Annotated in this window: 48 protein-coding genes (1 of these 48 running past the window's edge); 27 read left to right on the top strand and 21 right to left on the bottom strand. The window is 67.5% G+C overall.

Going from position 1 to position 57671, the window contains the following annotated elements; translation table 11 throughout:
- The 11 genes from egtB to MCHLDSM_RS22450 form a co-directional block, all read left to right on the top strand.
- Positions 1–240: the 3' portion of an ergothioneine biosynthesis protein EgtB gene (gene egtB, locus MCHLDSM_RS22500; RefSeq protein ID WP_048472092.1), read on the top strand. The gene continues 1050 nt to the left of window position 1, outside the view; only the last 240 of its 1290 coding nucleotides appear in the window; the start codon falls outside the window, past its left edge; it ends in the stop codon at positions 238–240.
- Complete coding sequence (gene egtC, locus MCHLDSM_RS22495) at positions 233–934, top strand: ergothioneine biosynthesis protein EgtC (RefSeq protein WP_048472091.1); 702 nt, start codon at positions 233–235, stop codon at positions 932–934. Before egtB ends, egtC begins: the two co-directional genes overlap by 8 nt.
- Positions 934–1899 carry an L-histidine N(alpha)-methyltransferase gene (egtD, locus tag MCHLDSM_RS22490; RefSeq protein WP_048472090.1) on the top strand — a complete coding sequence of 322 codons (966 nt, stop codon included), beginning with the start codon at positions 934–936 and terminating at the stop codon, positions 1897–1899. The genes egtC and egtD overlap by 1 nt, the downstream gene beginning before the upstream one ends.
- The gene (egtE, locus tag MCHLDSM_RS22485; protein WP_048472089.1) at positions 1896–2978 is read left to right on the top strand and encodes an ergothioneine biosynthesis PLP-dependent enzyme EgtE; all 1083 of its coding nucleotides are present in this window, start codon (positions 1896–1898) and stop codon (positions 2976–2978) included. The genes egtD and egtE overlap by 4 nt, the downstream gene beginning before the upstream one ends.
- A 52-nt stretch (positions 2979–3030) precedes the next feature.
- Positions 3031–4419, top strand: coding sequence for a cation:dicarboxylate symporter family transporter (locus MCHLDSM_RS22480; protein ID WP_048472088.1), 1389 nt, complete (start codon positions 3031–3033; stop codon positions 4417–4419).
- A 147-nt stretch (positions 4420–4566) separates the two neighbouring features.
- Positions 4567–5859: an NDMA-dependent methanol dehydrogenase gene (mdo, locus tag MCHLDSM_RS22475; protein WP_048472869.1), complete on the top strand. Its 1293-nt coding sequence runs from the start codon at positions 4567–4569 to the stop codon at positions 5857–5859.
- A gap of 2 nt (positions 5860–5861) precedes the next feature.
- Positions 5862–6989 carry an AAA family ATPase gene (locus tag MCHLDSM_RS22470; protein ID WP_082169031.1) on the top strand — a complete coding sequence of 376 codons (1128 nt, stop codon included), beginning with the start codon at positions 5862–5864 and terminating at the stop codon, positions 6987–6989.
- Between the two features lie 3 nt (positions 6990–6992).
- The gene (locus MCHLDSM_RS22465) at positions 6993–8513 is read left to right on the top strand and encodes a VWA domain-containing protein (protein WP_048472087.1); all 1521 of its coding nucleotides are present in this window, start codon (positions 6993–6995) and stop codon (positions 8511–8513) included.
- A 154-nt stretch (positions 8514–8667) separates the two neighbouring features.
- Positions 8668–9810: an iron-containing alcohol dehydrogenase gene (locus MCHLDSM_RS22460; protein WP_048472867.1), complete on the top strand. Its 1143-nt coding sequence runs from the start codon at positions 8668–8670 to the stop codon at positions 9808–9810.
- Positions 9811–9820: 10 nt separating this feature from the next.
- Complete coding sequence (locus MCHLDSM_RS22455) at positions 9821–11158, top strand: MadS family sensor histidine kinase (protein ID WP_048472086.1); 1338 nt, start codon at positions 9821–9823, stop codon at positions 11156–11158.
- Positions 11155–11796: a MadR family response regulator transcription factor gene (locus tag MCHLDSM_RS22450; RefSeq protein WP_048472085.1), complete on the top strand. Its 642-nt coding sequence runs from the start codon at positions 11155–11157 to the stop codon at positions 11794–11796. Before MCHLDSM_RS22455 ends, MCHLDSM_RS22450 begins: the two co-directional genes overlap by 4 nt.
- Here MCHLDSM_RS22450 and mftM read toward each other — a convergent pair.
- Positions 11793–12668, bottom strand: a complete 876-nt coding sequence (gene mftM / locus MCHLDSM_RS22445; RefSeq protein WP_268781966.1) for a mycofactocin oligosaccharide methyltransferase MftM — start codon at positions 12666–12668, stop codon at positions 11793–11795. The two genes, MCHLDSM_RS22450 and mftM, sit on opposite strands and share 4 nt — an antisense overlap.
- A 156-nt stretch (positions 12669–12824) precedes the next feature.
- Here mftM and mftD point away from each other — a divergent pair, with 156 nt between their 5' ends.
- Entirely contained in the window at positions 12825–13991 is a 1167-nt protein-coding gene (gene mftD / locus MCHLDSM_RS22440) for a pre-mycofactocin synthase MftD (RefSeq protein WP_048472083.1), read from the top strand.
- Positions 13992–14004: 13 nt separating this feature from the next.
- On the opposite strand, the gene MCHLDSM_RS22435 is transcribed toward mftD, so the two are convergent.
- Positions 14005–15492: a glutamate-cysteine ligase family protein gene (locus MCHLDSM_RS22435; protein ID WP_048472082.1), complete on the bottom strand. Its 1488-nt coding sequence runs from the start codon at positions 15490–15492 to the stop codon at positions 14005–14007.
- A gap of 103 nt (positions 15493–15595) precedes the next feature.
- Between MCHLDSM_RS22435 and MCHLDSM_RS22430 the strand changes: the two genes are divergently transcribed.
- A complete protein-coding gene (locus MCHLDSM_RS22430) occupies positions 15596–16732 on the top strand; it encodes a BTAD domain-containing putative transcriptional regulator (protein ID WP_048472866.1) in 1137 nt (378 codons plus the stop codon).
- A gap of 170 nt (positions 16733–16902) precedes the next feature.
- Here MCHLDSM_RS22430 and MCHLDSM_RS22425 read toward each other — a convergent pair whose 3' ends face one another.
- A complete protein-coding gene (locus MCHLDSM_RS22425; protein WP_063840651.1) occupies positions 16903–21030 on the bottom strand; it encodes a serine/threonine-protein kinase in 4128 nt (1375 codons plus the stop codon).
- A 115-nt stretch (positions 21031–21145) separates the two neighbouring features.
- A complete protein-coding gene (locus MCHLDSM_RS22420; protein WP_048472864.1) occupies positions 21146–21892 on the bottom strand; it encodes a class I SAM-dependent methyltransferase in 747 nt (248 codons plus the stop codon).
- A 76-nt stretch (positions 21893–21968) separates the two neighbouring features.
- Between MCHLDSM_RS22420 and glpK the strand changes: the two genes are divergently transcribed.
- The gene (glpK, locus tag MCHLDSM_RS22415; RefSeq protein ID WP_048472863.1) at positions 21969–23486 is read left to right on the top strand and encodes a glycerol kinase GlpK; all 1518 of its coding nucleotides are present in this window, start codon (positions 21969–21971) and stop codon (positions 23484–23486) included.
- Positions 23487–23534: 48 nt separating this feature from the next.
- Here the strand turns inward: glpK and MCHLDSM_RS22410 are convergent, their stop codons facing one another.
- From MCHLDSM_RS22410 to MCHLDSM_RS22395, 4 genes are all read right to left on the bottom strand, one after another.
- On the bottom strand, positions 23535–25154 hold the full coding sequence (locus tag MCHLDSM_RS22410) for a peptide chain release factor 3 (protein ID WP_048472081.1): 1620 nt from the start codon (positions 25152–25154) through the stop codon (positions 23535–23537).
- Between the two features lie 45 nt (positions 25155–25199).
- Positions 25200–26072 (bottom strand): aldo/keto reductase, encoded by an 873-nt coding sequence (locus MCHLDSM_RS22405; protein WP_048472080.1) that lies wholly within the window; start codon positions 26070–26072, stop codon positions 25200–25202.
- A 72-nt stretch (positions 26073–26144) separates the two neighbouring features.
- Positions 26145–26849, bottom strand: coding sequence for a PadR family transcriptional regulator (locus tag MCHLDSM_RS22400; RefSeq protein WP_048472079.1), 705 nt, complete (start codon positions 26847–26849; stop codon positions 26145–26147).
- Positions 26850–26935: 86 nt separating this feature from the next.
- A complete protein-coding gene (locus MCHLDSM_RS22395) occupies positions 26936–27472 on the bottom strand; it encodes a PadR family transcriptional regulator (RefSeq protein WP_048472078.1) in 537 nt (178 codons plus the stop codon).
- A 91-nt stretch (positions 27473–27563) separates the two neighbouring features.
- Here MCHLDSM_RS22395 and MCHLDSM_RS22390 point away from each other — a divergent pair, with 91 nt between their 5' ends.
- The gene (locus MCHLDSM_RS22390; protein ID WP_048472077.1) at positions 27564–28895 is read left to right on the top strand and encodes a carotenoid oxygenase family protein; all 1332 of its coding nucleotides are present in this window, start codon (positions 27564–27566) and stop codon (positions 28893–28895) included.
- On the opposite strand, the gene MCHLDSM_RS22385 is transcribed toward MCHLDSM_RS22390, so the two are convergent.
- Positions 28896–29825, bottom strand: a complete 930-nt coding sequence (locus tag MCHLDSM_RS22385; protein WP_048472076.1) for an AraC family transcriptional regulator — start codon at positions 29823–29825, stop codon at positions 28896–28898.
- 81 nt (positions 29826–29906) lie between these two features.
- On the opposite strand from MCHLDSM_RS22385, the gene MCHLDSM_RS22380 reads away from it, so the two are divergent.
- On the top strand, positions 29907–30374 hold the full coding sequence (locus tag MCHLDSM_RS22380) for an anthrone oxygenase family protein (RefSeq protein ID WP_048472075.1): 468 nt from the start codon (positions 29907–29909) through the stop codon (positions 30372–30374).
- Position 30375: 1 nt separating this feature from the next.
- Here the strand turns inward: MCHLDSM_RS22380 and MCHLDSM_RS22375 are convergent, their stop codons facing one another.
- Entirely contained in the window at positions 30376–31134 is a 759-nt protein-coding gene (locus MCHLDSM_RS22375) for an RDD family protein (protein ID WP_048472074.1), read from the bottom strand.
- A 27-nt stretch (positions 31135–31161) separates the two neighbouring features.
- On the opposite strand from MCHLDSM_RS22375, the gene MCHLDSM_RS22370 reads away from it, so the two are divergent.
- Positions 31162–32154, top strand: coding sequence for a stage II sporulation protein M (locus tag MCHLDSM_RS22370; RefSeq protein ID WP_048472073.1), 993 nt, complete (start codon positions 31162–31164; stop codon positions 32152–32154).
- A gap of 92 nt (positions 32155–32246) precedes the next feature.
- Here the strand turns inward: MCHLDSM_RS22370 and MCHLDSM_RS22365 are convergent, their stop codons facing one another.
- From MCHLDSM_RS22365 to MCHLDSM_RS22345, 5 genes are read right to left on the bottom strand one after another with little or no spacing between them, the layout of a single operon-like run.
- A complete protein-coding gene (locus MCHLDSM_RS22365; RefSeq protein ID WP_048472072.1) occupies positions 32247–33569 on the bottom strand; it encodes a DUF58 domain-containing protein in 1323 nt (440 codons plus the stop codon).
- On the bottom strand, positions 33566–34489 hold the full coding sequence (locus tag MCHLDSM_RS22360) for an AAA family ATPase (protein ID WP_231508079.1): 924 nt from the start codon (positions 34487–34489) through the stop codon (positions 33566–33568). The genes MCHLDSM_RS22365 and MCHLDSM_RS22360 overlap by 4 nt, the downstream gene beginning before the upstream one ends.
- A gap of 38 nt (positions 34490–34527) precedes the next feature.
- Entirely contained in the window at positions 34528–35667 is a 1140-nt protein-coding gene (locus tag MCHLDSM_RS22355; RefSeq protein WP_048472070.1) for a DUF4350 domain-containing protein, read from the bottom strand.
- Positions 35664–36314, bottom strand: coding sequence for a DUF4129 domain-containing protein (locus MCHLDSM_RS22350; protein WP_048472069.1), 651 nt, complete (start codon positions 36312–36314; stop codon positions 35664–35666). Before MCHLDSM_RS22350 ends, MCHLDSM_RS22355 begins: the two co-directional genes overlap by 4 nt.
- A 1-nt stretch (position 36315) precedes the next feature.
- Positions 36316–37536: a DUF7847 domain-containing protein gene (locus MCHLDSM_RS22345; protein WP_174545712.1), complete on the bottom strand. Its 1221-nt coding sequence runs from the start codon at positions 37534–37536 to the stop codon at positions 36316–36318.
- 91 nt (positions 37537–37627) lie between these two features.
- Between MCHLDSM_RS22345 and MCHLDSM_RS22340 the strand changes: the two genes are divergently transcribed.
- Both MCHLDSM_RS22340 and MCHLDSM_RS40135 read left to right on the top strand, forming a co-directional pair.
- Positions 37628–38614, top strand: a complete 987-nt coding sequence (locus MCHLDSM_RS22340) for an LLM class F420-dependent oxidoreductase (RefSeq protein WP_048472068.1) — start codon at positions 37628–37630, stop codon at positions 38612–38614.
- A gap of 10 nt (positions 38615–38624) precedes the next feature.
- Positions 38625–38753: a hypothetical protein gene (locus MCHLDSM_RS40135; RefSeq protein WP_268781954.1), complete on the top strand. Its 129-nt coding sequence runs from the start codon at positions 38625–38627 to the stop codon at positions 38751–38753.
- 5 nt (positions 38754–38758) lie between these two features.
- Here MCHLDSM_RS40135 and MCHLDSM_RS22335 read toward each other — a convergent pair whose 3' ends face one another.
- Positions 38759–39475, bottom strand: coding sequence for a TetR/AcrR family transcriptional regulator C-terminal domain-containing protein (locus MCHLDSM_RS22335; protein ID WP_048472067.1), 717 nt, complete (start codon positions 39473–39475; stop codon positions 38759–38761).
- A 79-nt stretch (positions 39476–39554) separates the two neighbouring features.
- On the opposite strand from MCHLDSM_RS22335, the gene MCHLDSM_RS22330 reads away from it, so the two are divergent.
- Complete coding sequence (locus MCHLDSM_RS22330; RefSeq protein WP_048472066.1) at positions 39555–39932, top strand: VOC family protein; 378 nt, start codon at positions 39555–39557, stop codon at positions 39930–39932.
- Positions 39933–40373: 441 nt separating this feature from the next.
- On the opposite strand, the gene MCHLDSM_RS22325 is transcribed toward MCHLDSM_RS22330, so the two are convergent.
- Positions 40374–41543, bottom strand: a complete 1170-nt coding sequence (locus MCHLDSM_RS22325) for a hypothetical protein (RefSeq protein WP_048472065.1) — start codon at positions 41541–41543, stop codon at positions 40374–40376.
- 273 nt (positions 41544–41816) lie between these two features.
- Here MCHLDSM_RS22325 and MCHLDSM_RS37830 point away from each other — a divergent pair, with 273 nt between their 5' ends.
- From MCHLDSM_RS37830 to MCHLDSM_RS22295, 6 genes are all read left to right on the top strand, one after another.
- Entirely contained in the window at positions 41817–43160 is a 1344-nt protein-coding gene (locus MCHLDSM_RS37830) for an ApeA N-terminal domain 1-containing protein (protein ID WP_131722680.1), read from the top strand.
- 411 nt (positions 43161–43571) lie between these two features.
- Positions 43572–45509: a type I restriction-modification system subunit M gene (locus MCHLDSM_RS22320; RefSeq protein WP_048472064.1), complete on the top strand. Its 1938-nt coding sequence runs from the start codon at positions 43572–43574 to the stop codon at positions 45507–45509.
- Entirely contained in the window at positions 45506–46729 is a 1224-nt protein-coding gene (locus MCHLDSM_RS39730) for a restriction endonuclease subunit S (protein ID WP_234714165.1), read from the top strand. The genes MCHLDSM_RS22320 and MCHLDSM_RS39730 overlap by 4 nt, the downstream gene beginning before the upstream one ends.
- On the top strand, positions 46729–50208 hold the full coding sequence (locus MCHLDSM_RS22305; protein WP_048472063.1) for a type I restriction endonuclease subunit R: 3480 nt from the start codon (positions 46729–46731) through the stop codon (positions 50206–50208). Before MCHLDSM_RS39730 ends, MCHLDSM_RS22305 begins: the two co-directional genes overlap by 1 nt.
- Complete coding sequence (locus MCHLDSM_RS22300) at positions 50201–50713, top strand: hypothetical protein (RefSeq protein WP_048472062.1); 513 nt, start codon at positions 50201–50203, stop codon at positions 50711–50713. Before MCHLDSM_RS22305 ends, MCHLDSM_RS22300 begins: the two co-directional genes overlap by 8 nt.
- Before the next feature lie 17 nt (positions 50714–50730).
- A complete protein-coding gene (locus MCHLDSM_RS22295; protein ID WP_234714164.1) occupies positions 50731–50946 on the top strand; it encodes a type II toxin-antitoxin system RelB family anti-toxin in 216 nt (71 codons plus the stop codon).
- Between the two features lie 333 nt (positions 50947–51279).
- On the opposite strand, the gene MCHLDSM_RS37825 is transcribed toward MCHLDSM_RS22295, so the two are convergent.
- Entirely contained in the window at positions 51280–51708 is a 429-nt protein-coding gene (locus tag MCHLDSM_RS37825) for a hypothetical protein (RefSeq protein WP_131722679.1), read from the bottom strand.
- 95 nt (positions 51709–51803) lie between these two features.
- Positions 51804–52550, bottom strand: a complete 747-nt coding sequence (locus MCHLDSM_RS37820; protein ID WP_131722678.1) for a hypothetical protein — start codon at positions 52548–52550, stop codon at positions 51804–51806.
- Positions 52551–52930: 380 nt separating this feature from the next.
- Between MCHLDSM_RS37820 and MCHLDSM_RS22290 the strand changes: the two genes are divergently transcribed.
- Positions 52931–55009, top strand: coding sequence for a GmrSD restriction endonuclease domain-containing protein (locus MCHLDSM_RS22290; RefSeq protein ID WP_053083061.1), 2079 nt, complete (start codon positions 52931–52933; stop codon positions 55007–55009).
- 326 nt (positions 55010–55335) lie between these two features.
- On the opposite strand, the gene MCHLDSM_RS22285 is transcribed toward MCHLDSM_RS22290, so the two are convergent.
- Together MCHLDSM_RS22285 and MCHLDSM_RS22280 are read right to left on the bottom strand one after the other, a co-directional pair.
- Positions 55336–55818 (bottom strand): hypothetical protein, encoded by a 483-nt coding sequence (locus tag MCHLDSM_RS22285; RefSeq protein ID WP_048472060.1) that lies wholly within the window; start codon positions 55816–55818, stop codon positions 55336–55338.
- A 137-nt stretch (positions 55819–55955) separates the two neighbouring features.
- Positions 55956–57671, bottom strand: a 1716-nt coding sequence (locus MCHLDSM_RS22280) for an alpha/beta hydrolase (RefSeq protein ID WP_109788915.1), incomplete at its 5' end; no start/stop codon positions are given.

Here is a 57671-nt window from a genome sequence, read left to right as displayed (position 1 = left end):
CTGGGCGACGTGTGGGAGTGGACCACCTCCACGCTGCGGCCGTGGCCGGGCTTCACCCCGATGGTCTACGAGCAGTACTCGGCGCCGTTCTTCGACGGCGTCGCCTCGGGCGACTACCGGGTGCTGCGCGGCGGCTCGTGGGCGGTGGCGGCCGGCATCCTGCGGCCGAGCTTCCGCAACTGGGACCACCCGATCCGCAGGCAGATCTTCTCGGGCGTGCGGCTGGCGTGGGATGTGTAGGCACCTGGCCTGGCTGGGTGCCCCGGTCTCGCTGGCGTCGCTGATGCTCGAGCCGCCGTCGGGTCTGCTGGTGCAGTCCTACGCGCCGCGTCGGCAGAAGCACGGGCTGATGAACGCCGACGGCTGGGGCGCAGGGTTTTTCGACGGGCCGCAGCCTCGCCGCTGGCGCAGCGCGGCGCCGCTGTGGGGCGACGCCTCGTTCGCCTCGGTGGCCCCGGCCCTGGTGAGCGGGTGCGTGGTCGCGGCGGTGCGCTCGGCCAGCGTCGGCATGCCGATCGAGGCGTCGGCGTCGGCGCCGTTCACCGACGGGACGTGGCTGCTGTCGCACAACGGGCTCGTCGACCGGGCGGTGCTTCCGCTGTCGGCGAAGGCGGAGTCGACCAACGACAGCGCGCTGCTGGCGGCGCTGATCTTCGAGCGTGGCCTCGACGACCTGGGCGACACGATCGCGGGCCTGTCCGCCGCCGACCCGAACGCGCGGCTGAACATCCTGGCCGCCAACGGATCCCGACTGGTCGCCACCACCTGCGGGGACACCCTGTCGGTGCTGCGCCGCCCCGACGGCGTCGTACTGGCCAGCGAACCCTACGACGACGACCCGTCCTGGCAGGAGATCCCCGATCGCCACCTGGTCACCGTCGACGTCGACGACGTCGGCCCGAAGGTCGAGCTGACACCGCTGAAAGGACCGTGATGACGTTCTCGTTGGAGAACTACCTGGCCGCCGACGCCGCCGAGGCGGCGCTGCGCCGCGACGTCCGCGACGGGCTGGGTGGCACGCCGAAATCGTTGCCGCCCAAGTGGTTCTACGACTCCGTCGGCAGCGATCTGTTCGACCAGATCACCCGGTTGCCGGAGTACTACCCGACGCGGGCCGAGGCGCAGATCCTCGCGGCGCGCGCCGGGGAGATCGCGGAGGTCTCGGGCGCCGACACGCTGGTCGAGTTGGGCAGCGGCACGTCGGAGAAGACGCGCAGGCTGCTCGACGCGATGGCCGGGCGCGGCGCGCTGCGCCGCTTCATCCCGTTCGACGTGGATGCGACCGTGCTCGAGGCGGCGGGCGCGGCGATCGAGGCCGAATACCCCGGCACCGACGTCGCCGCGGTCTGCGGGGATTTCGAGGAGCACCTGGGCAAGATCCCGGCGACCGGGCGGCGGTTGGTCGCGTTCCTGGGCTCCACCATCGGCAACCTGACGCCGGGACCGCGGTCGGAGTTCCTGTCCTCGGTGGCGGCGATGATGCAGCCCGGTGACGCGCTGCTGCTGGGCACCGACCTGGTCAAGGACACCGGACGGCTGGTCCGTGCGTACGACGACAGTGCCGGGGTGACGGCGCGTTTCAATCTGAACGTGCTCGCGGTGGTGAACCGGGAGCTGGGCGCCGACTTCGACCTCGACGCGTTCGCGCATGTCGCCCGCTGGAATCCCGACGAGGAGCGCATCGAGATGTGGCTGCGGTCCACCCGCGCGCAGACCGTGCACATCGCGGCGCTGGACCTCGACGTCGACTTCGGCGACGGTGAGGAGATGCTGACCGAGGTGTCGTGCAAGTTCCGCCGGTCCCGGGTGGACAGTGAACTCGAAGCGGCCGGCCTGCGGCGCACCCACTGGTGGACCGACGAGGCGGGCGACTTCGGCCTCTCGCTGGCGGTCAAGTGACTCTCGCCGACACGTGGCGCGCCGCGCGGCCGCCGGCCGCGGGCGTGCACCTCGACAGCGCCGCGTGCTCGCGGCAGAGCTTCGCCGCCATCGAGGCCGCAGCCCAGCACGCCCGCCACGAGGCCGAGGTCGGCGGCTACGTCGCCGCGGAGGCGGCCGCACCCGCGCTCGACGCCGGCCGTGCGGCGGTGCGCGCGCTCACCGGGATGGCCGACGCGGACGTCGTGTTCACCACCGGCTCCAACCACGCCCTCGACGCGCTGCTGGCCGACTGGCCGGGTGAGCGTGTGATCGCCTGTCTGGCAAGCGAATACGGACCGAATCTGGCGATCATGGCGCGCCACGGCTTCGAGATCCGGGAGCTGCCGGTCGACGGGTTCGGCCGGCTCGACCTCGACGCCGTCGGCGCCGCGCTGGCCGGCGATCCGCCCGCGCTGGTCCACTTCACCATGCTGGGCAGTCACAGCGGGGTGGTGCAGCCGGTGCGCGATATCGCCGGGGCATGCCACACGCAGGGGCTGCCGTTGATCATCGACGCCGCGCAGGGCTTCGCGCACCTGGACTGCGCCGGCATCGGCGCCGACGCGCTGTACTCGTCGTCGCGTAAATGGACCGCCGGGCCGCGCGGAGTGGGAGTGCTCGCCACCCGGCCCGGGTTCCTTTCCGAGGACACGCGCAACCGGCTCGGTCATGCCGAGACGAACGTCGGAGCGCACCTGGGATTCTCGGTCGCGCTCGGCGAGCACATCGCTGCCGGACCCGAGGCGATCCAGGCCCGGCTGCGTGACGTCGGCGCCGCCACCCGGCAGGCACTGACCCAGGTTCCGGGCTGGCGGGTGGTCGAGGATCTCGATGAGCCCAGCGCGATCACCACCGCGCTGCCCCCCGACGGCGTCGATGCGGAGCAGGTGCGTGCCCGGTTGATCGCCGAGCACTCCGTGCTGACCACCTACGTCGACCTGTGGCGCGCGCCCACGGTGATGACCCGACCGGCCCTGCGGATCTCCCCGCACGTCGACGTCACCGACGACGACCTCGAGGTACTCACCGCAGCGTTGGCGGCCGTACCGGGGGTGTGACCGGCGGCACTTTCGGTTATCCCTGCTCCACCACCAGGGGAGGGACGCCGCCATGACAGCCACCGAGGCCGAACAGACCAAGCCGGAGAAGAAGCGCGACCGGACGCACTGGCTCTACATCATGGTGATCGTCGCGGTGGTCGCCGGAGTGGTGGTCGGACTGGTCGCGCCGGAGACCGGCTCCGCGCTCGGCGTGCTGGGCACGCTGTTCGTCAACCTGATCAAGATGATGATCAGCCCCGTCATCTTCTGCACGATCGTCATCGGGATCGGCTCGGTGCGCAAGGCGGCGTCGGTCGGAAAGGTCGGCGGCCTGGCCCTGGGCTACTTCCTGGTGATGTCGACCTTCGCGCTGGCCATCGGTCTGGTCGTCGGCAACCTGATCAGCCCCGGCACCGGGCTGAACCTCCAGGGCGATCCGGGTGCAGGTGCCGAGTTGGCCGGCGAGGCGCAGGCCGAGGGCGGGATGCTCGAGTTCTTCCAGAACATCATCCCGACGTCGTTGTTCTCGTCGCTGACCGAGGGCAACGTCCTGCAGACCTTGTTCGTCGCGCTGCTGGTGGGTTTCGCCATCCAGGCGATGGGCACCGCGGGAGCGCCGCTGCTCACCGGGATCGCGTTGATCCAGAAGCTGGTGTTCCGGATCCTGGCCGGCATCCTGTGGCTGGCCCCGGTCGGCGCCTTCGGAGCGATCGCAAAGGTGGTGGGGGACACCGGGTTCGACGCGGTGATCCAGATGGGCGTGCTGATGCTGGCGTTCTATCTCACCTGCGTCGTCTTCGTGTTCGGCGTGCTCGGCGTGCTGCTGCGCGTCGCGGCCGGGACATCGGTGTTCAAACTCGTGCGCTACCTGGCCCGCGAATACCTGTTGATCGTCGCCACCTCGTCGTCGGAGTCCGCGCTGCCGCGGCTGATCGCGAAAATGGAGCATGCGGGGGTGCAGCCCGCCACCGTCGGCATCGTCGTGCCCACCGGGTATTCGTTCAACCTCGACGGCACGGCGATCTACATGACGATGGCCTCGCTGTTCATCGCCGACGCGATGGGCAACCCCCTGTCCATCCCCGAGCAGCTCTCGCTGCTGGTGTTCATGATGGTCGCGTCCAAGGGGGCGGCCGGAGTCAGCGGCGCGGGCCTGGCCACTCTGGCCGCCGGCTTGCAGAGTCACCGGCCCGAACTGCTCGACGGCATCGGATTGATCGTGGGCATCGACAAGTTCATGTCCGAGGCGCGCGCCCTGACCAACTTCTCCGGCAACGCCGTCGCCACCGTGCTGATCGGCGCCTGGACCCACACCGTCGACCACGACCGCATGCAGGACGTCCTCGACGGCAACCGGCCGTTCGACGAGTCCACGATGGTCGACGACCACGGTTCGACCGGGGACGTCCGCGAGACCCCCGAGACCCGCGAGAGCAAGGAGTCCTCTCCGACCGGGTAGGTCGGGTCCTGTCCGGTCGTCCGCACTTGCGCTGCCCGACGATTCGGTTGTGAGCCAGAGCTGTTCTCCCGGTCACATCTGCGTGCCATGTTGGTGCTCGACACCGCCACCGCACCGCAGATCGGCTCTGGAAAGGAACCCGTCGCCATGAAGGTCGAAGATCTACTCAAACCGTTCCCGATCAAAGAGTTTCACCCGTTCCCCCGCGCGATGATGGGCCCCGGCGCGCACGAGATGGTCGGCCCCGAAGCGCTGAAGATGGGCTTCAAGCGAACGCTGCTGATGAGCTCCGGCCTGCGCGGCACCGACATCGTGCACAACATGGCCGAGTCGCTGAAGTGGCACGGACTCGAGGTCGTGGTCTACGACCAGGTGGAGTCCAACCCCAAGGACTACAACGTCATGGACGCGGTGAAGCTCTACCAGGAGAACGAGTGCGACAGCTTCGTCTCCATCGGCGGCGGCTCCACCCACGACGCGTGTAAGGGCGCCCGCATCTCGATTGCCCACGACGGCCGCAACGTCAACGACTTCGAGGGCTTCAACAAGAGCGAGAATCCGAAGAACCCGCCGCACATCGCGATCTCGACGACCGCGGGCACCGGCTCGGAGACCTCGTGGGCCTACGTCATCACCGACACCACCACCGACCCCGACAACCCGCACAAGTACGTCGCGTTCGACGACGCGTCGGTGGCGACGCTGGCCGTCGACGACCCGGTGCTGTACTTCGAGTGCCCCGTCGACTACACCGCGCAGTGCGGGTTCGACGTGCTCGCCCACGCGTCGGAGCCCTATGTGTCACGGCTGAACTTCGAACCGTCGCTGGGCAACGCGATCCGCGCGATCAAGTTGACCGCCGAGAACCTGCGCGAAGCCACCTGGAACGGAACGGATCTCAAGGGCCGCGAGGGCATGATGTACGCGCAGTACATCGCCGCGCAGGCGTTCAACTCCGGCGGGCTCGGCATCATCCACTCGATCTCGCATGCGATCAGCGCGTTCTACGACACCCACCACGGCCTGAACAACGCGATCGCGCTGCCCCGGGTGTGGGCGTTCAACATGCCGGTGGCCTACAAGCGCTTCGCCGACATCGCGGCTGCGATGGGCGTCGACACCTACGGCATGACCGACGTGCAGGCCGCCGACGCCGCACTGGCCGCAGCGATCCGGCTGCTGCGCGACGTCAACATCATCGAGCGCTTCGTCGACGTCAAGCAGGACAGCTACTCGAAGAACCGGCTGGGCCAGGGCCCGACGAAGTTCTACGAGAACGCCCCGGTGATCAAGGGCGACAAGGCAGACGTCGACCGCATCACCAACCACGTCCTCGGCGACGCATGCACCCCGGGCAACGCCAAGGAGTGCACGTTCGACACCGTGCGCCCCGTGGTCGAGCACTGCATGAACGGCAGCCTCGACGAGCTGCTGCCGTAACGATGTTCGACTCCGTAGAAGCGGTACGCGAGGCGCTCGCCGGCGAGGGATACATCGCCGACGAGCGCCTGGCCACCACGGTGTTCCTGCAGACCCGGCTGGACAAGCCGCTCCTCGTCGAGGGTCCGGCCGGCGTCGGCAAGACCGAGCTGGCGAAGGCGCTGGCCGCCGCCACCGGGCGCCGGCTGTTGCGGCTGCAGTGCTACGAGGGCCAGGACGAGACCAAGGCCCTCTACGAGTGGGACTACGGCAAGCAGCTGCTCTACACCCAGATCCTGCGCGAGAAGATCGGCCAGATCGTCTCGGACGCAGTCGATCTCGAGGAGGCGGTGGACCGGATCGGGGCCCAGGAGAGCGTGTTCTTCTCCGACCGGTTCCTGGCGCCGCGGCCCCTGCTGGAGGCCGTGCGCTCACCGGAACCGGTGGTCCTGCTGATCGACGAGATCGACCGGGCCGACGAAGCGCTGGAGGCCGTGCTACTCGAACTGCTCGGCGAATACCAGGTGTCGGTGCCCGAGATCGGGACGTTCGTCGCCGAGCACGCCCCCTACGTGATCCTGACGTCGAACAACACCCGCGACCTGGCGGCCGCGCTGAAGCGGCGCTGCCTGCACCTGTTCCTGGACTACCCGGCCGCCGAGCGCGAACTGGAGATCGTGCGGTCCAAGAACACCGGGCTGACCGACGCGCTGGCCGCCCAGCTCGTCGACATCGTCCGCGGCCTGCGGGAGCTGGAACTGCGCAAAGCGCCCAGCATCTCGGAGACCATCGACTGGGCCCGCACGCTGGCGGTGCTCGGCGTCGACGAGCTGTCGGCCCGGGTGCTGTCGGACACCGTGTCGGTGGTGGTCAAGTACGACAAGGACGTTCGCAAGTCGCTGGAGGCATTGCCGCGGCTGGTCGATCCGAACGCGACCGTGCCGGACAGGCACCCGCACCCGCATGACCACGACCACGGGCACGGGCACGACCATGACCACGGGCACGATCACGATCACGGGGACGACGGGCGGGCGGCGCGGGCGGCCAAGGATCAGCCCGGCCGCTTCACCGACGGTTACTACGGCACCCCGAAGAAAACCGAGCAGAAGTCGGCGACGGCGACGCTGGGCCGGCGCCGGGCGCTGTAGGTCATGGAGGCCACCCTGCACCGGTTCGTCCGGCTCCTGCGCCTCGCCGGGATCCGGGTCTCGATCCCCGAGGCGCTGGATGCGATGCGGTGCGCCGGGCAGCCCGGTGTGTTGTCCTCCCGGGCTGTCCTGCGGACCGCATTGCGCGTCGCGCTCGTCAAGGACGAGCGCGACGCGCCGGTCTTCGACGAGATCTTCGACGCGTTCTTCGCGCTGGTGCGGGTCGGCGGCGAGCGTGACGGGCACGGGCACTCCCATGGCCACGACGACCTCGCCGACACCGGCGAGCTCGAATCCTTCACGCTCTCCGAGGAACCCAGCGACACCCCCGAACAGGGGCATGAGCACGGCAAGCCGTCGAGCATCCGCGACTACTTCAAGCAGGAGGACCTGGCGCAGCGCTACAACCTGCACCAGGAGGCCAACAAGATCGACCTGGCCGCGCTCACCGACGAGATCGCGTTCTCCAAGGACACCCGCAGCAGCGCCGACGACGCGGTGCGGATCCAGCTGTCCACCGACCGGCTGCGCGGCGCCGCCACCGCGGGCACCCTGGCGACGTCCGCAGGCACACCCGTCGACGCGGAACTGACCATCGCCGAGCAGGAGGCGCTGCTCGGCTGGCTGGAAACCGAAACCGGCAGTGACGGAGACGAATCCGACGCGGCCGCGCTGCGCAAGCGACTGGCCGGGGTGCTGGAGAACCTGCCGCTGGCGCTCAAGCGTCACCTCGAGGCGCTGCTCGCGCTGGAGACCGCGATCGTGGAGACCCGGGAGCGGCGCGAGGCGCGGGTGGACCGGATCGCCGAGACCGAGCGCGCCGACCTGGAGGACTCACTGCGCCGGCTGGCCCGCACGCTGCACGGCGCGCTCACCCACCGACGGCGCGTCGCTGCCGCCGGACGGGTCGATTCGGGTCAGACCATGCGGCGCAACATGCGGTTCGACGGGGTGCCGTTCATGCCCGTCACCGTGCGCCGCGCCGAGGACCGGCCGCGGCTGGTGGTGCTCGCCGACGTCAGCCTGTCGGTGCGGGCGACGTCTCGGTTCACCCTGAACCTGGTCCACGGACTGCAGGACCTGTTCACCCAGGTGCGCTCGTTCGTGTTCGTCGCCGACGTCGCCGAGACCACCGAACTGTTCCGCGACCATCCGAGCGAGCAGGCGCTCGGGCTGATCTTCGGCGGCGACGTGATCGACACGGCAGCGAACTCCGACTACGGCAGCGTGTTCGGCGAGTTCCTGGCCGAACACTCCTCGGCGGTGACCCGCCGGACCACCCTGCTGGTGCTCGGCGACGGCCGCACCAACGGCCGGAACCCCAACCTCGCGGCGTTCGAGGAGATCACCCGCCGCGCGCGGGAAACCGTGTGGCTCACCCCGGAGCCGCGCTACTCGTGGGGCCTGGGCAGTTGCGACCTGCCGGCCTACGCCGAGTTCTGCGACCGGATCCGCGTGGTGGCCGATCTGTCCGGGCTGGAGAGCGCCGCGTACGAGTTCGCCGCGGACGCGGTGGGGAGGTGACGTGAGCCGTACGCTGGAGCGCAGAATGTTGTCCGGGTCACATTCCGTGCGCCCGGCCTGGGGCGGGCGAGGCGATGCAGTGGCGAGACCGGAGAGCGGCGCGACGGCGGTCGGGACGCGCGACGATCCGCGGCGCGCCGACTGCGGCGCGCGGCTGCTGAAGTTCCACGCCCCCGAGATCGTGTTCGGCATCGACTCGATGGCCGAGGCCGCGCACGCCGCGCTGCGGCTCGGCGCACTGCGGCCGATGCTGGTCACCGACCCCGGGCTGATCGAGGCGGGCTGGGCCGACGAGATGGTCGGCCACCTCGCCGAGCAGGGCATCCAGGCCCGGCTGTGGCACGACCTGACGCCCAACCCCAAGGACCACGAGATCGCGGCCGGCTTCGACACCTACGCCGAACACGGCTGCGACGTGCTGCTGGCCGTGGGCGGCGGATCGGTGATCGACGCCGCCAAGGGTGTGGCGATCCTGGCGGCCAACGGCGGCGACATCCTCGACTACGAAGGGGTCGACAAGGCCGAGATGCCGATCCCGCCGCTGGTGGTCGTGCCGTCCACCTCCGGCACCGGCGCCGATGTGTCGCAGTTCTGCATCGTCACCGACACCACCCGCAACACCAAGATCACGATCCTGGGCCGCGCGCTGGTCCCCGACATCACGGTCATCGACCCGCGGCTGCTCACCACGATGCCCGACTGGCTCAACGCCGCCACCGGCCTGGACGCCCTCACCCACGGCATCGAGGCCTTCGTGTCCCTAGGCCACAACCAGCTCACCGACCACCACGCGCTGCGCGCGGTGCAGATGGTCACCGACAACCTCGCCGACACCCTCGAGCGGCCCGCCGACATGCCCGCCCGGGTGCTGATGGCCCAGGCCGCGCTCGAGGCGGGTCTGGCGTTCACCAACGCGATCCTCGGCGCCGCCCACGCGATGAGCCACCAGGTCGGCGGTCTGCTGGACCTGCCGCACGGCGTGGTCAACGGCGTGCTGCTGCCGCACGTCATCCGCTTCAACGCCGAGGCCGACCCCGAGCCGTACAAGAGCATCGCGACGTTCCTCGGGGTCGCCGATCCGGGCACACCCGCCGCCGAGGCGGCCCTGGCGCTGGCCGACCGTATCGACCGGCTGGCCCGGGACGTCGGCGTACCGCGCGGCCTGGCGCAACTGGGGGTCTCCGAGGACGACCTGCCCCGACTGGCCAAGACGGCGCTGGCCGACGCCTGCATGAGCACCAACCCCCGCAGTGCCGACGAGTTGCAGATGCAGGCGCTGTTCCAGGCGGCGATGTGAGGCCCGCCCCGTGACCGCCGCCGACGCCAGCGCGCCCGACCTGGCCCGGCTGACGGGGCTGCGGTCCGGCAAGGGCCGGTTCTATCCCGAATTACGGCTCACCGCACAGCGATTGGATCGGGTGATCGCCGCGCTCGACACCATCTCGCGGGCGCTGGTGCAGACAATCGAGGGTCCGGAGAACCTGGTGCGCGCGGTGGCCGAGGCGGCGCGGGCCACCCTGGACGCCGAATGGGTGCTGCTGGCGCTCGCCGACGGCGCGTTGCCCGAGGCCAGTGTCCGGCACCTCATCCTGGACTCCGCCGGGGTCGCGTACGCCTTCGAAGGGCTGGGCAGCGCCGCCGATCCCGGTGCCGCGCTGCCCGACGTGGTGCTCAACCGGCTCAACGACATCCTGCGCGGACAACTCGCCCAGTTCCGGTTGCCGGTGATCGAGAAGCAGCACGCGCACGTGCCGATCGAACTGGACGGCACCGTGATCGGGGCGTTCGCCGCGTGGACGCCGCCGCACCGCGCGCTCGACGGCACCGACGCCATGGTGATGCGCATCCTGGCCGGCCAGACGGCGGTGGCGCTGCAGAACTCGGCGCTGTTCACCAAGTCGGTGACCCTGCTGGCCCAGTCCGAGGCGCGCAACGCCGAACTGCTGGCCACTCAGCGCGAACTCGGTGCGGCACAACGCCATCAGGTGCTCAACTCCGAGCGGCACCGCATCGCGCGCGAACTCCACGACAGCGTCGCGCAGACCGTGCTCTCGGCCGGAATGCAGATCGAGGTGTGCCGCAGCGAGATCGGCCACGGTGCAGGTGAACTGGCCGGCAGGCTGGACCTGGCCAAGGAACTCACCCGGTCGGCGACCGAGCAGCTGCGCTCGGCCATCTACGCGCTCAACCAGCCCGCCGATGCCGAGCGCTCCAGCCTGGCCGCCATGCTCGGACAGCTGGCGACCGTGCACATGCCCGAGGATCTGAGGGTGACGCTGCGGGTGGACGGCCCCTCCGTCGAGTTGCCCGGCGACGTCGAGCACGCCCTGCTGCGCATCGCCGGTGAGGCCCTGTTCAACACCGCGGTGCACGGCAACGCGAGCCGCGCCCTGGTGCGGTTGTCCTACCGGATCGACGCGGTGGCGCTGTCGATCGCCGACGACGGCACCGGAGACCCGGACACGCTGCGGCTGATCCTGCGGATGGCCGAGGCCGCCGACGTCGACGGCCGGCACCGCGGCCTGGCCAACATGCGGGCCCGTGCTGCCGAACACGGCGGCACCTTCGACGTGTACCGGTCCCGCATCGGCGGGGTGCGCGTCGTGGCGCGAATTCCCTACTGCCCAGAAGGTCGGCGCACATGACGACACCCATCCGACTCGTTATCGTCGACGACCACGCCATCCTGCGGCAGGGCCTGCGATCGGTGCTGGAACGCGCCGACGACCTCGTCGTCGTCGGCGAGGCGGCCTCGGAAGCCGAGGCCGAGGCGGTGGTCCGCGCCACCCGGCCCGACGTGGTGCTGCTGGACCTCAAGCTCTCCGCAGGATCGGAGTTCGAAGGACTCACGTTGTGCGCCAAGCTCTCCGCCGAGTATCCGACACTCGGCCTGCTGGTGCTCACCACGTTCCTCGACGAGGACCTCGTGGTGCGGGCGGTGCACGCCGGCGCGCGCGGGTACGTGGTGAAGGACGTCGACACCACCGAACTGGTCCGGGCGATCCGGGCCATCTCCGCGGGCGACAGCGCGTTCGACTCGCGCAGCGCCGCAGCGGTGGTGCGTTCGCTGTCGGGACGCGGCGAGACCCGCGCACAGCTCACCGACCGCGAGGTCGAGGTGCTCCGCCTGCTCGCAGCGGGGTTGTCCAACAACAAGATCGGCGAGAAGCTCTACATCTCGGCGACGACCGCGAAGTTCCACGTCAGCAACATCATGCGCAAGCTCGAGGTGAGCAGGCGCGCCGAGGCGGTGTACGCCGCGAGCAAGCGAGGCCTGATCTAGCGGTCCAGCACCAGCCAGCCGCCGTGAAAGGCGTAGGCCTGCGCGGAGATTCCCGGATGCCGGGCCGCCACTTCGTCGGCCAGCCGATGCACCCGGGGCAGGTCGAAGCGCTGCACGTGCCCATAGCAGTCCCGGGGTTCCTCCTCGAACGGCACCGCGACGATCACGCGCCGGCGCGCCAGCCGCAGCGCCTCGTCGACAACCGCGTGCAGCGCGGGGGTCGGGAGATGCTCGATCAGATGCAGGGCGGTGACGGTGTCGGCACTGCCGTCGGGCAGCGTGACATCGGTGGCGTCGCAGGCCAGCGTGGTCACCGGCCGGCACAGCCGTGCGCTCACCCGGTCCAGCAGCCGCATCGCCGAGTGGCTGAGATCGGTGGCCAGCACGTCGTGGCCGAGCGCGGCCATCCGCAGCGGGAAGAACCCGAAACACGAACCGAGGTCGATCAATCGGTGCCCGCGTACCTGTGCGGCGGCTTCGGCGTGGATCGGGGCGAACGCGGCGGCGCCGTGCTCCAGCGCGATGAGCGAGTTGCGGTAGAACCGCAGCCAGGCCGACAGCCCGCCGTCGACCGTCGAGCGGACGACGCCGGTGAAGACCAGTTCGAACTCGGACTGCCCGCGCAGCACACCGGTGTCGACGAGCTGCTCGGTCAGCAGCACGGTCAGCTCGTCGGACAGCTCGCCCGGAGTCAGATCGTGCTCGACGGCGAGCCACTGCCCCCGCCGGTGCACGCAGAAGCGGGTGGTGCACACCGTCGCCGAGGTGGGGTGCATCCGGTGCGGACCCCGGCGCCGGGTGACCTGGACACCGTGGCCGCTCCACCGGCCGCGTGGCGACGGAGCCAGCGGATCGAGCAGGGCTGCTTGCATATTCATTGACGCTAGGTGTCGTACCGGGGTACGCGCGCGCACCGAACGGGTGCGATACGGGGACCGTACGGATGGGGGGTGACTGCCCGATCGGCGAGTGCCGCCCGGCCGTGTCCGGTTCTACCGTTGAAGGCATCACCGACAAGGGAGACACCCATGGCCACCTGGTTCGAGACCGTCGCCGAAGCACAGCGGCGCGCGCGAAAGCGCCTGCCGCCCAGCGTCTACAGCGCACTGGTCGCCGGCTCGGAGAAGGGTCTCACCGTCGCCGACAACACCTCGGCGTTCGCCGAGCTCGGCTTCGCCCCGCACGTCGCCGGGCTGTCCGGTAAACGCGACATGGCGACGACCGTGATGGGGCAGGCGATCTCGTTGCCGGTGCTGATCTCACCGACCGGTGTACAGGCCGTCCACCCCGACGGCGAGGTCGCGGTCGCGCGCGCCGCGGCGGCCCGCGGCACCGCGATCGGCCTGTCGTCGTTCGCCAGCAAGCCCATCGAAGAAGTGGCACTGGCCAACCCCGCGACGTTCTTCCAGATGTACTGGACCGGAGGCCGCGACAAGCTGCTGGCCCGGATGGAGCGGGCGCGGCGCGCCGGCGCGGTCGGCCTGATCATCACCACGGACTGGTCGTTCTCCAACGGCCGCGACTGGGGCAGCCCGGCGATCCCGGAGCGGATGGACCTCAAGGCCATGCTGCGTTTCGCACCCGAGGGGATCCGCAGGCCGCGTTGGCTTCTCGAGTTCGCCAAGACCGGTCGGGTGCCGGACCTGACCGCGCCCAACCTCGCCGACGGCGGCGCGCCACCGACGTTCTTCGGCGCCTACGGCGAGTGGATGCAGACCCCGCTGCCGACCTGGGAGGACATCGCGTGGCTGCGCGAGCAGTGGGGCGGGCCGTTCATGCTCAAGGGGGTGATGCGCGTCGATGACGCCAAACGGGCGCTCGATGCCGGCGTCACCGCGATCTCGGTGTCCAACCACGGCGGCAACAACCTGGACGGCACCCCCGCGCCGATCCGGGCGTTGCCCGCCATCGCCGACGCGGTCGGCGACCAGGTCGAGATCGTGCTCGACGGCGGGATCCGGCGCGGTTCCGACGTCGTCAAGGCCGTCGCGCTGGGCGCCCGCGCGGTGATGATCGGTCGCGCCTACCTGTGGGGTCTGGCCGCGGGCGGTCAGACCGGCGTCGAGAACGTGCTCGACATCCTCCGCGGCGGCATCGATTCCGCGCTGCTGGGCCTGGGGCTCTCGTCGATTCAGGAGCTCACCGCGGACGATCTGGTGATCCCCGCAGGGTTCCGGCGCGACCTGGGCCTCTGAGCCGGCGACGCCGTCACCCGGGGACGTCCCAGGTGTGCACCGGCTCGTTGGTGTGCATGTGCTCGCAGTACAGCCGCAGCATCTCGGCCAGCGCCGTCGGTCGGCTCATGCCCCGGGCCTGCAGTGCCGCCACCGCCGACGCCTGCCACACCGCACCGTTGCGGCCGGACTTCGCGCGGCCCTCGATCACCCCGAGGTAGCGGTCCCGCACCTCGGCCGAGACCTCCCACCGGCGCAGCCCCTCGTCGGCCATCGGCAGCAGCCGCCGCAGCACCAGCTCGTCGGGCGTCACCTCGCCCACCCCCGGCCAGTACAGCCGGGCGTCCATGCCCTGCTGTGCGGCCGACTCGAAATTCGACCGCGCCGCAGCGAAACTCAGCTTGGTCCACAGCGGCCTGTCCTCCTCGGACAGGGTGCGCAGCGCGCCGTAGTAGAACGCGGCGTTGGCCATCATGTCGACCACGGTCGGGCCGGCGGGCAGCACCCGGTTCTCCACCCGCAGATGCGGCCGGCCCCCGACCACGTCGTACACCGGCCGGTTCCAGCGGTAGATGGTGCCGTTGTGCAGTCGCAGCTCGGGCAGCGTCGGGGTGCGCCCGGCGGCGAGTTCGGCGACCGGGTCCTCGTCGGACAGCTCGGGCAGCAGCGACGGGAAGTACCGGACGTTCTCCTCGAACAGGTCGAAGATCGACGTGATCCACCGCTCCCCGAACCACACCCGGGGACGCACCCCCTGCGTCTTCAACTCGTCCGGACGGGTGTCGGTGGCCTGGGCGAACAATTCGATGCGGGTCTCGGCCCACAGGTGGTGACCGTAGAAGAACGGCGAGTTCGCGCCCAGCGCCAGCTGCGGGCCGGCGAGCACCTGGGCGGCGTTCCAGTTGTTCGCGAAGTCGCCCGGAGAGACCTGCAGATGCAATTGCATACTGGTGCAGGCGGATTCGGGCGCGATCGAGGCGGTCTGCAGGCTCAGCCGCTCGGGGCCGGCGATGTCGATGTCGATGTCCTCGCCGCGCGCGGTGAAGATCGAGTCGTTGAGTGCCTGGTAGCGCACCGACTCGCTCATCCAGTGGCCGGACAGATGCTGGGGCATCAGGGTGGGCAGGATCCCGATCATCACGATGTGCGAGCCGTCGGTGTTGGCCTTGGCCTCCGCGGCGTTGAGGCTGGTGCGGACCTCGGCCTCGAGGTCGAGCGCCGCGCGTCCGGGCAACCGGCGCGGCGGCACGTTGAACTCGATGTTGTAGGCACCCAATTCGGTCTGGTACGCCGGGTCGGCGATCGCGTCGAGTACCTCGGAGTTGTTCATCGCCGGCTGGTAGTCGCTGTCGACGAGGTTGCACTCGATCTCCATGCCCGTCAGCGGCTTCTCGAAGTCGAAGCTCGACTGCGCGAGCATCGTCTCGAAGACGTCGAGACACAACTGGACCTTGCGCCGGTACTCGCGCCGCTGCGCGCGAGTGAACTCGGTCTGCTTCAGTTCCTCGCCCACGACAGCCATTAGACGCCATCACCGGGCCGCGGGCGGGCAGGTTGCGCGGTACGGTCCCCGGCGCCGCCGGTAAGGTCACGATCATCACCGTGGGGGGAGGATGCAGCGGCCGATGGCGTCGAGTTCCACGTTTGCGCTGCTCGGACCCTTTCAGATGACGGTCGGGGACACTCCCGTCGCGCTGGGCACCCCCAAACAGCGGGCCGTGCTCGCCGCGCTGGTGCTGCACCGCAACCGGCCGGTGACCACCGATGCGCTGATCGACGCGGTCTGGGGGGAGGGGGCGCCGCCGGAGGCGCGGGCCAGCCTGCACGCCTACGTGTCGAACCTGCGGCGGCTCATGCGCACCGCGGGCGCCGACGAGCGGCGGCTGCTGGAGAAGGCGTCGCCCGGCTACCGGCTCACCGTCGCCGACGACGCCGTCGACCTGGGCCGGTTCGTGACCGCCCGGACCGCCGGGCTGGAGGCCGCCGCGGCGGGCCGCTTCGCCGAGGCGAGCCGGCACCTGTCGGTCGCACTCGCGCAGTGGCAGGGGGAGTTCCTCGAGGACCTCTCCGGCTTCGCGTTCGTCGAGACGCACGCCGTGGCTCTCACCGAGGACCGGATCTCCGCCCACACCGTGTGGGCGCAGGCCGAGATCGCATGCGGCCGCGCCGCGTCGGTCATCGGCGAGCTGGAGGACCTGGTCACGCGGCACCCCTACCGCGAACCGTTGTGGGAGCAGCTGATGAGCGCCTACTACCTGGAGCGGCGCCAATCCGACGCGCTCGACGCCTACCGGCGGGTCAAGACCGTGCTCGCCGACGATCTCGGCATCGACCCGGATCCCGTGCTGCAGGATCTGCACGAGCGGATCCTGCGCCAGGCGCCGCTCAACATCGAGGGCACGGCCCGCAAGACGGCCGCCGACACGATGATCGCGACGGTGAACCGGAGCGCGCTCCCCGCGACCAGCCGCCCGGCGCGGCTGCGGTCGGCCACCGGGACGTCGCATCACGTCGCCGACACCGTGACCCGCATCGGCCGCCAGTCCGACAACGACATCGTGCTGGCCGACCCCCGGGTCAGCCGGTACCACGCCGTCATCGTCGGCTCGGGACCCGGCCACGTGATCATCGACGCCGACTCGGCGAACGGTGTCGTCGTCGAAGGCAGGCGGATCGACGGCAGCACCGCGCTCACCGACGGCGACCGGATCACCATCGGTGACGGCGAGTTCGTCTTCGAGGTGGACGAGCCCGCCGGGTAGCCCGACGAGGTCCAAGAAATTTCCAAGGTCAACGAGTCAGGGTTGATCCACTCGCCGCGGACGACGGGAACCGGCCGACCGGGGGACGGAACGGCCCGGAAGCCTGGCGAGTGAGGTCGGTGATGCGAGGGGGCTCACCCGACCGCCGGTCAAGCCCAGGGACGTGGTGATCACGCTCCTGGGCTTGACCACCCCAGGAGGGAGCGGGCGTGCGCCACGTCGGGCAACGCGCAGTCCGCCGGCAGCCGGGCCAGCGCGTCGGCGAGGGCGTCGCGGGCGTCGTCGCCGCGCAGCACCACGTCGTCACAGGCGGCGCGCAGTTCGAACAGCGGCGCCCCCTGGTGACGCGCGAGCGCCACGGCGACGCCGAGATCCGCGGCCCTGGTGTCGGGATCGGTGTGGGTGCGCGCCCGGGCCCGGAGCAACTCGGCATCGAAGAAGTGCATGTCGGTCTCGTCGGCGATGCGCAGCGCGGTGTCGAGACGCGTCCGCGCCTCGCCGAGGCGGCCCGCCGCGATGAGCAATTGGCCGATCACACAGTCGTATTGGGTCTGGTAGGCGAACAGGCCCAGGGACCGCCAGAAGTCGGTGAACTGGGTGAGCAGGTCGATCTGGGTGTTCACCCGGTCCGGATCGACATGCTCGGCGCGCAGCGCGATGTCCGCCTCGACGGTGGCCTGACCGAGCGTGGAGCCCAGGGCGTGCCAGAAGTCGATGCCGTAGCGCTCGGCCCGCTCCACCATGTCGGTCACCACGGCGCGGGCCCGGTCGAGTTGGCCGCTCTCGCGGCGCATCCAGACCTCGAGGTGGCTCGCGTAGGCCTGGTTGTACGGGCCCCACGGGAACGCGAGTTCGTCACCGCGGTCCATCGCCTTGGCCATCGCCGCATCCGCGGCCGCCTGATCGCCGTGCAGGATGTGCCAGATCGACAGGTGCTCGTAGGCCAGCGCCACGATGTCCCACGGGATGAACCACAGCTCTTCCATGCTGTTCTGGCCCTCGTCGTCGAACCCGGCGCTGGCCTCCTCGAAAAGCGTTCGGGCACACTCGAACTCGCCGCGCAGGAACGTCACCATGCCCTGCACGCAGGCGATGGCCGGACTCCACAGCCGGCGCTGCTCGTCGGGCTTGGCCTGCATGGCGTCGGCCAGCTGGTGGGCCCGGCGCAGATCCGATTTGTTGATGTAGTAGCTGCTGACCGCCAGCAGCGTGCCGAACACCTGATCGTCGTGCAGATCGGAGCCCACGATCTGCAGACATCGCTCCAGATCGGCTGCCACCGAGGGGCTTTGGTAGCCCTCGGACGTCGAGGTGAGGAAGCCGCGCTCGAGCCGGGGTTCGATCTCGAGGCGGTCGCGGTCGCGGCCGGGCGGGCAGAGTTCGAGTTGCGTCAGCGACCGGGTCAGGTATTTGAGCGCCTCCTCGAGCGCGCCGCGCCGCCGCGCCTCGGCGGAGGCCTGCCGGTAGGCCGCCGAAGCATCGGCGTGTCGCTCGGCCTGCTCGTAATGCGCTGCCACCAAACGCCAGTCGGGCTCGCCGGCGGCACCGCTGACGAGCACGTCGGCGGTCTTGCCGTGCAGCGTGCGGCGCACGCTCGGCGGGGCCAGCTCCGCGGCCACCTCCCGCAGCAGGTCGTGCCGGAACTTCCACGCATCGCGTCCGTGCGGCTCGAAGACCTTGGCATCCTCGAGCTCGTCGATGACGTCGTCCACCGCGTCCTCGCTCAGCGATGACACGGCGACCAGCAGCGCGCGGTCCACATGCCGTCCGATCACCGCGGCCGCCTCCACCACCGGCACCACGTCGGGAACGGCCAGCAGCCGCGCGAACAGCGGCTCGTAGAGGGAGTCGGGCACGGTGGAGTGGTGGGCATCGGTGGCCGGATCCAGCCCGCTGACCACCTGCTCGATGTAGAACGGCACCCCGCCGCAGCGCTGCCGCACCGCCGCGCACTGTTCGGGCGGCACCCGGGGATCCAGCGCCAGCACCAGCTCGTCGGTCTGCTCGTCGGTCAGCGGCGACAGGTCGAACACCTTGGCCGGCCACCGGTCCGACAGCCAGTTGCCGTCGCGGCCCGTGATCACGGCCAGCAGCCGGCCCTCGGTGGCGCCCAGCAGGGCGCCCACCAGATCCAGCGTGGAGCCGTCGAACCAGTGCGCGTCCTCGGCGAGCAGCAGGCCCGGCGCGCTGCCGAACGCGGTCAGCAGATAGTTGGTCACCGCGGCGGCGATCAGCTCCTGCAGTTTGCGGCCCTCGGCCTTCGGGGGCTCGTATCCCAGCGAGGCGTCGAGGCCGAGAATCGGTGCCAGCAGCGGTATTTCGGTTTGGGGATCGAGCCCCAGGTCCGCCACCTCGGCCTCCATCAGCTGCAGACGGCGCACCGGCTCGGTGAGCCGGGTGATGCCGGCGCGCCGCTCCAGCAGCAGCCTGACCGGATGCAGACCGACATCGGCGTGCACCGGGGAGCCGACGAGTTCCAGGACGGTGCCGCCGTCGCGCTGCGCCAGTTCCGTGGCCGCGGCCGCGAGCCGGCTCTTGCCGATGCCCGCCTCGCCGCGCAGGACCACCGCCGGCACGGTCAGGGTGCCCGCCTTGGCCCGTCGCCAACTCTTGTCCAGCCGGGCGAACTCACGGTCGCGACCGACGAGCGGACCCATCGGCGTGAGCGTGGCGTACGCGCGCTCCCCGAGCACCCGGAACGGGTTGACGACCTCACTGGATCCCGGCATCGCCACCGACGGCAGCTTCTCGAGCTCGAAGGCGTTGCGGATCAACGGTTCCACCGAGTGCGACACCGCCACCCCGCCGGTGGGGGCGAGCGCCGACACCTCGGCGGCCTGTGTGACCGCCAGCCCGTAGACGTCGTCCTGGTCGCTGTCGAGGTAGACGGGGCCGCGGTGCACACCGATCCGGACGGCGACCGTCGCCGCGAACCGGCGCTGGGCCTGCTCGCTGAGTTGCTCGATGTCGCGGGCGATGTCGAGTCCGGCCTGCACTGCGCGGTGCACGTCGTCCTCGTGGGCGTTCGGATAGCCGAACACCACCAGCAGTCCGTCGGCCTTCGACGACGCGACATGGCCCTCGTAGCGAGCGGCGATCTGCCGGACCACGTCCCGGAACCGGCCGATCAGCAGCCGGTAGGTCTCGGGATCCACCCGCATCGCGAGATCCGTCGCGTCGACGACGTCGGCCGACACGATGGTCAGCCGGCGGATCTCGCCCCGGTCGGTGGGGACGCGCAGCAGGTCCTCGGCCTCGGGATTGCGGTGGTCGACGGCGAGCACCTGATCCGCCAGCGCGGAGGCGACGGCGCGGTCGCCGCGGTTGATCGCGGCGACGGCCCGGTCGAGCAGGTCGTCGATGGAGTCCCCGGTCCGGGACAGCGGCGCGTCGTCGGGCGGCGGCCCGAGCAGTGTCGCCGCCGACTCGCCGGGTGCGGACCCGTGGGCGGTGGTCGCTGCGGAGCTGTTGCGCGGGTGGCCGGCCGCGTCGCCCAGCGCGGCGCGGGCGGCCAGGGCGAGCTCCCACGCGCTCTGGTAGCGCTCGTCGGGATTCTTCGCCATGCCCTTGGCGACGACGGCGTCGAAGGCCACCGGGATGTACGGGTCGACCTGCGAGGGCAGCGGCGGGGGCGCGGTCAGATGCCCCATCATCTGTTCTTCGACACTGTGGCCGGTGAACGGCGTTGTCGCCGTGAGGCATTGGGCCAACACGCAGGCCAGCGAGTAGACGTCGGAGCGCGCGTCGCTGACGCCGTTGCGGAAGCGCTCGGGCGCCATGTAGGGCAGCGTGCCGACCAGGTGGGCGGAGTTGGTCAGACCCGTGTCCTGGGACGCGCGTGCCACCCCGAAGTCGATCAGATACGCGAAGTCGTAGCGGGCGATCAGGATGTTGGACGGCTTGACGTCGCGATGCACCAGCCCGGCCTGGTGCGCGGCGTCGAGGGCCATCGCGATCTGCTCCACGATCGCGACCGCACGTGCCGGCACCAGCGGCCCACCGTGCAGCAGCGTCTGCAGATCGTTGCCGTCGATGAGGCGCATGTCGACGTAGAGGCGCCCGTCGATCTCGCCGTAGTGGTGGATGGGCACGACGTGGGGCTCGTTGAGGCGCGCGGCCGCATGCGCCTCACGCCGGAACCGCTGCAGGTAGACCTCGTCGGAGGCCCACTGTTCGGGCAGCACCTTCAGCGCGACGACCCGGTCGGTTTCGGTGTCGTGGGCACGCCAGACCTCGCCCATGCCTCCGCGTCCGAGCACCTCGATCAATCGATAGCGCCCGAAGGGAGTCCCCTCCATCCAGCCTCCCCCGTGCAAATCCGGCAACCCCCTCTTTGTTTACAGGCTATTCGAAGTGTCTGCGCCACGATCGGTTTGGGTGCCGGGGCCCGCAGTCGGCACACTGTTTAGTTGCTCAAGCAAAGACTTCGGCGTCACGCCGGGCGATCAGCACCTGCGGGCTGGCCAGTCCGCCGCGCAACTCGACGCGGATCGCCGGGTCGGCGTGCGCGGCCAGGGCCCGCAGCGCCGACGGGCTGTACGCCCGCAGCGAGCTGATCACGCCGTCGTGCACGAACGGCAGGAACGGCGCCCACGGCAACATCGCCGCCAACCGGATCAGGTGCAGCGGCGCCGGCGGTCGGGGCAGGTCGATGATCAGCAGGGTGGCTGCGGCGCGGGTGCCCTCGGCGAGCACCCGCGCGGCCGCAGCCGGCGGCAGATGGTGGAACGACAGCGCGAACACCGCGAGATCGAACTCGCCGTCGGCGGCGTCCAGCGCCGTGGCGTCCATGTGCCGGACGGTGGCGCGGGGGTGCGAGCCGAGGTCACCCGCCGCGATCGCCGCGACGGACGTCGGTTCGATGTCGGTGACCGTCACCCGTGCGCTCGGGTGCCACTCGAGCAGCGTGCGGGACAGCGCGCCATGTCCCGCGCCGAGCTCCAGGATCCGCGGGTCGGCGACGTCGGCCACCGCGTCGAGCGCGATCTTCGCGAACTTCTCGTGATTGCCGAACACCTCGCCCGCCCAGTTCAGGGCGCGGATCACGCTGCGCTTGCGGGCCACGTCGGCGGGCGCGTCGGACTCGCGGTCGAGGTACTCCTGCCGGTCGGTCTGCAGCAACCGGTCCAGACACGATGCATCCGGCCCGCCACGGGGCATCCGGTCGATGTCGTCGTCGGTGATCACTGGCACACCCATGTGGTCCATCATGGACCTCTACCGAGAAGGAGCGCGCGTGGCCGATTTCGTCGCAGCCATCGACCAGGGCACCACCAGCACCCGGTGCATGATCTTCGACCACGACGGTGCCGAGGTGGGCCGTCATCAGCTCGAACACGAACAGATCCTGCCGAAGGCCGGCTGGGTGGAACACAACCCCGTCGAGATCTGGGAGCGCACCGGCTCGGTGCTGGCCACCGCGCTGAACTCGACCAACCTGTCGACCACCGACCTCGCGGCGCTGGGCATCACCAACCAGCGGGAGACGTCGCTGGTGTGGAACCGGCGAACGGGACGCCCGTACCACAACGCGATCGTCTGGCAGGACACCCGCACCGACCGCATCGCCTCGGCGCTCGACCGCGACGGCCGCGGCGACGTGATCCGGCGCAAGGCCGGGCTGCCGCCGGCCACCTACTTCGCCGGCGGCAAGGTCCAGTGGATCCTCGACAACGTCGACGGGGTGCGCGCGGACGCCGAGAAGGGCGACGCGATCTTCGGCACCACCGACACCTGGGTGCTGTGGAACCTGACCGGCGGGCACCGCGGCGGCGTGCACGTCACCGACGTCACCAACGCGAGCCGCACCATGCTGATGAACCTGGAGACCCTCGACTGGGACGACGAACTGCTGTCGTTCTTCGGCATTCCGCGCCAGATGCTGCCCGAGATCCGTCCGTCGTCGGTGACCGAACCCTTCGGCACGACGCTGGACACCGGGCCCGCCGACGGCCAGATCCCGATCACCGGCATCCTCGGCGACCAGCAGGCCGCGATGGTCGGCCAGGTGTGCCTCGCCCCGGGCGAGGCCAAGAACACCTACGGCACCGGCAACTTCCTGCTGCTCAACACCGGCGAGAAGATCGTCCGCTCCGACAACGGTCTGCTGACCACCGTCTGCTACCAGTTCGCCGACGCGAAACCCGTCTACGCGCTGGAGGGGTCGATCGCGGTGACCGGCTCGGCGGTGCAGTGGCTGCGCGACCAGCTGGGCATCATCAGCGGCGCCTCCCAGAGCGAGGCGCTGGCCCGTCAGGTGGAGGACAACGGCGGCGTCTACTTCGTGCCGGCGTTCTCCGGGCTGTTCGCGCCGTACTGGCGCTCGGACGCGCGCGGTGCGATCGTCGGGCTGTCCCGCTACAACACCAACGCCCACGTGGCCCGCGCGACGCTCGAGGCGATCTGCTACCAGAGCCGCGACGTCGTCGACGCAATGGAGGCGGACTCGGGGGTGCACCTTGAGGTGCTCAAGGTCGACGGCGGCATCACCGCCAACGACCTGTGCATGCAGATTCAGGCCGACGTGCTGGGTGTCGACGTGGTGCGGCCGGAGGTCGCCGAGACCACCGCGCTCGGCGCCGCCTACGCGGCCGGGCTGGGCGTGGGTTTCTGGGACGGCCCCGACGACCTGCGGGCCAACTGGCAGGAGGGCAGGCGCTGGTCACCGAACTGGTCCGACGAGCAGCGCGCCGAGGGTTACGCGGGCTGGCAGAAGGCCGTGCACCGCACCCTGGACTGGGTCGACGTCGAGTGATTTCGGTGTCGTTGGTCACCGTCTGCGTGTCCAACGACGCCCAAATCCCTAGTCCCCGGCGGCGACCAGTGACCGCAGGCTCACCGTCGGGTTCTCCCGGGCCACGTTCTCCAGGCGCCACTTTGTGGAGAACACCGCCAGCAGCGCGCCGTCGGTGCGGGTGAACACCTCCACCGACGCCAGCTTCTGCAGGGTCTCGGCGCCCTCGGGATCGCAGAGCCGGGCCACGGTGTACGGCAGCGGCTCGAGCGCGATCGGAGCGCTGAACTCGGCCGCCATCCGGTGGCTGGCCACCTCGAACTGCATCGGCCCCACCGCCGCCAGCACCGGGGCCTGATCGCCGCGGCGGTCCGAGCGCAGCACCTGGACCACGCCCTCCTGGTCGAGTTGCTCGATGCCCTTGCGGAACTGCTTGTGTTTGCTGGGATCGGTGCCGCGCGCGACCGCGAAGTGCTCCGGCGAGAAGCTCGGGATCGGCGGGTACTGCACGGCGACGTCGGCGTAGAGCGTGTCGCCGGGGCGCAGCGCCGCGGCGTTGGCCAGACCGATGACGTCGCCGGGCCACGCGGTGTCCAGCGTGGAGCGCTGCTGGCCGAACACCGACTGCGCGTACTTGGTGACGAACGGCTTGCCGGTGGAGGCGTGGGTCAGCACGTCGCCGCGTTCGAACGTGCCCGAGCAGACCCGGGCGTAGGCGATGCGGTCGCGGTGGGCGGAGTCCATGCCGGCCTGCACCTTGAACACGAACGCGCTGAACGGCGCGGTCGCGTCGCGGCGGTTGCCGTCGACGTCGAGCGCCCCGTTGGGCGGCGGTGCGAGTTCGGCCAGCACGTCGAGCAGCTGGTTGACGCCGAAGTTCAGCGCCGCCGAGGTGAACAGGACCGGGGTGGAGCTGCAGTCGCGGAACGTCTCCGGGTCGAAGTCGGCGTCGTCGGCGCTGAGCAGTTCGGACTCCTCGACCGCGGTGTCCCAGTCGATGCCGGCGGCCTCGTGGGCGGCGTCGGGCGCGATGTGTTCCTCCGGCGCGGCGGTGGCGCCACCCGCGGTGCGGGTGTAGCGGATGAACATGCCGGTGCGGCGGTCGAGCACACCCTTGAAGTCGCCGGCGATGCCGACCGGCCACGTCAGCGGCGTCGGCTTGAGCCCGATGCGCTCGGCGATCTCGTCCATCAGCTCGAGGGCGTGCCGGCCCGGACGGTCCCACTTGTTGATCACCGTGATGATCGGGATCCGGCGGTGCCGGCAGACCTGGAACAGCTTGAGCGTCTGCGGTTCCAGGCCCTTGGCGGCGTCGATCAGCATCACCGCGGAGTCGACCGCGGTGAGCACCCGGTAGGTGTCCTCGGAGAAGTCAGCGTGGCCGGGGGTGTCGAGCAGGTTGATCACGCAGCTGTTGCCGGCCTGCGTGGTGTACGGGAACTGCAGCGCGGTGGAGGTGATCGAGATGCCGCGGGCCTTCTCCATCTCCATCCAGTCCGAGACCGTCGAGCGCCGGCCCGCCTTGCCGTGGATGGCGCCGGCTTCGGTGATGGCCTTCGCGTGCAGCACCAGGGCCTCGGTGAGCGTGGACTTGCCGGCGTCGGGATGGCTGATGACGGCGAACGTGCGCCGCCGGCCCGCCTCGGCCGACAACAGGTCGGGTTTGGAGCCCGCGGTGGAGGTGGTCATGATGCTGCCGATTTTATTGCCGGGCCTGCCGAAACGAAGAATCGCTCACGCGGCGGCGTCGAGGGCCTGCTTCGTCTCCGCGTCGAGTTCGATGTCGGCGACGGCGGTGTTCTCCTCGAGGTGCGCCACCGACGACGTGCCCGGGATCAGCAGCACGTTGGGCGCCACGCTCAGCGTCCACGCCAGCGCGATCTGGGCCGGGGTGCGCCCGAGCTTCTCGGCCTCCGCGCGCACGGCCGGGTGTCCCAGCACCGGGTTCTCGGCGTTGAAGGCCGAGCCCAGCGGGAAGAACGGGACGAACGCGATCCCGCGCTCGCTGCACAGGTCCAGCACCGGCTGCGAGGTCCGGTCGACCAGGTTGTAGGCGTTCTGCACCGTCGCGATGTCGGTGCGCTCGAGCGCGATCTGCAGGTGCTCGACCGAGATGCTGCTGAGTCCGATGCCGTCGATCAGCCCTTCGTCGCGGGCGGCGATCATCGCGTCGAGCTGGCGGTCGAACAGCGCGCGGTCCACCGGGCCGACCGCGTTCGGGTCCCCGGAGTGGATGCGCAGGTTGACCGCGGCCAGCCGGTCGACGCCGAGGGTGGCGAGGTTCTGTTCGATGTCGGCGCGCAGCTCCTCGGGTTCCTGGGCCGGCGTCCAGTTGCCCTCGCCGTCACGGCGGGCGCCGACCTTGCTCACCAGCGCCAGATCGGCGGGGTAGGGGTGCAGCGCCTCACGGATCAGTTCGTTGGCGACATCCGGGCCGTAGAACTGGGCGGTGTCGATGTGGTTGATGCCGAGCTGCGGAACCCGCTGCAGCACCGCGATGGCCTGGTCGTGGTCGCGGGGCGGACCGAACACGCCGGGTCCGGGAAGCTGCATGGCGCCGAATCCGACGCGGCCGACGGTGTGGGTACCGAGCGCAAAACTCTCCATGCCTCCTATGTACACGGATCCGGCGCGGTTTCATCCCCGCGTGGGGAGAAACCGCGCCGGTCCTGGGGGAGGTCAGTCCTCGCCGAGGATCTGGTAGATCTCGCGGCGGGCGGTGTTGACGATCTCGACGATGCGCTGCTGCTGCTCACTGCTCGCGGCGTGCGCGGACTGCGCGACCGCGCCCATCAGCTGGCCGACAGCGCTGCGCAGACCCATCGCGGTGGGGTCGGCGCCCTCGGTGATCTCGTCCCACGGGGCGGTCTCGATCTTGGCGGCGGCGGCGCGCCCGTCCTCGGTCAGCTCGAAAAGCTTTTTGCTGCCCTCGGATTCGGTGGCCACCAGCAGGCCTTCGTCGACCAGCAGTTGCAGGGTGGGGTACACCGAACCGGGGCTCGGCTTCCACAGCTGCTGGCTGCGCTCGTCGATCTCCTGGATCATCTCGTAGCCGTGCATCGGCCGTTCGGTGAGCAGGGTGAGGATCGCCGCGCGCACGTCGCCGCGTCGGCCGCGGCCACCGCCGCGCCGTGCGCCGCCGCGTCCACCGGGGCCGAACCCGAAGCCCGGGCCGAAGCCGGGGCCGGGACCGAAGCCCGGGCCGAAACCGCCGAAGCCGGGGCCGAAGCCGGCCTGACCGCGGTGCTCGCGCAGATGGTCACGGAACTCACGCCGGGCGGCCCGGCGGTGTTCGTGCAGGGCGCGTCGCTCCTGGGGACCGAAACCGAAGCCGAAGCCACGCGCCTCGAAGGGATGTTCAGGGGGTGTGAAGGGGGTGTTCATGGTGTTGGTTCCTTACGTTGCGGAGGAAACGCCGATCGCGTTTCCGATACGTTGACGATATATCGGAAACTATCGTGATGCAACGCTTACTTCCGGCGGTCGTCCATCTTCGTGAGGACGTCGCGCGCCCACTCGCCCTGCATCGCGTTGAGCCGCAGGCCGTAATCGAGCGCGGCGAGGCCGAAGAACGCGTCGTCGTCGGCGTCCGGGGAGTCGGTCAGCCCCAGGGAGTCCCGCAGTGCGAGCAGCCGTGTGATCTCGGCCTGAGCGTGTTCGGCCGTGTGCTCCAGGTGCCGGCGCGCCTGCTCCTGGGGTATCTGACCGAGCAGGAAGAGTCGCAGCAGCGCGGCGCTGCGGAAAGGTGGGTCCGCGCTCGGGTCCGTCATCCAGCGGTGCAGCTCGGCGCGCCCGGCCGTCGTGATCCGGTAGACCTTGCGCCCGCGCGGGCCGATGTCGGTCACCTCGATCAGGCCGCCGTCGGCGAGCTTGTTCAGTTCGGAGTACAACTGGCTCTGGGTGGCCGGCCACACATTGGCCATCGAGTTCTCGAACAACTTGAGCAGGTCGTATCCACTGCCCGGGCGCTGGGCGAGCAGGCCTAGTGCCGCGATCCGAAGGCTCATGGCGGCATCGTAAGCGCTGACCTTCCACTAGTGGACTATCCCGACATAATCCACCATTGACATGTCACTTGTGGAATGTCAGGCTGACTCCATGACCGAGATCGAAACCGAGCAGCGCAACCTGCCCGGTGAAGGCGACTTCTTCCGCACCGGAAACTATGCACCCGTTCCTGCCGAACTCACCGAGTTCGATCTGCCCGTCCACGGCGCGATCCCGCCCGAACTCGACGGGTGGTACCTGCGCAACGGACCCAACCCCCGCGCCGGGACCGGGCACTGGTTCACCGGCGACGGCATGATCCACGGTGTGCGCATCGAAGGAGGATGCGCGGCCTGGTACCGCAACCGCTGGGTGCGCACCGACAGCTTCGACGACCCGTTCCCCCTCTACAACGGGGACGGCACGCGCAATCTGCACTCCAGCGTGGCCAACACGCACGTCGTCAACCACGCCGGCCGCACCCTCGCGCTCGTCGAATCCTCGCTGCCCTACGAGATCACCAACGATCTCGAGACGATCGGCGCGTACGACTTCGATGGCAAGCTCGTCGACGCGATGACCGCGCACCCCAAGATCTGTCCCAGCACAGGCGAATTGCACTTCTTCGGCTACGGCAACCTGTTCGAACCGTACGTCACCTATCACCGCGCCGACGCGTCCGGAGCGCTGGTGGTGGACCGGCCGCTCGACGTGCCGGCTCTGACGATGATGCACGACTTCGCGCTGACGGCCAATCATGTTGTCTTCATGGATCTTCCGATCGTGTTCAACGCCGAGGCCGCGATGAGTGGCGGGATGCCCTTCCGCTGGGACGACGACTACGGGGCGCGATTCGGAGTGATGCGCCGCGACGATCCGTTCGCCGAGGTGCGGTGGTTCGACATCGACCCGTGTTACATCTTCCACGTGGTCAACGCCCACGAATCGGGTGACGTGCTCACTGTGCAGGCCGTCCGCTATCCCGAATTGTGGCGCCGAGGCGCCGATTTCGGGCCGCAGGCCGTGATGTGGACCTATCAGATCGACCTGCGGCGCGGCACCGTCACCGAGTCGCAACTCGACGACCGCGCCGTGGAGTTCCCGCGGATCGACGACCGGCTCGCGACGCTGCCGGCCCGGTACTCGGTGTCGGTCGGCCAGGCCAGCCTGGTCCGCCACGACCTCGTCACCGGCGCGGCCGTCGAGCACACGTTCGGAACGGCCGCCTCACCCGGCGGGCCGGGGGAGGCGGTGTTCGTGCCGTCATCCGGGCCGGCCGACGAGACCAGCGGCTGGTATCTGGCCTACGTCTACGACTCCGCACGTGACGGCAGTGACCTGGTGATCCTCGACGCCTCGGACTTCAGCGGCCCGCCCGTCGCCAGAATCGCTCTGCCGCAACGGGTTCCCTACGGATTCCACGGGAACTGGATCCCGGCCTGATCACGTGTGCGCCCGTCGGTGCGTGTGCGGGCTGACGCCGTAGACGCGCTTGAACGCGGTGCTCAGCGCGAACGGGCTGCCGTAGCCGACCTGGCGCGCGACCGCGGCCACCGTCGCGCCTGAGCGCAGCAGGTCGGCGGCCAGCGCCAGCCGCCAGCCGGTTAGGAAGGCGATCGGGGGTTCGCCGACCAGGTCGGCGAACCGTCGCGCGAACGCGGCCCGCGAGCAGCCCACGGCTGCAGCCAGGCTCGCGACCGTCCACGGATGAGTCGGGTTGTGGTACATCAGCTTCAGGGCCGGTCCGACGAGCGCGTCCTGTTCGGCGTGCCACCACGTCGGTGCGGTGTCCCGGCGGTCGAACCACGCCCGCACCGCCGCGATCAGCAGCAGGTCGAGCAGCCGGTCCAGGTAGGCCTCCTGTCCCGGTCCGTCACGCCCGGCCTCGTCGGACAGCAGGCTGACCAGAGGGGTGTCCCATACGTCGGCGCGCAGCACCGCCACCGCGGGCAGCGCGTCGAGCAGGCGGGCGCCGACCGCGCTGTGCCCCTCGTAGGCGCCGATCACCGACCGGCAGGACCCGGCGGGGCTGTTGCCCCAGGTGCGCACGCCCAGCGACATCTCGAACCGCAGATCGTCGCCGGCGACCGTCGTGCAGCGTTGCCCCGGATGAATGACGATCATCGGCGGGGTGCGGGGGTCGTCGGCGTAGACGTAGTGGTCGGTGCCGCGCGTCAACGCGAGATCCCCGGCGTCCAGCCATACCGTGCGCCCGTCGGCGGCGACGAGAGCGGCCCGGCCGTGGGTCTGGCAGATGACGGTCAGTGGCGCCTCGTCGCGCACACTCATCGACCACGGCGGGTCCAGCCGCATCCGCAGCACGAACGCACCGCGCGCACGGACCCCATCGAGCAGTCCGGCCACAGCGTCCACACCCCGCAGCGTAGACGCTCGATGATGTTCTCGGCAGTCTCAGCGATGGATCGTCTCGCCGTCGTGGTCTTGACTCGAGGCATGAGTCCTCTCACCGCCCTCGCCTCCGCGTCGGCCCTCGCCAGCGCTGCGGCGGGCGGCATGATGCTCGTGTTCTCGACCTTCGTCATGCAGGGGCTGGACCGTGCCGGCCCGAGCGTGGCGATCGGCGCGATGCGGGGGATCAACGCCGAGGCGCAGACCAGTCCGGTGTTCCTCCTGGCCTTCTTCGGCGCCGCACTGCTGGCGGTGACGGTCGGTGTGCTGGCCGTGCTGCAGTGGCGGGCGCCCGGCAGTGGCTGGCTGGTGGCCGGTGCGGTGCTCGGCGTCGCCGGGGCGCTCGTCACCGTGGTCGCCAACGTGCCGCTCAACGACGGGCTCGACGCGGCCGACCCCTCCCCGGCGGTGTGGCAGACCTATCTGCAGAGCTGGGTCGCGTGGAACCACGTCCGCACCGTGACGGGCTTGGCCGCGGCGGTGCTGACCATGGTCGGGGTGGCGCAGCGCTGAGTCAGTACCGCGGCGCCAGCCGCTGTACCGTCCGGCGGTGCCGCTCGGCCAGGACGGCGGCGAGCACCAGCGCAGCCGGTGCCCCCGGCGGGGGCGGCGGGGAGATCTGCGCAACCACCTCACCGGTGATGCGGCCCGCCATCTCGTCGCGGACGCGGGGATCAAGCTGGTGCGCGCGGGTGAGGAATTGCCGTGCCAGCTCGGCACTTTCGGGCCGCAGCGCGGACAGCTCGAGAGCGCTCGCCCACCCCGCGAGCTGCGGCGGCATCGGCGGCGGCGGCGCCATCCGCGGGCCGCGTTCGCTGATCACCAGCGTCCCGGCGAAGATGTCGCCGATGCGCTTGCCCTTCGGGGAGAGCAGGCTGCAGATCACCGCGGGCCCGCCGGTGAGCATCCAGATCTCGAGCACCCCGGACAGCGCGCGGAACAGCGCCTGCCGGAACCGCTCCGGGCTGCCGTCGTCGGAGACAACCCGCAGGCCCATCGCCATCTTGCCCAGCGTCCGCCCCCGGGTGGCGGTCTCGAAGATCAGCGGATACCCCACCAGCGCCAGCACCGTGAACACGACCAGCACCGCGTCGGAGAACGCGGAGTTCATCTCGGAGAGCGTCATCGCCCACAGCACCACACCCAGCACGTAGGCGACGAACACCACGATGACGTCGATCAACGACGACAGCGCGCGCACCGGCAACTGGGCGATCTGGATGTCGAGGACGACCGCGTCACCGGTCACCACCGGTTGCTGCGGACTGACCATGCCCGCCACGGTACTAAAATCGCCCCGATGGATGTCGACGCGTTCGTGCTGGCGCACCGGCCGGCCTGGGACCGCCTCGACCATCTGGTCAAGAAGCGCAGGCGACTGTCCGGCGCCGAGGCCGACGAGCTGGTCGACCTCTATCAGCGGGTGTCGACCCACCTGTCGATGGTGCGGTCGTCCTCGACCGACGCGGTACTCGTCGGCAAGCTGTCGAGTCTGGTGGCGCGCGCGCGTTCGGTGGTCACCGGCGCCCATGCGCCGCTGTGGCGGGAGTTCGTCCGGTTCTGGACGGTGTCGTTCCCCGTGGTGGCCTACCGGTCGTGGCGGTGGTGGCTGGGGACGGCGGCGGCGTTCTTCCTCGTGTCGGTGGCGCTCGCGGTATGGGTGGCGGCGACCCCCGAGGTACAGGCGACGATCGGCACGCCGAGCGAGTTGGAGCAGCTGGTCAACAGCGAATTCGCCTCGTACTACAGCGAACACCCGGCGGCGTCGTTCGCGTTCAGCGTCTGGACCAACAACGCGTGGATCGCCGCGCAGTGCGTGGTGTCGGCCATCCTGCTGGGGCTCCCGATCCCCTACATCCTGTTCCAGAACGCGTTGAACTTCGGGGTCCTGGCCGGGGTGATGTTCGGGGCGGGCCGCGGCGACGTGTTCCTCGGGTTGATCACCCCGCACGGGCTCATCGAGCTGACGGCGGTGTTCCTGGCCGCGGCGGCGGGGATGCGGCTGGGCTGGTCGGTGGTCTCGCCGGGGGACCGGCCGCGCGGGCAGGTGCTCGCCGAGCAGGGCCGCGCCGTGATCTCGGTGGCCATCGGACTGGTCGCGGTGCTCGCGGTCGCGGGCCTGATCGAGGCGTTCGTCACGCCGTCGCCGCTGCCGACGTTCGTGCGGATCGCCATCGGGGTGGCCGCCGAGCTCGCGTTCCTGGGATACGTGGTGTACTTCGGCCGCCGCGCTGTCCGACGCGGCGAGACCGGCGACATCGACAACGCCCCGGACTACGCGCCGACGGGCTGAGTTCTCTTGCGCGAGTCACACCTGCACACCTTTTGCACGAGAAGTGCGAGTGCGGAGGTGCAGAACGTGCGCAGGTGAGGAAGTTGGGGCCCCTACAGGCGGCCGGTGGCCTTCATCGCCAGGTAGTGGTCGGCCAGGGCGGGCGCCAGGTCCTCCGGTGGCGCGTCGACCACGTCGACGCCGTGGCGGCGCAGGCGCGAGGCTACGTCGCGGCGGTCGCCTCGGGCGCGCTCGGCCGCGGCGGCGTCGTACACCTCGACCGCATCCGCGCGGCCCGCGGCGAGCGCGTCGACCCGTGGGTCCGACACCGCCGCCAGCAGCACCTGATGCTTGGCCGTCAACTGCGGCAGCACCGCCATCAGCCCCTCGTCGATCGCCGTGCCGTTCAGATCGGTCAGCAGCACCACCAGGGCCCGACGCCGGACCCGCCGCAGCACCGCGGCGACCATCGCGCGCGCATCCGACTCCACGAGCGCAGGCTCCAGCGGCGCCATCGCATCGACCAGCAGCGCAAGCAGTTCCGTGCGGGAGGCGTTGAACACCCCCGCCCGCGTCACCCGGTCGTGGGCGAGGAAGTCGACGTGATCGCCGGCGCGGGCGGCCAGCGCGGCCAGCAGCAGCGCCGCGTCCATCGACCAGTCCAGCCGCGGCCAGCCGGCCGGTCCGCCGGCCGTCGGGTCCACGCCCACCCGGCCCGCCGAGGTGCGTCCGGTGTCCAGCACGATGACCACCCGCCGGTCCCGCTCCGGCCGCCACGTCCGCACCACCACATCGGCGCGGCGGGCGGTGGCCCGCCAGTCGATCGAGCGGATGTCGTCGCCGATGACGTACTCGCGCAAGGAGTCGAACTCGGTGCCCTGCCCGCGGATCAGCGCGGGCGTCGCACCCTCGAGTTCGCGCAGCCGCGCCAGCCGCGACGGCAGATGCTTGCGCGACAGGAACGGGGGCAGGATCCGCAGAGACCCGGCGACCTGGTGCGAGCCCTGCCGGCCTGCCAGGCCCAGCGGGCCGACCGAGCGGGCGGTCACCGGCCCCGCCACCTGATCGCCGCGCCGCACCGGAGTCAGCCGCGTGCTTACCTGAACCCGTTGTCCCGCAGCGAGATCCACCGGATGCAGCCGTGGCGTCGCACTCGCGCTGGGCGCCCACGCATCACGGACCACACCGCGGAAGCGGGAGCGACCGCTGTTGGTGACGGTCAGCACCGCGTCGACGGGTTGACCCAGCCGGGCCGAGGTGGGGCCGCCGCGCGCGAACCCCAGCGCACGGGGGTTGCCCGCCAGCACCGCATCGATCACCACCGCCGCGGCCAGCAGAGCCAGCAGCACTACGAAAGTGATTGCCGGACTGGGGGAGAGCGCGATCGGCAGCGCGCAGATCAGCGCGATGACACCGGTGCGCCCGGTCAGGATCACCAGCGGGGCACCGGTACGGCCGCGAGGATCCCGTCGAGCACACCGTCGGCGGATGCGCCCTCCAGTTCGGCCTCGGGACGCAGCGCCACCCGGTGGCGCAGCGTCGGCCGGGCCATCGCCTTGACGTCGTCGGGGGTGACGTAGGTGCGCCCGGACAGCCACGCCCAGGTGCGTGCCGTCGACAGCAGGGCCGTCGCGCCGCGGGGTGACACCCCGAGTTGCAGCGACGGGGAATGCCTTGTGGCGCCGACGATGTCGACGATGTAGCCGAGGATCTCCTCACCGGCGAGCACCTGCCCGACGGCTTCGCGGCCCGCTGCCAGCTCCGCCGGCCCGGCCACCGGCTGCACCGCGGACAGATTGCGCGGATCGAACCCGCGGGCGTGCCGGTCGAGGATCGCGATCTCCTGATCGCGCGGGGGCAGCGGCACGTCGAGCTTCAGCAGGAACCGGTCCAGCTGCGCCTCCGGCAACTGGTAGGTGCCCTCGTACTCGATGGGATTCTGGGTGGCCGCGACGATGAACGGATCGGGCAGCGGACGCGGTTCGCCCTCGACGCTGACCTGCCGCTCCTCCATGGCCTCCAGCAGTGCCGCCTGCGTCTTGGGTGGCGTGCGGTTGATCTCGTCGGCGAGAAGCAGATTGGTGAACACGGGCCCGGCGCGGAAGGTGAACTCCGCGGTGCGCGCGTCGTACACCAGCGAACCCGTGACGTCGCCGGGCATCAGGTCGGGCGTGAACTGCACCCGCTTGAACTCGAGCTGCAGTGCCGCGGCGAGCGTGCGCACCAACAGCGTCTTCGCGACGCCGGGCACACCCTCGAGCAGGACGTGCCCGCGGCACAGCAGCGCCACCACCAGTCCACTGACCACCGCGTCCTGGCCGACCACGACCTTGGCGATCTCGGTGCGCAGGGCCATCAGCGCGGTGCGCGCGCCTTCGTGGGTGCTGGGCTGTGTCACGACTGTGCGACCTGCCTTTCGATGTCGTCGAGCGCACGGGCGAGGTCCACCAGCTCGGTGTCACTCGCCGGTGGCTGCCCGTAGAGGATATGGGCGACGGTCTGCGGGTCGAGGCCGCACCGCTGGGCGACGGCCGCGACGACCGCCGGCGGGGCGGCGTCGCCGCGCACCCCCAGCCGCGGAGCAAGACGCTGCCGGGCCGACGAGCGAAGCGCCTCGGCGGCCCGGTCCCGCGCGCGACGGGACCGGTACAGCCGTCCGCGGCCCTCCACGGTCTCCGATGCCCGGACCACCACCGGCAGCGGTTCGGCCACCAGCGGCCCGACCCGGCGACCCCGCCACAGCGCCAGCAGCGCCACCGCCACCACGAGCTGGATCACCAGCCACGTCACCTGATCGGGAATCAGGTCGGTGATGGTGGCGTCGCCGACGGACCCGGCGCCCTCGCTGTGCTGCGGGGCGTACCAGATCACGGTGGGCCGGCTGCCCGCGAGGTTCATCGCCAGCGCGGCGTTGCCTTCCTCGAGCAGCCCCGAGTTCGTCATGAAACCCGAGCCGCCCACCACGGTGACGGTGCGGCCCGCGTCGTCGTAGCGGGCCAGCACGCCGCGGTAGCACCGGGTCACCGGCGTCGCGCCGGCGGCCTCGTACGTGTCGGCCGCGTCGAACTGCACCGCCCCGGCCCGTTCGGCCTCCCTCAGATCGCATTCGGCCGCGAGACCGCCGAATTCGGTCGAGCCACTGCTGCGAAGCGCCGGGGCGAGCGCCTCGCGGGTCTTGCCGACCGGCTCGACGATGAGGCGGTCCCCGGGCAGGGCCGCGAGCCGGGCCAGTTGCTCGTCGTCGTAGAGCCAGAACGTCTGGGCCGCGACCACGAGGGTGTCGGGACGGGCGGTGCGCGCGACGTCGCCGACGGTGTCGGCCACGACGACGTCGATCCCGTTGTCGCGCAACAGGGTGATCAGGGCGCGGGCGCCGTCGGGGGAGGTCGAGCCCGCATCGAGATGACCGCCCGGGCGCGGCGCCGTCAGCCAGGTGCTCACGGCGGCGACCGCGATGACGGCGGCCAGGCCCAGCAGCACCCAACGCCAGGTGCGCCACCGCTGGCCGACGGTGGGACCGAGCGCGGTGCTCATCGGAGTGCGGCCCAATCCTGTTGTGCCCGGACGGCATCGGGATCCGAGGGGGCGGCCCGGTGAGTGGCCACGTCGTCGTCCAACGCGACGATCATCCGGTACTGGGCCTCGTGGCCGGGCAGTTCACCGTAGGTGACGTCGTTGAAAGCCTCTGCTGCGGAGCCGAATCGGCCGGCCAGGTCGGGCAGCACCCGGCCGGCGTCGCGAGCCAGTTCGGTGGCCGTGCGGCCCGGCGCGGCGGCCAGGGTGCCGTTCTCCTCGAGGTGGCGCGCGACGGCACGCAGCCGGTGCCGGATGGCCGACGCCCAGGCGGCGGCCGCGGCGTCGCGCTCGGCGGCCGCCCGGTGTTCGGCGGCGCTGAGTTCACGGTCGTCGAACAGGAGATCGGCACCGGATCGACTGCTGCGCATGGCCCGTCGCGCGATGCGCACGGCCACCAGGACGGCGACGGCGAGCAGCGCCAGAAGGATCGCCACGGTGAACCAGCCGCCGGGCACCGACGCTGCGCCGGCGGTGATCCGGTACAGCAGTCGTTCGATCCAGGTGAGGATCTGGTCGGTCAGCGACTCCCTCGGGTAGATCGCCTTGGACAGTTCGCGCCGGGCGGCGTCCCGCGCGGCGTCGCGGTCGATGTCGATCGGCACCACGTCAGCGCTGGCCGGTCAGCCACAGGTCGTCGGTGGTCTGCGGCGCCACCGCCGTCTGCGCCGCGCCGGTCTGCAGCACCAGGTCGAACGCCTCGGCGCGGATACGGCGATCCGTGTACTGCAGCACCACGATTCCGGCGCTGAACGGCCCGGTGATGATCTGGCCGATGGCCCCGCCGACCGCGATGATGACCAACGCGATCATCGCGGCGGTCACGGTGGTTCCGGTGGTGAGCAGGATCTGACCGCCGAAGCTGAACGGGATCGCGACGGCGCCGGCGACGAGCTGGGCCACCAGCACCGCGAGCAGTCGGATGCCGAGCACCCGCCAGAAGTCGTGGCGCACCAGGGTGAACGAGCGTCGGATCGAAGAGATGATGTCGCGGCGCTCCAGCACGATCGCCACCGGCGTGAACGACAGCATCGTGCCGAGATAGACCAGTGCCGCGATCAGCGCGAGCACCAGCGGAGCGCCGATCGCGAACGCGGCCCAGCCGTTGGTGGCCACCGCCACCACGGCGATGATCGCCGCGACGACGATGATCAACAGGATCGCGCCGAGGGCTTCGAGCACCGTGAATCCGAGCAGCGCCCACAGCCGCGGCTTCAACCGCCGCCACGCCTCGCCGATCGTGATGCCCGCGCCGAAGATCGAGCGCCCGATCACCACGGTCAGCAGTCCGCTGAGCAGGATCGTCGACAGCGCGGTGGCGATGCCGGCCGCGAAGCTCGACACCATCGACGCAAGACCCGCACCGGTCTCGAACACCGTGGCGCCGGGGGCCGCGCCGTCCACCGCCTGAGAGATGTCACCGCTGAACGCCAACGGCCACAACGACAGGATCAGCGCGAGCAGCTGTGCGGCGACCACCACGATCGTCGTCAGGCCGAGCGTGGCCTTGGGATTGCTCCGCATGTACGCGAACGCCCCGTTGAACATGTCCGAGAGGGTGAGGGGCCGCAGCGGGACGATACCGGGTCGCAGCACCGGCGGCTGATAGCCGGGCGGCGGGCCGTACCCCGGCGGTGGCCCGTACCCCGGTGGGGGACCGTAGCCGGGCGGGGGACCGTAGCCGGGTGGAGGACCGTAGCCGGGAGGAGGTCCGTACCCCGGCGGGGGACCGTAGGCGTAGCCCGGGGGCGGATACCCGGGATAGCCCGGCGGCGGCATGCCTGGGGGTGGAGTCCCCGCCGGGCCGTATCCGCCGGCGCTGTAGGTCATGATCACCATCTTGTCGATCGCCGTCCCGATCGGCAACGTCACCTGCGCGCGCACCCCGTTTCGGCGACGCCGTCACGGGTACTCCGGCCGCATGACCCGTTTCGGCTACACCCTGATGACCGAGCAGAGCGGCCCGAAAGACCTTGTCCGCTATGCAGTTTCGGCGGAGCAGGCGGGCTTCGACTTCGAAGTCTCCAGTGACCACTACTTCCCGTGGCTGGCCTCGCAGGGCCACGCTCCGTACGCGTGGTCGGTGCTCGGCGCCGTCGCGCACGCCACCGAACGTGTCGAGTTGATGACGTATGTCACCTGCCCGACGATCCGGTACCACCCGGCCGTCGTCGCGCAGAAGGCGGCCACACTGCAGATCCTGGCCGACGGCCGGTTCACCCTCGGGGTGGGCACCGGCGAGAACCTCAACGAGCACGTCGTCGGCAAGGGCTGGCCCACCGTGGCGCGCCGCTTGGAGATGCTGCGCGAGGCGATCCAGATCATCCGCGAGCTGCACACCGGTGAGCTCGTCGACTGGAAGGGCGAGCACTTCGAGGTCGACTCGGCGCGGATCTGGGACGTGCCCGAGGTGCCGGTCCCGATTGCGGCGGCCGTGTCCGGCGACCGTTCGGTGGAGGCGTTCGCGCCGCTGGCCGACCATCTGATCGCCGTCGAGCCGAAGAAGGACCTGGTCGACGCCTGGCACGACGCGCGCCGCGCCACCGGCCTGCCCGGCGACGCGCGCGTCATCGGGCAGATCCCGATCTGCTGGGACCGTGACCGCGACGCAGCGGTCGAACGGGCCCACGACCAGTTCCGCTGGTTCGCCGGCGGGTGGGCGGTCAACGCCGACCTGCCGACCACGATGGGCTTCGACGGCGCGACGCAGTTCGTCCGGCCCGAGGACACCGCGGAGTCGATTCCGTGCGGGCCGGACCTCGACGCCATCGTCGAGGCGGTGAGCGAGTACTGGAAGGCCGGGTTCACCGACATCGCGCTGGTCCAGGTCGGCGGCGACGCCCAGGACGCATTCTTCGCCGAGGCAGCAGAGCCGCTGCTCGACAAACTCCGCAGTGCCGCACAGTGAGGACGTGCCGATGACGCGAGGTAGTGGCATCTACGACGACGAGGACGGGTCGACCGCCGACAAGGCGCAGGACACCGAGAAGGATCCCGACCGCGACACCCCCGACGTCGACAAGGACGGTGGCGAGCCCACCGCCTGAGAAGGTCAGGGCGCCTGCAGCGCGTCGATGCCGAGCAGGATCGCCCGCAGCCCGAACTCGTAATGGGCGTCGGCGTCGTGGGCGGCCGAATGCGCCTGTCCCGCAGCGGTTCCGATGCGCGACGCCAGCGGGTAGCGCTCGGTCACCCCGAGCGCGGCGAGCTTGGCGCCTTCGCGCTGCCACCACTGCTCCGGTGATTCCTCCCGGCGTTCACGGCGCGCATGGGCCCGCGCCCGCGCGCACGACCGGACGAAGTCCAGCACCAGGGTCAGCGCGGCGTCCTTGTCGGTGTCGGAGAGTCGCAGCGCCTCGACCGCGGCGAGCTCGCGGTCGTACTTGGCGAGCGTGCCCGGGCCGAGCACGCTGCGCTCCGACTCGATGTCCGCCATCCACGGGTGCTCGTCGAACAGTCGCGCGTTGTCGTCGGCGACGGATCGGAGCCGGGCCTCCCAGTCGCCGGACGGTTCGCGGTGAGTCATGTCAGCCCGGCACTGGTCCACCATGAGTTCGAGGAGCTGCTCGCGACCGTCGATGTACGAGTACACCGACATCACCGGCGCGCCCAGCGCATGCGCCACGTCACGCAGCGTGAAGGACAGGCCGGTACGGTCGGCGACGGCGATGGCCGCGGCGACGACGGCGTCGACCGTGTACCGGGGTGGCCTGCCGCGGCGGGGTGCGGCGGGCAGGTCCCGGCGCCACAGCAGCTCGATGGTGTCCATGCCCCTCCGCCAGACCGGTTGCATTTCCGTGCAGTGTACGGATACTGGTTCTCGTACGGAATACGAGAAAGAGGTGTCCATGAAGGTGACCGGCACGGCGATCTCCCTCAACGTCGCCGACCCCAGCGCGTCAGCCGACTTCCTGACCCGGCACGTCGGCCACACGGTCGCGATGCAGGCGGACGGGTTCGTGTCGTTGAGCCACCCCGACGGTGGACCCAACGTGATCTTCCTGCGCACGGGCCTGGCGACGTTCCGGCCCGCACATCGGGCGGGCAGCGCGGGCGACGGTCTGCTGCTGGTGTTCGTCGTCGAGGACGTCGACGCCGTGTACGAGAAGCTCCGTGCCGCAGGGGTACCCGTCGCCACCGCGCCGGAGACCGAGCCGTGGGGTGAGCGGTACTGCCAGTTCGAGGATCCGAACGGCATCATCGTGCAGTTCGTCACCTGGGTGTGACGACCCGCGCAGCAGCAAGAAGGCCCTGACCGGGGAACCGGATCAGGGCCTCTCACTGACGATCACACGAGTCGGGGTGGCGGGATTCGAACCCACGACCTCTTCGTCCCGAACCACGGCACCTGGGAGTTTGAATGACGTGGTTATGTTGGCTTGCGCTGTCGTGGCAGGTAAGCGGTGTTTGTCGTGTTGATTGATGTCGAAGTGTCAATGGACCACTGCGGACTCCCTGCGGACTGGGTAGTTCGTGCTGGATCTTGAGTCACGCGCGTCGCATGTCGCCCATGTGCTGCAGGGTCTCGTCGGCCTTGAATAGTGCCGCCGAAAAGCGTCACGACGCCGTCAGAGAGCTTCCTCAGCCTGGCAGCAATGAGGTCGACGTCATGTGGGGTGACGTCATGTCGCATTCATACTCGATTAAGCTTGTCTACAACAGACCTTCTAGTGCCCCTGCTGAAATCCCTTGGGCACGATCGGCAAATAGGCCGTTGGACTAGTCGACGGTACATGAACGTCCTGGGGCCTAACCGGAAGCTCAACCTTGCGTACGTTGTTCTTCTTCACACTGTCCCTCAGGTGAAACTCGGCCGGAATGTGATAGATCGACATCTGGTGTTCGGTGCCATCAACGTCGCCGTCCACTTTTGTCTTGATGAGTTCGTGCGTCATACGATGCATGAGATTCTCGGCCTGGCATATGGGCGCGTAGATCGCCACCTCCACTGTTGCCTTGCTGATGCAGTAGACCTTGCCCGGCACCCCCATGTACCGGCGCCGCGCGACGTCCCAAAGTGAGTCCAGCGCGTAAGTGATGACAGTGGTCACGGCCAGATCACGCTCTGGATTTGAGTCAGCGAGGCTCAGGAACCATTGGCCGTCCTCCTTGGCCGCCGTGGGGCTTAGCTTCTTGTGCAGGTAACCGTGGACGAAGCCGTCGAGCATCGAAAATTCCTTGCCGTTGCCTCCCATCCACTTCATCTTGGCGTCCGTGTCGATTGCAGTCAGCCCGTGCTTCACCGCGTTATACAAGAAGGAGTCACCGAGGAAACGGTTCGCGCAGTCGGTGAGCAAGAGCTGAAGTGCGTCGACGGTTTCGTTGAATTTGCCTTTGCCCATCTTGATCCCGGCGTCATCCGGGTCGCTGCCGCCCAAAAAGACTGCAGCTATCTCGTCCCGGCTGAAGCCACCTTTCAAGGCAGCGTCGACCTGCTTCTTGAACTTGGCGAAGTCAGTCGACGTGGACATTCCCAGCCACGGGCACTCCGGAAAATCGACATGTGCGAAGAACAATCGGAGAAGAGCTTCCGACGCATGATGAACGATCGTGACCGCTTCCATCCGCACGAATTGGTAGCGCTGCTGAGGATGCGGAACTGACGTGCCCTGGAAACAAATCGAATCTCCGACAGGACGGTCTGATCCGTATGCGGGAGCAAGGGCTTCATCTTTGCAAGCCATTAGTGCCAGGCTCTCGACTCGCATCTTGATGAACTCTGAGGGATCTGCACTGTAGAAGACCGCATTCAGTTCCGGGAACTGGCGTTCATCCAGCACTCGGCCCTGGGCGTCAGGCTCCTCCCACGCCTTCTTCGAACCAACGTTCTCTGTCATAATTTGCCAGCTTATGCGCGCCCTCCGACAAACTTCGCGGCATTTTCTCTGACGGTTTCCATCTTTCACTTCCACGGCTCAAACCCTCCCGCATCCGCTGATAGACGATGTCCGTCGTGTGATCCATGATTGATTTGACGCAGCTGCCGCGTAATCGGTTCCCTTGACTTGCGCCGTGTAGTAGATCTTGATTGGTGCGGAGCTACAGATCGGCCAGGTCGCAGGGGGAACGTCTAGGTGGACAAATTAATAGCCGACTCACTCGCTGGGACAGTGGGTTATGTCTGGCCATTTTTCGAAGAGACCGGAGGAGACGAGCGTGCGTTCGCCGCGCATTTGGTTAAGTCTGGCGACCGAATTGAGGTGTCGGTTCCTGGCCCTCTTCCAATCGGGGGTGGCCTAGGTGCATTGCAGAAACAACAGCACATACCTGACTGTCTGCTGGCGGTCACGACCATTCACAGCACGCTGGTCTTCGACATCAGTGATGTCAGCGAGAGCGTGAATATCGGCGGCATAATAGCTTCCAGCCGCACATACCTATGTAAGGCGCTCGCGGTAGGTTTCAGGGGCGATGAACTCAAATCATCGCGAATGTACGAGATGACGGCTTATATTCCTGGACTCCAACATTGGTCCTCCATCACTGGGTCCGAATCTGAGGCGGAACACGACCAATACAATCGGCCCACAGTCATCACCACCAGGATCCAAGCAGCGCCGGAACAGACTGCCCAGTTATCGAAGTCCCACAAGCTCTCTGTGTCGACGCATTTCGAAGTGACCGGCCCCGCCGATGATCAACGTGCCTACACGCCGCTGTCGATCGCATCTATCACGAACTCACCCGTGGACTGGCGTACCCACATTAATGTGCTCATATCGGTCCAGAATCTAATCAACTTATGTTGGGACGGCTTTGTTCGCGCCGACGGCGGCTATGTGCGCCTTGATATTTCACGACCGAACGAAACTTCCAACGCGAAGTTCTGGTCTGAGCGGCTCATGGAGATGCCGCTAGCAGTCGGGTCTCCCCCTAGGAGCACCTCTTTTCCGTTGGTCCGCTATGAGACCCTTGGCGGTGTCGATGGCCTGAAGCGGTGGGTGAAGCTTGCAGATCGACACCCGCGGGCGGTCGGGCCGCTTACGTCTCGCCACCGAGTCGCACGATCGGTAGTTGTTGAGAGTGTCTTGCAGGACATCTGCGTCGCCATTGAATACTGGGTCAACTACCACAAGAGTGACAAACTGGCGTGGGCTAAGCCCAGGAACGACAGAGACAACCAGGCAGAAAGGCTCGCGAGGCATATCGGAAGTGAGTTCACCGCATTCGTCGGCGACCCACAAAAGTGGGCGCGTGCACTCTGGAAGCACTACGGCGACCTAAAGCACAAGCCGAAGATTAGGTACGACCCGGAAGAGCTTCATCTGCTCACCGAAAGCGCCAGAGTCTTGCTCACATGCGCACTTCTGAACCGGGTGGCGGGCACCAAGGCACCGACACGATCGCTATGTAGCGCTACCCAAACCCACAGATTGGGATATCGAGTCCGCGAGTTGATTACCGGCAGTGCGTATCCCGCGACACCGAGAGATGACTCCGTATTCACCTCCTGATCGCAATAGCCGAGAAGATTCCATTAAGGATGGTTGACTCACCTGCGCTGGAGCCCCAAAAACGCGCCCGCCCATTCGCACTTGCCTCGCTACCGCATCCTGACAGTAAAGCGCCGCCGTGGCCCGACGGCTAAGACGAGTCGGGAAAATCTCCCTCGCGACCCTCGCCAGGAATGTTGGGACGTCCACGAAGAGGACTGACCAGAACGATGCCGGCTACCTTCACAGCTGCTTTGCCGGCAGTAAGTGAACATGTGAGTCAGGATCGCTCGTTCTTGGTAGTTCGGGGAGCCTCCAAGGGGTTAGTCGCACGGCGACATGCGGCAACGCTGTTTCTTCGATTCTCCCCGCTCCGATGTAACGTTTCCGATACATATCGACGTACGACCGGAAGCGATCGGGGGCAACGCATTGGCTGAGGCAGCAAACAGTACGACTGCACGCATCGTGTGGGACACGGCTGACAAGTACTTGCGCAACATCGTTGACGAGGAGGACTACGGGGACTACATCCTCCCTTTCACCGTGCTTCGCCGGCTGGAGTGCATGCTTGCGGACACCAAGGAGGAAGTGACCGCGTTCGTCGCCACGCTCGCCGGGATGCCGCCGCACCTGATCGACATCGCGGTGAAGGACAGGTTCGGGCTGAGCTTCTACAACGTGTCGCCGCTCGACCTCGCGACGATCGCGTCGGTCGACGACAACGTGCACAAGTCCCTGCAGAGCTACATCGACGGTTTCTCGAACAACATCGCCGACATCTGGACCTCCTTCGACTTCAACCGCCGCGCGAAGGTTCTCGCCGATGCCAACCGCCTCCTGCCCGTGGTCAAGCACTTCTCAAAGCTCGACTTGTCCCCGGGCAAGCTCGCCAACACCGCCATGGGCGATGTCTTCGAGGACGTGATGTACCGGGCCTTCAACAAGAAAGGGAAGGCCGCAGGTAACTTCTACACCCCGCGCGATGCGATTAAGCTCATGGTCGACATCCTGATCACTAACGATGACGACGGCCTCGCGGGTGAGAGTGCTCTGCGCTCCATCTACGACCCGACCGCCGGCTCCGGCGGCATGCTGCTCGTCGCGCAGGACGCGCTTAAGCGGATGAACGAGAAAATCGACGTCACGCTCTACGGGCAGGAGCTCATGCCGTCGGCGTTTGCTCTCGGCAAAGCCGACCTGTTGATCCAGGGTGGCCGGCCGGACGCGATCAAGCAGGGCAATACCCTCGTTGAGGATCTGTACGGGGAGCAGACCTTCGACTACGTGCTCTCCAACCCTCCGTTCGGCAAAGACTGGGAGGCAGACGAGAAGGCGGTCAAGGAACAGGCAAAAGTACACGGGTCGCGCTTCAGTCACGGCCTTCCGGGCACCTCTGACGGACAGATGTTGTTCTTGGCCCACTGCGCGTCCAAGCTCAGCCCGGCGGCGAAGAACGGGCAGGGCGGACGAGCAGCGGTGGTTTCGAACCAGTCTCCGCTGTTCAACAGCGACAACGGGCCCAACTCGATCCGCCAATGGCTTCTCGAGGAAGACCTGATCGATGCGATCATCGCGTTGCCCACGAGCATGTTCTACGGCACCGGAATCGCGACATACGTCTGGATCCTCGACACAAACAAGGATCTCGGCCGCAGGGGCAAGATCCAGCTCATCGATGGCTCCGGCCAGTGGGACTCGCTACGGAAACCCATGGGCGAGAAACGCCGCGAAATGGGGAAGAAACACCGAAACAAGCTGATGGAGGCATACAAGGCGTTCGATCGGGCTGACCCCGCGATCTCTCGTGTGATGACTCCTGAGGACTTCATGTTCCGGGACGTGCCTGTGTACAGGCAAGCGCGTTTCGCGACGCACTTCAGTGACGAAGTTGTCGATTCGCTGCGCACCCGCCGCGACTTCACCGAGAATCACGTCGGGATCCTGCGCACACTTGATGGCACCCCCTGGAATGACCTTCCGAAGGCGTTCCCGGAGGCCGCGAAATTGGCCGGATTGAAGGCCCCGGTTGGTTTGGTTGACGCCGTGATGAAGGCGATGGCCGTGGAGGATGACTCTGCACCCCTGGCAGTCGATCGGAAGTGCAAACCCGTGATCGTCCCGGGGTGGAAGATCATCGAGCGCGTGCCTCTGAGCGAGGACCTGGATGAGCACATGGAGCGAGAGGTGTTGCCTTATGCGCCCGGTGCTCAATGGGATGAGACCAAGGCGAAGCACGGCACGGACATCCCGTTCACTCGGATCTTCTACGTGCCTGAAGAGCCCCGACCGCTCTCGGAGATCGACTCCGACGTAGAGAAGATCATGTCTGAGCTAGGGGACATGTTCCGAATTGTGAGTGCGAAGTGAACGCTTTCGCTCCGGTCTGGAAGTTCGCGGTAGTCGGTCCTGCAACCCCCGAGTTCAAATCCCTGACTGAGGGCATCGACGTCACCTTTATGCCGCTTGAGGCGATTTGGCCCGGTGCCAACTGCGATTACAGCCGTACATTGCCTTGGTCGCCGAACCTGAGCTACACGCAGTTCCGGCGGGGAGACATCCTCGTGCCGAAGATCACGCCGACCTTTGAGGCTGGACGCACGATCATCGCTGAGATCCCATCCGTTGTCGGCCTTGCCTCCACTGAGGTTCACGTCGTCAGGGCAAACGAGGACACCGACCCCAGATTTCTGCAGTACACCTTTCAGAGCCAGCCGTTCCTTGATGAGGGCGCCCATTCGCTACAAGGCGTGGGCAACCTCCGTCGAATAACTCCGCGGTTCGTGCACGAGTACAAAGTGCTTGATGTGGCGCGCGATGACCAGGCCCGCATCGGTGAGTACCTGGACAGGGAAACAACCGAGATCGAAGAGATCATCGGTCGGCTCGATGATCTGGCAAGTACGTTGCGGCACCGCGAATCCGTTGTTCGTACAGGCGTGGTGTGCGGCCTTTCCGCGAGCCATCATGAAAACCCGGCGTCCAGTCACTCGCCTCTGTCAGGCATTCCTGAACACTGGGGGCGAACCAAGTTCGGATACGACTTCACCGAGAGCACCGAGCGGAACGGCGATAACCCGCCAGGGCCTCTCCTGTCTATCTCCGAGTACCGCGGTGTGGAGCTGAACACCCGGACCGAGGGCCAACAGGCGTCGCTCGACGTATCGAAGTACCGCGTCGTGCGGCCCGGGCAGCTCGCAGCCAACATGATGTGGCTCAACCACGGCGGGATCGGCGTGTCCTCGCTCACCGGCTACATCAGCCCCGACTACAAGGCGTTCTGGATCTCGGACCGCTTTGAACCCCGCTACGTGCACCACCTCTTCCGAAGTTCGCGGTACATCGACTACTTCGCCGCCATCGCGACTGGCGTCCGACCGAACGCACAACGGGTGACCAAGACCGTGCTGGACGCGACCCCGGTCCCGCTTCCGCCCCTCGACGAGCAAATCCGAATTGCGGATCAGCTGGACGAAGCGGCGGCCCGCGTCAATGTCATGCTCGCGAAGGTCGCCGACCTCAAAGCACTTCTCCTGGAGCGCCGCGCCGCACTGATCACCGATGTCGTCACTGGCCGGAAAGTCGCCTGATGGGCGATGCGCAGCTGATGGAGTCGGAGTTCGAGCGCAACCTATGCGCCGAGCTCTCGGAGCGCGGATGGCTGTACGAGCACGAGGGCAGGCCGATGGGTTGGGACATCGGCCTGGCGATGGTCCCCGCCGACGTACTGTACTGGCTCGCAAGCCAGTACCCGGACGAGTACGAGAAAGCCGTACCCGCAGACCTTGCCGACGAACCCAAGACCGCAGCTGAGCGGAAACTGCTGCAGCACATAACCAAAGAGCTCGCTAAGCAGACGAAGATGGACACCACCACGGGCCACCCCGTGGGCGGTCTGCTAGGTGTACTGCGGAAAGGCTTCAGCTACGCCCAGGTCGGTCGCCCCGCCGCGAAGTTCGGGCCGATGATGGAGTTCCCGCCTGCCAACCCCAACCTCACCGAGGTGGTAGAGGCTGCCGACGCAGTGCGGCTGCGCGTCCTGCGCCAGGTGCGATTCGACACCGCAACCAACGAGACGATCGATGTGGTACTCACGGCCAACGGCCTCCCCGTAGTGACGATGGAGCTGAAGACCGACAACACCCAGACGGTCAACCATGCGATCCGCCAGTACAAGGAGGACCGCCGGCCCGGGAAGAACCGGGCATTGCTCGCGCCCGGCCGCGCCTTAGTGCACTTCGCGGTGTCGAACGACCTCGTCTACATGACGACGAAACTGGAGGGCGAGAACACAGTGTTCTTGCCCTTCAACCAGGGCAACGAAGGCCATGAGGGCAACCCGCCATCCGGTACCGGGTCGTCGACGAACTACCTGTGGCGCGAGATCCTCGCCCGCCCGACGTTCATGCGCATCCTGAAGGACTTCGCGCTGTTCGAGCCGAACAAGTCAGGAAAGAAAGACGGACGGCTGGTGTTCCCGCGCTTCCACCAGCTGCGCGCGGTCGAGAGGGTAGTTGGTGACATCGAGGCGAACGGGCCGGGCAAGCGCTACTTAATCTGGCACTCGGCCGGCTCCGGCAAGACTAAGACGATCGCGTGGCTAAGTCACCGGCTGATCCGGCACATGGGTTCGGACTCGAAGTCGACGTTCGACTCGGTCATCGTGGTCACCGACCGCAACGTGCTCGACGAGAACGTCCGGCACGACATGAACCTGGTGCAGTCCAGCAAGGGCCTAGTCGTCAACGTCGGGGAGAAGTCGGGGGCGAAGTCGCCCCAGCTGAAGAGGGCACTCCTCGAGGGTGACCACATCATCACTTGCACCCTCCAAACGTTCCCCGAAGTCATGGAGTTGATCGAGGACACGAATGAGCTGCGCGGCCGACGCTGGGCGGTAGTCGCAGACGAGGCGCATTCCTCCCAATCAGGTTCGGCAGCCAAGAAGCTGAAGGAGCTGCTGGTCGACGTCGATCTCGACCCGGAACAAGAGGAAACCAGCGCCGACGACCTGCTCCTGGCGAAGGACTCTGCGATCGCCGCATCCAGCAACATCACCTTCGTGGCGCTCACTGCTACCCCGAAGGCGAAGACTCTGCGGCTGTTCGGCACCGAGCGCGACGGCCGCTGGGAGGCCTTCGACACGTACACGATGGCGCAGGCGATCGAGGAGGGCTTTATCCTCGACGTGCTCACTAACTACTCCACGTACGACATGTTCCTACGGGTAAAGAACGCGGTGGAGGACGAGCGACAGATTCGCGTCAACACCGGCGAGGCGGTCACCAACATCGTCCGGTTCGCCCGGCTGCATCCGACCGCGATCGCGCAGAAGGTCCGTGTCGTCATCGAGCACTTCCGACGGAACGTGATGGGCATGCTCGGCGGTGAGGCAAGGGCAATGGTCGTCACCAGCTCACGCATCGAAGCGCTGAGTTGGTCGAAGAAAATGAACGCCTACCTCGACGAGCAGGGTTACACCGACATGAAGACTCTGGTCGCCTTCTCCGGTTCACTAACCGACGACGATACCGGCGAGTCGGTCACCGAGGTCTCGCTTAACAACCGCAGCGACGTCGCCCGCGCGTTCCGTGAGGAAGACGAAAACCGGGTACTCATCGTCGCCAACAAATTTCAGACCGGCTTCGACGAGCCGCGGCTCATGGCGATGTACGTCGACAAGAAACTCACCGGTGTCGCCACCGTCCAGACACTTTCACGGCTCAACCGCACCTACCCGGGCAAGACCGCACCGATGGTCGTGGACTTCCGGAACTCGCCGGCAAGCATTCAGAACGACTTCAAGCTCTACTATTCCGACGCCCACATCGAGGGAGACGTCGACCCCAACGCGTTGTACACGATCGGTGAACGCCTCGACACCTCCGACATGTACTCGCATGAGGAAATGGACGCCGTCGCCGACGCCTTTCTCGCCGAGTCCGGTGGGGAGGCAATCGCCGACGTCCTCGGGCCGATCAAGAACCGCTGGAACGGTCAGATGCGGCAGGCGGTGCTCAGCAAGGACAAAGCGAAGCGCGACGAACTCGGGCAGTTTCGCGCTGACGTCATCAGCTACCGCAATGCCTGGCAGTTCCTCAGCCAAATCGTCGATTACCAGGATCCTGAGCTGCACCGTCGCGCAATTCTGGCGACGCTGCTTGCGCGCAACCTTCACGCCGACGGTGAAGACTACGACGACAGCTACTTGGAGGGTGTCCAGCTTTCGGGCGTGAAGCTCGTCCCCGCGGCGATTGGCGAGGACCACTCGCTGAGTGAAGGCAGCAGTGAAGGCATCAAACTGCCCAGCTTCGACGGAAAGCACAAGGGCGGCGCCGGGACACCGCAGCGGGGGCCGCTCGACGAGGCCATCGACAAGGTGAACGAGATGTTCCGGGCCAAGGGTGTCGATGTGAGCCCGGAGAGCGTGTCCGGGTTCATTACGACGTTCTGGGGTTTCCTCGACGCGAACGAGGAGGCCGTGGCGATGGCGAAAAACAACACCGTCGCGCAGCTCAAGGCGTCTGAGGGATTCAGCGGTGCTGTCGGTCTCGCGGTGTTAAAGACGGTCAGCGAGGCGCAGGAGATCCAGTCGTACATGACGGATCCTGCGTTCCTTCAGGCAATCACCGATATCGCCGCGGACACTATCCACACGCAGTACCGCAGACCTCTCGATGTTCTGGACCATCCTGACCAGGCCGAGGACGCGCAGTCTGCACGGATGGCTCTCGGCGCGCTGGCTTCCCTTGAGGAGGGCTGGGTCGACGGTGATACAGGGGAGGGTATTTCCACAGAGGTGATCAGTCGAGGTGCGCAAGTCATCGACGTGATGGAGGATCTTGGCAACGTCACGGGCTCCGTTTTCCCGACCGAGCAGGGCGGTGTGCGCTTCTACTGGCCGCTCGCCGAGAATCAGCTGACGATCGAAGTCGAGCCCTCGGGGGCGCTCTACATCCACACCGCCGACGTGGCAGCGGGAACTTTCCAAGACGAAGCGGTGCCCAAGGACGCTGATCTGACGCAGCGACTCGTGACGTGGTTGGTCGAGGAGGGCGGCGACCATGGGTGACGACGCAACTGCGCTCAAACGTGTACGGATGGACGCCGGTGACACCGAGCTTCTGCGCACGATCAACAACGCCTGGTGCAACGCCGCCGGTGTCGTCGATCCGGCGGCGTTCAACCTCAGCCCCGCCGACAGGAAGGACTTCAATCGCCTGTCCATCGCACGCGGTGACGCGACAAGTCCCGAACAGGCGTACGCGGACCGTGCCGCATGTATTAAGGCTCGGTGCGACGCCAACGGAAGAAAGTACAAGGCCCCGGCCGGCGTCCTGGCGGTGACCGTGGACGAGGTCGAGTCCGCAGAGATCAAGTCATCTGAAGGTGGCCGAGCTCCGCTGACGGTGTGGGACGACTCGATGAATGACAGTCGCTCCGACTACCACGGGCACATCGACTTCAACGAGGTGCCTGCCGATGACAGAGGCTCGTGTCTGCTCGCCGCGAAGGCCATGCTTGCGAAGGCGCAGGCTCGAGGCTGGAAGTTTCGCCCCGTGGAGCCTCCGGAGTAGCGATGACGGATCCAGCCGTGAGCCTCGCGTCTGTCGGCGACGCAGTCCGGGACGCGCGTCGTGAACGCGGGTGGTCTCAGACCCGCCTGGGCGAGCTGGCCGGGGTCTCCCGGCCGACGATCGCGCGCATCGAGCGCGGCGACGACGTCTCGGTTGCGACCCTCGCGAAGGTGACGGCCGCAGTAGGGCTCGCTGTGAGGATCGAGGCGGTACAGGAATCTTTCGGTGCTTAGATCGGTGGTGGCTCGGCGCAGTGTTTCGGCAGCGGTCGGGTGGTTAGAGAGAATTGCCGGCGCGATTGAAGACAACGAAGCGGTGCAGCAGATCGCCAAGCCTGTAGGGGCGGTCTCCTTGCGGATCTCACCCATGCTTTCGCGCAGGACGGCCGAAGGTTGAACGACTGTCGCCTGCACTTGGCCCGGTGATTCGGATTCCGTTGATCGGGCATTTCCCGCTCGCGAAGATTCAGCTCCGCATTCCTCTTGCTACCGCTGAGGTTCCTCGGAATGACGCCGAGTTCCGTAAGAGCGCGGAACGCGGCATCGTTGACGCCGAATTTTCCTGCATCACAGAGTGTTTGGGTCCTGTGCGGAGCGCTTCGGCGTTCCGGCCGAATTGATTGCAGTTCTCAGTGCAACGAAGACAAGTAAAACATCGTAAAGCGGAGCAACCAGTAGTGCGCTTGCAGCCCCTTTTGCTCCCCACCCGTTCGCAAAAAGACCGCAAAATACTAGTCCGACTGCGCTGACCAACAACGTTACAACTGTGCTTAGCAGTGCATTGGTAAGGCGACGCCCGTGATTTAGGCGCATTTGTTCAATGCCGGGGCCGTTGGCGGCTGCCACGAATACAACCGCCGTCGCCGCAAAACCGGCAAGTACGCCGAGGACACCCGCCATGGCGAACATCGTCGGCGCGACCTGATCCTGAAGCTCGATCCACACGTAAGGCTCGACGATCTTGTAAGCCGCGAATCCCACGCCGGCCAAGGCCAAACGCCCTCCTAGCGACCGCAGCATGATTGGGAACCTGCCCCCGCCCGCGTCGTCATTCGCCGTTACCTCCGTCTTGCTGGAAGGGTATAGGGGGCCTACGACAACCCGATGGCAGCGAGAATTTCAGCTTCCAAGTCTCTGTATGCGGAGCGTGTTTCCCGGAAAACTGATGTTTGATCGAGCGATCGACCATCCGTAACTGGTATTTCCACCTCACGTGCCAGCCGATGGTGCAGGATATCGATCGGCTCAACTGCTTCTCCGTAAGCGCGTCGAACGTTCGCCTGAGCTTTTTCGAGGTCCACACCTGCCGTGTGCAGTCCGACTAGATCCCGCGCTAGTCGGTGAGCTGACTCCCTGCTGGATTCGCCAGGTCGACCGCGTCCAGCGGTAATTTTCACTTCGATCCGAACGCCGTGGCCATACTGTCGACCCTCCGTTAGAAAACCCCCAAGGACTGTTCCGCTTGTTGCAGGAACGTTCTCGGGCTTCAATGCGAAGGTCACCGACGTCACCTCGCGTGCCTCGGCGATCGTTAAGTACTTCTCCCGATCAACGACAGGCACGGCGTGCCAGAGTGCGGACTGACCTGCGAAGCGGGGCGGAGTGACTGTGTTAAGCCATGTCGCTACGGCGACATGAGAGGGCGCGGAAATGGTCGACAAGACGATCCCCACAACATTGTTTGGGAAGAAGGAAACGAAGGCTTCCTCAACGGGTTCGTGGTCGGCGTCCACGGGAAGGTCGCTGCGGGCCGAAGTCAGCAAATTTCGTTGACGAGGCGTGACCGTCCGTCCCACTGCAATGGCGGTCGCGGGTTCGTTGCCCTCGATGAGCGGCAATCCCTCGAGTGTGACCCCGTTGTACTCACACTCATGCGCGCCGACTCGACCGCAGTTGCTGGTTGTTTGAAGGTTACGAAGGATCTGCGACCAGCGTTGTCCGGGCGCCTGGGTGTCGTCAGGTAGCAGTCGGAGCTCGAAAAATCGCACCTTGCACGTCTTGGCCGTCGGACTGGTCAACGTAGGTCCCCCAAATATTCACGCATTTGCAGCCACTATCCAAACACGCCGACGCAGCTACGAACGTAAAGGCGGCACGAAGTCGCCGGTGAGTATTGCAGGCAGGCGCCTGGCAGTCGAACATTGCGGCAGAGGGGCCGTCCTCGACTAGTTGCTCTCGCTCGGATCGTTAGGGCAAAGCAGCAGCTATCCTCCGGTAGATGCGTGCCAAGGAGGGGACCTTCCGCGATCTGATGACGCAGGACCGCCAGTTTCAGGTGCCGCTGTACCAGCGGCACTATCGGTGGAAGACAGGTCAGCAGGAAGATCTGTGGCAAGACATCGCCGAGCAATACCGAGCGCTCGCGGACGGGAGCGCGATCCCGAAGCACTTCATCGGCAGCATCGTGGCGGTTGAGAAGGACGCCGACCCGCTGCACGACTTCCGCGAGTTTCGCGTCGTCGACGGTCAGCAGCGTCTCACGACGTTATCCGTCGCGCTCGCAGCATTGCGGGATGTCGCGGCGCTCGACGATCCTGATCAGTTCGACCGGCTGAACAAGAAGTACCTGATCAATGACACGGAGCCGAAGGGTTCAGCTAAATGGGCGCGTCTGGTACCGGGCGACGAGGATGCTGCTCCCTACTGGACGGTGCTGACCGATCCACTCAACGTGTCCGGACACAGCGCGATAGTGAACGCCTATCGATTCTTCCACCGGAAGATCAGCGCGCTCCGCGAAGCCGGCGAGCTGGCCCCAGAACGGCTGGCGACGACGATCGGCGACCGATTGGCGCTGGTCTTCGTGACTGTTTCCGAAGGCGAGCGACCCCACAAGATCTTTGAGTCCATCAACGCTACGGGAGTAGGACTGACCCAATCCGACCTGCTCCGAAACTACCTGTTCATGGCGCTGGGGCCGCGCTCGAACACCGTCTATACGCAGCACTGGCGTCCGCTCGAAAAGGCACTCGGGGTGGAGGGCCTGGAGGGGCTTGTTCGCGACGACCTCCAGTCGACGGGGGAGTTCATCAAACAAGGCGATGTCTACCGAGCGGCACGAGGTCGCCTAGAACCGTCGGCAGCTGATCTCGATTTCCTCGAAGATCACGTTAAGCGGCTCGCGCGGCGAGGCGCCTACTACTCCCTCTTCTTGCAACCTGCAGACCCGAGTTCCACGGCATCTGATCTGGGACTCAGCAAGAAGGCGCTGAGGCACCTGGCATTCTTGCGTAGCTGGGGCGCCGGCACGACCTATCCGTTGCTGCTGCACATCTACTCCGAAAAGGATGCAGGCCGCGTCGCCAGTGGGCAGGCCGAGTCGTGCCTCGAAGCTATCGAGTCCTTCATCGTCAGGCGCTACGTCGTCGACGTGCCGACGAACGTCTTGAACCGGCTCTTCATTGCTGTAATCGGGAATCTTCCCCCGGGTGAGCCGATTGACGTGGCGTTGCGTCGGGAGCTGTCACGGGACAAACGGTGGCCCGACGACGATCGTGTTCGGGATGGCATCGCCACCGTGCATTACTACTCGAATGGGCGACCCCATCAGCAGCGGTTGGTTCTTCAGCGCCTAGAGTCGCATCTGCGGGCTGAGGTTGATCTTGACTTTGACTCGGCCAAGCTGTCGATCGAACACGTGATGCCGCAGACCCTTAGCGACGGGTGGAAGAAGCAGTTGACGGATGCGGGGCACGATCCGCGCGAAGTCTTCGAGAGACTTGGCCACACGCTGGGGAACCTGACGTTGACGGCGTGGAACTCGAAGCTCTCGAACCAGCTGTTTGAGCGCAAGCAGGAGATTCTGCAAGATTCGGACCTCAAGCTGAACGAGCAACTCGCCGCAGCTACCCAGTGGGGAGTCGACGAGATTCAGAAGCGTTCGCAGGTGCTCGCCGATGCCGCGATCGAATTGTGGTCCGCCCCTGTGCCGGGAGTTGTGACCGCGCGCTCTGGGTTCGATTGGACACGCGTCGATGAAGCGGTTTCGGCGCTGCCGGCCGGGTCGTGGACGTCCTACGGCGACCTGGCTGAACTAGCCGGAACGGCGGCACAGCCGACCGCTAATCACATCGCCCACGACCCGGCAGTAACGAACGCGTACCGCGTTCTCAGCAGCGACGGGTCCATAAGCTTCAAATTTCAATGGCATGACCCGGCGGACATCCGCGATCCGATGGAGATACTGATCGGCGAGGGCATCGAGTTCGATGACAACGACAAGGCCTCACAGGCGCAACGTCTAGGCCCTCCTGAGCTCGAAGCCCTCCTCGACAATGTGCCGGGCGAGGTGCAATGACCTGTCGCTGCTGCCAGTTTGCTGATCCGAGCGTCGAGATAGGACGGGCAATCGTCAACCGCAACCCTCGCGCAGTGGGTTCAGCTAAGGAACGCTCCTCCGAGCGTAGCAGTTCTGACGGGCAGTATTGCGCAGATTTGTTGCAAGGTCTGCAGGTAAGTGCAAATTTGGTGTCCGCCGCTTCAGCGGTCTCGCTCGTGGTCAAGACCTGCGCCCGATTTCTCCCTCGCAACCCTCGCGAGGCACGCTGCTTACTCCGGCTGGACGACTGAGCAGCAACGAATTGAGGATGCTCTACATTGCCGGTAATCGAGCGCTGAGGCGGATCAAGGGGTTTGGCTAATCACCGGAATCTTGCGAACGCCGTTGTCACGTCGGCTCTCGGGAAAACACGGCGAGGAGGCGATCAGCGATGGTGGCTGGGTCGGATCCGGACGTGCGCTGATCTGAAGCACGTATCCGTCTGGCGCGTAACCGAATCGGTTCGGCTTATCGAACCCGTCCCGCTCAAGCACCTGCCAACCCCAGCTCTTCCAGAGTGCGCCTGTCTGATCAATGAGCCCGGCGAAGTCCGTTCCCTCCGGCGGTTCGACGTCGCGCCAGTCGGTCACCCTGACCGGCGGGTCGTCTCCGCTGGGGTTGTCTTCACAGAAGGAGGTGCCGTCTCCGACGATGTAGCGGGTTCCGTCCAACGTGCTCCCCGTGGGCATGGCGTTGACTGTGTCGGACAAATAGCGATTGATCGTGTCCTGCGCTTGTCGCTGACTCTCCGGGACGACGGGCGACGGGACGATAGGTGTTGGTTCCATTGGCCCTCCAGGTATTTCAGTGGCACCTGTCGGTACCGGCGGACCGAGTGATTCAGGCTCGGACGTCGAACATGCAGCAACCAGGAGCGTTGCCACAGTAGCGATCGTGATGACTCGAATCATGCGGTCCTGTCCAGTCATGGTGTGAACGTGGGTGGGGTGACATCGGTCCTGCCGGCAATAATGCGCCCCATGTTGAGGAGCGCGGGATTGCCGGGAGACCAATAGCTGCTGTGGGCGTCGATCGTTGGCGTGCCGAAAGGCCCGGCCGCCCCGGGCGCCGCCTCGAACGGAATCGCGCCGAAGCCCTGACCCATTGGATCTGGACCGAGTGTTGCGTAGGTGGCAATGCCAATGAGGTCGTTCTCGGCGCGTGACGCGAAGACGTTCGCATCGGGGGCCAGGCTGAGGTCGCTCGCATGGTCCGCGAGCACACCGGGACTACCGACGGCCACAACATTATTGGCATCAAGGTGACCGTCCAGTCCAGCTGCACCCACCAGGGTTGAACCGTAACTGTGACCGATCACTGTGTTGACGGACGGGCCAGCGGCCAAGTCATGTGAGGCGCGCATCCCGGCTTGGAAGTCGTCCAGCGCCGCGGCGCCGTCATGCGCAAAGCTAGGCGACGGGGCATCGGTGAGGATGCTCATTGGGCGGTCGTAGCCCATCCAGGTCGTCATCGAAACATCTCCAACCTTGAGGTTGCGGTCGGCTTCGAGCGTTGCCTGCAGCATTGCTTCCGATTTCGACGCGCTGTATTCAAGTCGGCTCAGGTCTTGTCCGGTACCGGGAACAAACGTGCCGTTCCTGATGGCCGTGTCAGGGTTGTTGATCGACACCGCGGCGTGGCCCTGGTCATCAATGACGCCAAGGTAGCGCTGCAAACCATCAGGTGATTCCAGCGCCCGCTGTACCTGCTCGTATCCCTGTCGCGTCTTGTTTGCGTTGTCCCACTGTGCTTTCCACTCCTGGAAGCCTGGCGGGCTGGGGTTGGGCGTGTCAGGTCGACCATCGGTCCACCCGGGATGTTCTTTGGCTAAGCGGTCCAGCTCGGCTTGATTGGCGGCCTGCAGCTCGCTGAGGTGCATCCGGTTGTAATGGTCTTTGTCCTCGAAGGGCATGCCGGGATGGTTGCCGATGGCGTGGTCCTGCTCGTACAGCCAATCCCTTTGTTCTTGGCTCAGGTTTTCCCAGGCGTCGTGGAACTGTTGCGGATCCTCGGGCGGATCAGTCAGCATGTCCTGCACTGCGGGGTCGTTCGAGTGTGGCCCCTCTGGGATCAGCTCTGCACCTGTCGCCATGGCGATTGCGCTGGCGAGTTCCTGGTCGACGCGTGCGGCCTCGGCCAGAATTGCCGTCACGCGCGCTTGTAGCTCCTGTCGTGTCGCCTCGGCAGCCAATGCCTCGACCATGTTGGCTTCCAGTGCCGGGCCGAGCAAGACCTGGTTGCTGATTGGATCGATCTCGAAGCCGGCGCTGGTGGCGTCGGCTCGCAGTTGCGTCAGGCGGGATTTGACCGCCTCGACGTCGTCGGCAGCTTTGCGGGCCGCCTGAGCGACGGCGAGTGCTTCGTTGCCGTGCGCGTCGAGATCCTTGCGGACCTGACCGATCGATTCTTTGGCTGCCTCAGATGCCTCACCGCCCCACGTTCCGAAAGCCGGTAGCTCAGCGATGCCGTCCGCGGCCTCGAAGGCCGCTTCAGCACGACTGCGAGTGGCGTGGAAGACCTCCCGGACGTCACCGGCATCCCAGCGGTTGGCGGTGACAGTCTGATTCGGGACCAGTGTGACGGTCTGATTCGGGACCCACCCGGGCTTCGGCGTGGCGTCGTGACGGCTTGATCTGGACCC

It is taken from the genome of Mycolicibacterium chlorophenolicum (genome assembly GCF_001044235.1).
Taxonomy (GTDB): domain Bacteria; phylum Actinomycetota; class Actinomycetes; order Mycobacteriales; family Mycobacteriaceae; genus Mycobacterium; species Mycobacterium chlorophenolicum.
The sequence above is the reverse complement of the archived record's forward strand: the minus strand, read 5'-3'. Positions and strand labels throughout refer to the sequence as shown.

Bases quoted from the DNA above. Each gene is read 5' to 3' on its own strand.
- MCHLDSM_RS22325 (WP_048472065.1), bottom strand. From the start codon at position 41,543: ATGACAGAGAACGTTGGTTCGAAGAAGGCGTGGGAGGAGCCTGACGCC.
- MCHLDSM_RS22360 (WP_231508079.1), bottom strand. From the start codon at position 34,489: ATGGCCCTGCGCACCGAGATCGCCAAGGTCGTGGTCGGCCAGGACGCG.
- MCHLDSM_RS22435 (WP_048472082.1), bottom strand. From the start codon at position 15,492: ATGGCTGTCGTGGGCGAGGAACTGAAGCAGACCGAGTTCACTCGCGCG.
- MCHLDSM_RS22395 (WP_048472078.1), bottom strand. From the start codon at position 27,472: ATGAGCCTTCGGATCGCGGCACTAGGCCTGCTCGCCCAGCGCCCGGGC.
- MCHLDSM_RS22305 (WP_048472063.1), top strand. From the start codon at position 46,729: ATGGGCGATGCGCAGCTGATGGAGTCGGAGTTCGAGCGCAACCTATGC.
- mftD (WP_048472083.1), top strand. From the start codon at position 12,825: ATGGCCACCTGGTTCGAGACCGTCGCCGAAGCACAGCGGCGCGCGCGA.
- MCHLDSM_RS22480 (WP_048472088.1), top strand. From the start codon at position 3,031: ATGACAGCCACCGAGGCCGAACAGACCAAGCCGGAGAAGAAGCGCGAC.
- MCHLDSM_RS22450 (WP_048472085.1), top strand. From the start codon at position 11,155: ATGACGACACCCATCCGACTCGTTATCGTCGACGACCACGCCATCCTG.
- MCHLDSM_RS22355 (WP_048472070.1), bottom strand. From the start codon at position 35,667: ATGAGCACCGCGCTCGGTCCCACCGTCGGCCAGCGGTGGCGCACCTGG.
- MCHLDSM_RS22400 (WP_048472079.1), bottom strand. From the start codon at position 26,849: ATGAACACCCCCTTCACACCCCCTGAACATCCCTTCGAGGCGCGTGGC.
- MCHLDSM_RS22375 (WP_048472074.1), bottom strand. From the start codon at position 31,134: ATGGTCAGTCCGCAGCAACCGGTGGTGACCGGTGACGCGGTCGTCCTC.
- mftM (WP_268781966.1), bottom strand. From the start codon at position 12,668: ATGCAAGCAGCCCTGCTCGATCCGCTGGCTCCGTCGCCACGCGGCCGG.
- MCHLDSM_RS22380 (WP_048472075.1), top strand. From the start codon at position 29,907: ATGAGTCCTCTCACCGCCCTCGCCTCCGCGTCGGCCCTCGCCAGCGCT.
- MCHLDSM_RS22345 (WP_174545712.1), bottom strand. From the start codon at position 37,536: ATGACCTACAGCGCCGGCGGATACGGCCCGGCGGGGACTCCACCCCCA.
- egtD (WP_048472090.1), top strand. From the start codon at position 934: ATGACGTTCTCGTTGGAGAACTACCTGGCCGCCGACGCCGCCGAGGCG.
- egtC (WP_048472091.1), top strand. From the start codon at position 233: ATGTGTAGGCACCTGGCCTGGCTGGGTGCCCCGGTCTCGCTGGCGTCG.
- MCHLDSM_RS22330 (WP_048472066.1), top strand. From the start codon at position 39,555: ATGAAGGTGACCGGCACGGCGATCTCCCTCAACGTCGCCGACCCCAGC.
- MCHLDSM_RS22370 (WP_048472073.1), top strand. From the start codon at position 31,162: ATGGATGTCGACGCGTTCGTGCTGGCGCACCGGCCGGCCTGGGACCGC.
- mdo (WP_048472869.1), top strand. From the start codon at position 4,567: ATGAAGGTCGAAGATCTACTCAAACCGTTCCCGATCAAAGAGTTTCAC.
- MCHLDSM_RS22420 (WP_048472864.1), bottom strand. From the start codon at position 21,892: ATGCCCCGTGGCGGGCCGGATGCATCGTGTCTGGACCGGTTGCTGCAG.
- MCHLDSM_RS22335 (WP_048472067.1), bottom strand. From the start codon at position 39,475: ATGGACACCATCGAGCTGCTGTGGCGCCGGGACCTGCCCGCCGCACCC.
- MCHLDSM_RS22285 (WP_048472060.1), bottom strand. From the start codon at position 55,818: ATGGAACCAACACCTATCGTCCCGTCGCCCGTCGTCCCGGAGAGTCAG.
- MCHLDSM_RS22290 (WP_053083061.1), top strand. From the start codon at position 52,931: ATGCGTGCCAAGGAGGGGACCTTCCGCGATCTGATGACGCAGGACCGC.
- MCHLDSM_RS22430 (WP_048472866.1), top strand. From the start codon at position 15,596: ATGGCGTCGAGTTCCACGTTTGCGCTGCTCGGACCCTTTCAGATGACG.
- MCHLDSM_RS22300 (WP_048472062.1), top strand. From the start codon at position 50,201: ATGGGTGACGACGCAACTGCGCTCAAACGTGTACGGATGGACGCCGGT.
- MCHLDSM_RS22410 (WP_048472081.1), bottom strand. From the start codon at position 25,154: ATGACCACCTCCACCGCGGGCTCCAAACCCGACCTGTTGTCGGCCGAG.
- MCHLDSM_RS22470 (WP_082169031.1), top strand. From the start codon at position 5,862: ATGTTCGACTCCGTAGAAGCGGTACGCGAGGCGCTCGCCGGCGAGGGA.
- MCHLDSM_RS22390 (WP_048472077.1), top strand. From the start codon at position 27,564: ATGACCGAGATCGAAACCGAGCAGCGCAACCTGCCCGGTGAAGGCGAC.
- MCHLDSM_RS22425 (WP_063840651.1), bottom strand. From the start codon at position 21,030: ATGGAGGGGACTCCCTTCGGGCGCTATCGATTGATCGAGGTGCTCGGA.
- MCHLDSM_RS22465 (WP_048472087.1), top strand. From the start codon at position 6,993: ATGGAGGCCACCCTGCACCGGTTCGTCCGGCTCCTGCGCCTCGCCGGG.
- MCHLDSM_RS40135 (WP_268781954.1), top strand. From the start codon at position 38,625: ATGACGCGAGGTAGTGGCATCTACGACGACGAGGACGGGTCGACCGCC.
- MCHLDSM_RS22340 (WP_048472068.1), top strand. From the start codon at position 37,628: ATGACCCGTTTCGGCTACACCCTGATGACCGAGCAGAGCGGCCCGAAA.
- MCHLDSM_RS22405 (WP_048472080.1), bottom strand. From the start codon at position 26,072: ATGGAGAGTTTTGCGCTCGGTACCCACACCGTCGGCCGCGTCGGATTC.